This is a genomic window from Clostridium bornimense (genome assembly GCF_000577895.1).
GTDB lineage: Bacteria > Bacillota > Clostridia > Clostridiales > Clostridiaceae > Clostridium_AN > Clostridium_AN bornimense.
In genome coordinates this window covers 2,537,546-2,595,216 of sequence record NZ_HG917868.1, presented here as the reverse complement: position 1 = coordinate 2,595,216, position 57,671 = coordinate 2,537,546, and the positions used below count along the sequence as shown (strand labels likewise).

General features: G+C 28.7%; 50 protein-coding genes, 1 pseudogene, 1 riboswitch and 1 other annotated feature (2 of these 53 running past the window's edge). Of the genes and pseudogenes, 48 read left to right on the top strand and 3 right to left on the bottom strand.

Going from position 1 to position 57,671, the window contains the following annotated elements; all coding sequences use genetic code 11:
- The 3 genes in view from CM240_RS11740 to CM240_RS11730 are tightly spaced (at most 5 nt apart) and all read left to right on the top strand, a layout consistent with a single transcriptional unit that may run on beyond the window.
- Positions 1-363, top strand: the end of a protein-coding gene (locus CM240_RS11740) for an Hsp70 family protein (RefSeq protein WP_051483822.1). It extends 1,344 nt beyond the left edge of the window; the window shows 363 of its 1,707 coding nt (coding positions 1,345-1,707); its start codon lies off the left edge, out of view; it ends in the stop codon at positions 361-363.
- A gap of 5 nt (positions 364-368) precedes the next feature.
- Positions 369-1,955: a hypothetical protein gene (locus CM240_RS11735; protein ID WP_044039317.1), complete on the top strand. Its 1,587-nt coding sequence runs from the start codon at positions 369-371 to the stop codon at positions 1,953-1,955.
- A complete protein-coding gene (locus CM240_RS11730; protein ID WP_044039316.1) occupies positions 1,952-3,844 on the top strand; it encodes an MBL fold metallo-hydrolase RNA specificity domain-containing protein in 1,893 nt (630 codons plus the stop codon). Before CM240_RS11735 ends, CM240_RS11730 begins: the two co-directional genes overlap by 4 nt.
- A gap of 489 nt (positions 3,845-4,333) precedes the next feature.
- Here the strand turns inward: CM240_RS11730 and CM240_RS11725 are convergent, their stop codons facing one another.
- Positions 4,334-5,152 carry a YihY/virulence factor BrkB family protein gene (locus tag CM240_RS11725; protein ID WP_051483821.1) on the bottom strand — a complete coding sequence of 273 codons (819 nt, stop codon included), beginning with the start codon at positions 5,150-5,152 and terminating at the stop codon, positions 4,334-4,336.
- A gap of 795 nt (positions 5,153-5,947) precedes the next feature.
- Between CM240_RS11725 and CM240_RS11720 the strand changes: the two genes are divergently transcribed.
- From CM240_RS11720 to CM240_RS11590, 27 genes are all read left to right on the top strand, one after another.
- Positions 5,948-6,301: a DUF6514 family protein gene (locus tag CM240_RS11720; protein ID WP_051483820.1), complete on the top strand. Its 354-nt coding sequence runs from the start codon at positions 5,948-5,950 to the stop codon at positions 6,299-6,301.
- A 150-nt stretch (positions 6,302-6,451) separates the two neighbouring features.
- Entirely contained in the window at positions 6,452-7,078 is a 627-nt protein-coding gene (locus CM240_RS11715) for a germination lipoprotein GerS-related protein (protein WP_044039314.1), read from the top strand.
- An 18-nt stretch (positions 7,079-7,096) separates the two neighbouring features.
- Positions 7,097-8,257, top strand: a complete 1,161-nt coding sequence (gene alr / locus CM240_RS11710; protein WP_044039313.1) for an alanine racemase — start codon at positions 7,097-7,099, stop codon at positions 8,255-8,257.
- Between the two features lie 105 nt (positions 8,258-8,362).
- Complete coding sequence (locus tag CM240_RS11705; RefSeq protein ID WP_044039924.1) at positions 8,363-8,683, top strand: CopG family transcriptional regulator; 321 nt, start codon at positions 8,363-8,365, stop codon at positions 8,681-8,683.
- Positions 8,643-8,990: a type II toxin-antitoxin system PemK/MazF family toxin gene (locus CM240_RS11700; protein WP_044039312.1), complete on the top strand. Its 348-nt coding sequence runs from the start codon at positions 8,643-8,645 to the stop codon at positions 8,988-8,990. The genes CM240_RS11705 and CM240_RS11700 overlap by 41 nt, the downstream gene beginning before the upstream one ends.
- Positions 8,991-9,187: 197 nt before the next feature.
- A complete protein-coding gene (locus CM240_RS11695; RefSeq protein ID WP_044039311.1) occupies positions 9,188-10,012 on the top strand; it encodes a transketolase in 825 nt (274 codons plus the stop codon).
- Positions 10,012-10,956 carry a transketolase family protein gene (locus CM240_RS11690; RefSeq protein ID WP_044039310.1) on the top strand — a complete coding sequence of 315 codons (945 nt, stop codon included), beginning with the start codon at positions 10,012-10,014 and terminating at the stop codon, positions 10,954-10,956. The genes CM240_RS11695 and CM240_RS11690 overlap by 1 nt, the downstream gene beginning before the upstream one ends.
- A gap of 190 nt (positions 10,957-11,146) precedes the next feature.
- On the top strand, positions 11,147-11,830 hold the full coding sequence (gene ftsE / locus CM240_RS11685) for a cell division ATP-binding protein FtsE (protein ID WP_044039309.1): 684 nt from the start codon (positions 11,147-11,149) through the stop codon (positions 11,828-11,830).
- Complete coding sequence (gene ftsX / locus CM240_RS11680) at positions 11,820-12,755, top strand: permease-like cell division protein FtsX (protein ID WP_044039308.1); 936 nt, start codon at positions 11,820-11,822, stop codon at positions 12,753-12,755. The genes ftsE and ftsX overlap by 11 nt, the downstream gene beginning before the upstream one ends.
- 250 nt (positions 12,756-13,005) lie before the next feature.
- Positions 13,006-14,220: a S41 family peptidase gene (locus tag CM240_RS11675; protein WP_044039307.1), complete on the top strand. Its 1,215-nt coding sequence runs from the start codon at positions 13,006-13,008 to the stop codon at positions 14,218-14,220.
- Positions 14,221-14,312: 92 nt separating this feature from the next.
- Positions 14,313-15,569 (top strand): PDZ domain-containing protein, encoded by a 1,257-nt coding sequence (locus CM240_RS11670; protein ID WP_044039306.1) that lies wholly within the window; start codon positions 14,313-14,315, stop codon positions 15,567-15,569.
- A gap of 18 nt (positions 15,570-15,587) precedes the next feature.
- Positions 15,588-17,009: a cardiolipin synthase gene (gene cls, locus CM240_RS11665; protein WP_044039305.1), complete on the top strand. Its 1,422-nt coding sequence runs from the start codon at positions 15,588-15,590 to the stop codon at positions 17,007-17,009.
- Positions 17,010-17,214: 205 nt separating this feature from the next.
- A complete protein-coding gene (gene grpE / locus CM240_RS11660) occupies positions 17,215-17,796 on the top strand; it encodes a nucleotide exchange factor GrpE (protein WP_051483819.1) in 582 nt (193 codons plus the stop codon).
- A gap of 1 nt (position 17,797) precedes the next feature.
- Positions 17,798-19,453: an Hsp70 family protein gene (locus CM240_RS11655; RefSeq protein ID WP_044039304.1), complete on the top strand. Its 1,656-nt coding sequence runs from the start codon at positions 17,798-17,800 to the stop codon at positions 19,451-19,453.
- Between the two features lie 23 nt (positions 19,454-19,476).
- Complete coding sequence (locus CM240_RS11650) at positions 19,477-21,525, top strand: Hsp70 family protein (protein WP_044039303.1); 2,049 nt, start codon at positions 19,477-19,479, stop codon at positions 21,523-21,525.
- A gap of 51 nt (positions 21,526-21,576) precedes the next feature.
- Entirely contained in the window at positions 21,577-22,401 is an 825-nt protein-coding gene (gene aroE / locus CM240_RS11645; protein WP_242838479.1) for a shikimate dehydrogenase, read from the top strand.
- A 26-nt stretch (positions 22,402-22,427) separates the two neighbouring features.
- Positions 22,428-23,750, top strand: a complete 1,323-nt coding sequence (locus CM240_RS11640) for a hypothetical protein (RefSeq protein WP_044039302.1) — start codon at positions 22,428-22,430, stop codon at positions 23,748-23,750.
- Between the two features lie 89 nt (positions 23,751-23,839).
- Positions 23,840-24,709 (top strand): methionyl aminopeptidase, encoded by an 870-nt coding sequence (locus CM240_RS11635; protein ID WP_044039301.1) that lies wholly within the window; start codon positions 23,840-23,842, stop codon positions 24,707-24,709.
- Positions 24,710-24,814: 105 nt separating this feature from the next.
- Positions 24,815-25,498: a response regulator transcription factor gene (locus CM240_RS11630; RefSeq protein WP_044039300.1), complete on the top strand. Its 684-nt coding sequence runs from the start codon at positions 24,815-24,817 to the stop codon at positions 25,496-25,498.
- 6 nt (positions 25,499-25,504) lie between these two features.
- A complete protein-coding gene (locus tag CM240_RS11625; protein WP_044039299.1) occupies positions 25,505-26,980 on the top strand; it encodes a HAMP domain-containing sensor histidine kinase in 1,476 nt (491 codons plus the stop codon).
- A gap of 30 nt (positions 26,981-27,010) precedes the next feature.
- Positions 27,011-28,117, top strand: a complete 1,107-nt coding sequence (locus tag CM240_RS11620; protein WP_044039298.1) for an Ig-like domain-containing protein — start codon at positions 27,011-27,013, stop codon at positions 28,115-28,117.
- 13 nt (positions 28,118-28,130) lie between these two features.
- Positions 28,131-29,273 carry a tetratricopeptide repeat protein gene (locus CM240_RS11615; RefSeq protein WP_044039297.1) on the top strand — a complete coding sequence of 381 codons (1,143 nt, stop codon included), beginning with the start codon at positions 28,131-28,133 and terminating at the stop codon, positions 29,271-29,273.
- 45 nt (positions 29,274-29,318) lie between these two features.
- A complete protein-coding gene (locus CM240_RS11610) occupies positions 29,319-30,209 on the top strand; it encodes an Ig-like domain-containing protein (protein ID WP_044039296.1) in 891 nt (296 codons plus the stop codon).
- Positions 30,210-30,279: 70 nt separating this feature from the next.
- Positions 30,280-30,529 (top strand) — a binding site (T-box leader).
- A 56-nt stretch (positions 30,530-30,585) separates the two neighbouring features.
- Complete coding sequence (gene leuA, locus CM240_RS11605; RefSeq protein WP_044039295.1) at positions 30,586-32,268, top strand: 2-isopropylmalate synthase; 1,683 nt, start codon at positions 30,586-30,588, stop codon at positions 32,266-32,268.
- A 164-nt stretch (positions 32,269-32,432) separates the two neighbouring features.
- Positions 32,433-33,353 carry an AAA family ATPase gene (locus tag CM240_RS11600; protein ID WP_044039294.1) on the top strand — a complete coding sequence of 307 codons (921 nt, stop codon included), beginning with the start codon at positions 32,433-32,435 and terminating at the stop codon, positions 33,351-33,353.
- A 24-nt stretch (positions 33,354-33,377) separates the two neighbouring features.
- On the top strand, positions 33,378-34,559 hold the full coding sequence (locus tag CM240_RS11595; protein WP_044039293.1) for a DUF58 domain-containing protein: 1,182 nt from the start codon (positions 33,378-33,380) through the stop codon (positions 34,557-34,559).
- A gap of 15 nt (positions 34,560-34,574) precedes the next feature.
- A complete protein-coding gene (locus CM240_RS11590; RefSeq protein ID WP_044039292.1) occupies positions 34,575-36,788 on the top strand; it encodes a transglutaminase-like domain-containing protein in 2,214 nt (737 codons plus the stop codon).
- 34 nt (positions 36,789-36,822) lie between these two features.
- Here the strand turns inward: CM240_RS11590 and CM240_RS11585 are convergent, their stop codons facing one another.
- Entirely contained in the window at positions 36,823-39,252 is a 2,430-nt protein-coding gene (locus CM240_RS11585) for a glycogen/starch/alpha-glucan phosphorylase (RefSeq protein WP_044039291.1), read from the bottom strand.
- 458 nt (positions 39,253-39,710) lie between these two features.
- On the opposite strand from CM240_RS11585, the gene CM240_RS17550 reads away from it, so the two are divergent.
- From CM240_RS17550 to CM240_RS11545, 9 genes are all read left to right on the top strand, one after another.
- Positions 39,711-39,881: a hypothetical protein gene (locus CM240_RS17550; protein ID WP_156930549.1), complete on the top strand. Its 171-nt coding sequence runs from the start codon at positions 39,711-39,713 to the stop codon at positions 39,879-39,881.
- Positions 39,882-39,933: 52 nt separating this feature from the next.
- Entirely contained in the window at positions 39,934-40,344 is a 411-nt protein-coding gene (locus CM240_RS11580) for a HutP family protein (RefSeq protein ID WP_044039290.1), read from the top strand.
- A gap of 236 nt (positions 40,345-40,580) precedes the next feature.
- On the top strand, positions 40,581-41,573 hold the full coding sequence (locus CM240_RS11575) for an ABC transporter substrate-binding protein (protein WP_044039289.1): 993 nt from the start codon (positions 40,581-40,583) through the stop codon (positions 41,571-41,573).
- 2 nt (positions 41,574-41,575) lie between these two features.
- Complete coding sequence (locus CM240_RS11570; RefSeq protein ID WP_044039288.1) at positions 41,576-42,451, top strand: ABC transporter permease; 876 nt, start codon at positions 41,576-41,578, stop codon at positions 42,449-42,451.
- Complete coding sequence (locus CM240_RS11565; protein ID WP_044039287.1) at positions 42,438-43,232, top strand: ABC transporter ATP-binding protein; 795 nt, start codon at positions 42,438-42,440, stop codon at positions 43,230-43,232. The genes CM240_RS11570 and CM240_RS11565 overlap by 14 nt, the downstream gene beginning before the upstream one ends.
- Positions 43,233-43,494: 262 nt before the next feature.
- The gene (locus CM240_RS11560; RefSeq protein WP_044039286.1) at positions 43,495-44,178 is read left to right on the top strand and encodes a DNA-3-methyladenine glycosylase; all 684 of its coding nucleotides are present in this window, start codon (positions 43,495-43,497) and stop codon (positions 44,176-44,178) included.
- 390 nt (positions 44,179-44,568) lie between these two features.
- Positions 44,569-44,835, top strand: coding sequence for a metal-sensing transcriptional repressor (locus CM240_RS11555; protein WP_044039285.1), 267 nt, complete (start codon positions 44,569-44,571; stop codon positions 44,833-44,835).
- Between the two features lie 10 nt (positions 44,836-44,845).
- A complete protein-coding gene (locus CM240_RS11550) occupies positions 44,846-47,053 on the top strand; it encodes a heavy metal translocating P-type ATPase (RefSeq protein WP_051483818.1) in 2,208 nt (735 codons plus the stop codon).
- A gap of 2 nt (positions 47,054-47,055) precedes the next feature.
- On the top strand, positions 47,056-47,262 hold the full coding sequence (locus tag CM240_RS11545; protein WP_044039284.1) for a heavy-metal-associated domain-containing protein: 207 nt from the start codon (positions 47,056-47,058) through the stop codon (positions 47,260-47,262).
- Between the two features lie 180 nt (positions 47,263-47,442).
- On the opposite strand, the gene CM240_RS11540 is transcribed toward CM240_RS11545, so the two are convergent.
- Positions 47,443-48,837, bottom strand: coding sequence for an NAD(P)/FAD-dependent oxidoreductase (locus tag CM240_RS11540; RefSeq protein WP_044039283.1), 1,395 nt, complete (start codon positions 48,835-48,837; stop codon positions 47,443-47,445).
- Positions 48,838-48,854: 17 nt separating this feature from the next.
- Positions 48,855-48,958: riboswitch (purine riboswitch) on the bottom strand.
- 193 nt (positions 48,959-49,151) lie between these two features.
- On the opposite strand from CM240_RS11540, the gene CM240_RS11535 reads away from it, so the two are divergent.
- The 9 genes and pseudogenes from CM240_RS11535 to CM240_RS11500 all read left to right on the top strand — a co-directional run.
- On the top strand, positions 49,152-49,331 hold the full coding sequence (locus CM240_RS11535) for an HTH domain-containing protein (protein ID WP_044039282.1): 180 nt from the start codon (positions 49,152-49,154) through the stop codon (positions 49,329-49,331).
- Positions 49,332-49,508: 177 nt separating this feature from the next.
- On the top strand, positions 49,509-50,060 hold the full coding sequence (locus CM240_RS11530) for a GNAT family N-acetyltransferase (RefSeq protein ID WP_044039281.1): 552 nt from the start codon (positions 49,509-49,511) through the stop codon (positions 50,058-50,060).
- Positions 50,061-50,124: 64 nt separating this feature from the next.
- Positions 50,125-51,078, top strand: coding sequence for an NAD(P)-dependent oxidoreductase (locus tag CM240_RS11525; protein WP_044039280.1), 954 nt, complete (start codon positions 50,125-50,127; stop codon positions 51,076-51,078).
- 80 nt (positions 51,079-51,158) lie between these two features.
- Positions 51,159-51,575 carry an NfeD family protein gene (locus CM240_RS11520; RefSeq protein ID WP_044039279.1) on the top strand — a complete coding sequence of 139 codons (417 nt, stop codon included), beginning with the start codon at positions 51,159-51,161 and terminating at the stop codon, positions 51,573-51,575.
- Between the two features lie 11 nt (positions 51,576-51,586).
- The gene (locus CM240_RS11515; protein ID WP_044039278.1) at positions 51,587-52,516 is read left to right on the top strand and encodes an SPFH domain-containing protein; all 930 of its coding nucleotides are present in this window, start codon (positions 51,587-51,589) and stop codon (positions 52,514-52,516) included.
- 221 nt (positions 52,517-52,737) lie between these two features.
- A pseudogene (locus CM240_RS18020) lies at positions 52,738-54,275 on the top strand (cation-translocating P-type ATPase); the annotation flags it as partial.
- A 15-nt stretch (positions 54,276-54,290) separates the two neighbouring features.
- Positions 54,291-55,400 (top strand): HAD-IC family P-type ATPase, encoded by a 1,110-nt coding sequence (locus CM240_RS18015; RefSeq protein WP_156930547.1) that lies wholly within the window; start codon positions 54,291-54,293, stop codon positions 55,398-55,400.
- Between the two features lie 467 nt (positions 55,401-55,867).
- Positions 55,868-56,935 (top strand): mannose-1-phosphate guanylyltransferase, encoded by a 1,068-nt coding sequence (locus tag CM240_RS11505; RefSeq protein ID WP_044039277.1) that lies wholly within the window; start codon positions 55,868-55,870, stop codon positions 56,933-56,935.
- An 82-nt stretch (positions 56,936-57,017) separates the two neighbouring features.
- Positions 57,018-57,671, top strand: the 5' portion of a protein-coding gene (locus CM240_RS11500; RefSeq protein WP_044039276.1) for a Crp/Fnr family transcriptional regulator. The gene runs 48 nt beyond the window's last position; the window shows 654 of its 702 coding nt (coding positions 1-654); its start codon is at positions 57,018-57,020; its stop codon lies beyond the right edge, outside the window.

Sequence of the window (57,671 nt, the reverse complement as noted above, 5' to 3'; positions counted from 1 at the left end):
ACAAAGGTATTAGCAGAAGCGATTATGATAGACGTAGATGAAGGGTTACCAGAAGTTATCCTTAAAGCAAATCAAAGAATACCATATACAGGTCAATTAAAAGGAAAATTAAAAACATCTTCACCTTCAGGATTGAAGATAAATTTATATGCGGGAAAAGATAAATATGATTCAGCTATGAGAATTCAGAGAAGTTATACAGGATCCTATACATTTCCAGTAAAAACAGGGACGCCGATAACTATAGAATATAGTATTGATGAGAATAAACATTTATCTATGGAAGTTGTAGTAGAAGACTCATTAAATGAAAGAATTAAAATAGGAGTAGAGAGTGATGTTAATGTTTATGAAGGGAGGTAAGTGGAATGAAGTTGACAGATTTAAGAGATCTTGAACTGATAAAAGGTGATTTTAATATAAATTATGAATATGATATAACTGGTACTACTGTTACAGGAGTAGAGCCATTAAATAATGCTGAGAATAAACTATTTTTATGGAAATTTAGAGAAGAGGATGTTGAAGATTTTTCTAAGATATATTCATTACTTAGAGAAGATAAGATTAGCGAGAAAGTTAGACAAATTATTTATGGAAAAGTAAAAGAAAAATGTAGGGATATGATTCAAGAAGGAATATGTCCAATTGAATGTATGCTATATACATCAAAAGAAATAAATAATTTTATTAATAATGATAGGACTCTTGTAAATTATATGTCTATGGTCATATATGAGATTACTATGGTAAATAAGGATAAAGTTATAGGATCTCTAGAACATATAGTGGTAAACTGGCACTGGACACCGCAATTAAAAATAGTAATTGCAGCATTAGGCAGAATTAAAAATAGTTATCTTTTAGAAAAGGCCTATTATAGATTTTTTAATGATAATAATTTAAAGCTAGATTTATTTAGGGCATTGATTAATAGCGGAAGAGAAGAAGTAGTAGATTATATATTGCAAATGATATCTTTAATTAGTGAGAATAATGCTGTTGATAAAGAAATATCTAAATGTTTTAAAGATAAATTTAAGACAATTTTTAGTGATGATGCACTAAAAAAAGCATATAGTCTTTTAAGAAGTCATGGGATATCAAGTTTGGCAAGAAAAACGATAACATATATAAGTGGAAAAGATGCTGTTGCTATTTCAAATTCTAGTTCTAAGAATTTAGGTGATTTGATTGTAAAAGCTAAAAGTTTAAAAGAATTTGATAGTGGTATAAATGAATTTGAAGAATTACTAAAAGTTAGAGCACATAGAAAAGCCGCTATAATTGCTTTGAGATTTACTGGAGAAAAATCTATAGGAAGATTGATATATAATACTTTGCTAAGAGAGAAATGTAGTAATATGGAAGTAAAAGAAGGAATAATATCTTTAGGCATATTAAAATATACAGAAGCTTATGATCTAATAGAAAAGTATTCTGACATTGATCAATATAAGGTTTACTGCTTTGCATATTTTATTTTGCTTGGTGAAACAAAATATTGTAATCTTATGGCGGAAGAATTATTTAAAGAAGAATATGTAACATATGATGAAACAGCAAAAGCGATAAATCAATGTATTAATTCTTGCGTAGAATTAAAAGAATGTATAAACAATAGTTTTAATTATTTTATGGAGCATTGTGATGAAAAGAGACAACTAAAGATATTAAATGTATTAAAAGAAGTATTAAAGAAATGTTTAAATAAAAACATTGAAGAATCATGGTATAAATTAATGGGCTATATAGATGGAGAAATAAGAGTTGAGGAAAGGGTGCAATTAGGAATTTTAGAATTAGTACAATCAGTAATAGACAGTAAAAATGCTAATTCATATGAGCGATTTTTATTTCATATTTTGAGAGATCAACGTTTTTCATTGAATGTTCAAATGGTAGCACAAAATATGTTGAAATCATTTGAAGTAAAAGCACCAGGAACATTATGATAGAAAATAATAAAATTATACATTTTGAAAGTGATAAAAAAATATTATTCAAGATGGATAGTGATAAAAGTTATATAGCACATATTATTAGAGCATTAGAAAAAAAATATTTTAAATATAGTTTAGTTGGGGTTTTAGATATACTATCATGTTTAAATTATAGAATTAAAAATTATCATATGAGTTATTTTTACTCAGAAGAAGGGCTTAAACAATGTCGTAATACAGAAAATATAGTATATAATATATTATCCTTATTAAGGCTTGGGTATTATAAAGAAGGTAGAAAACGATATGAAGAAAATAGGGAAATAATAGTAGATTGTTTTAATAATAAAGATGAAGTGGTAAAAGAGTATATAGAGTTATTTATTATGTTAGATATAAATAATGAGGAGATAGATAAAGATAAAATCCTAAAAGGGTATCCAGATAAAATTGTAAGGTTATATATACTTATGAATAATATGAAGATTGATTCTATTATCGATATAATAAAGGAATTTAGTAATGATGAAATGATATTATCGCATATTTACTATTATCTTTCTAAATATCATAATAAAAATTATATAAAAAAGGCATATGTTTTTGGATATAAAGAAGATATATTATATGATTTAGTAGATTTCTCTTATGAAGATTTAGAGTTAGAAGATTTAAAAGGATATGCTTTAGATGGAGAAAAAATAATAGATAATATCAATATAACTCATTACAATTTTACTGATGATAGTGTAGAAATATTATCATATGAAAATGAGATAAATATGAGTATGCATATAATTCGAACTTGCAAAGGAATAATATTGTTAGATATGGGAGCAGGTTTTGATGAAAATGGAAATACTATATATATTGATGTAAAGAGAGAATTAGAAAAGTACAATATAAATTATAAAGATATTTTAGGGATATTCATATCTCATGGACACTTTGATCATTATGGAAGTTTATTGATAGATGATTTAGATATTCCTATATATATGACAAGCATTACAAAAGATATAATCGAAGAAAGTAATTCTGAGTTTCAAGGAAGATTAAATAATGTGAAAATAATAAGAAGTAATGATGAAATTTTATTAGGATCATTTAAAATAAAAGCTGTTGAAAATGGACATATATTAGGCTCTTGTGCTTTTGATATAGAAGTAGTAGGTAAGCGAATAATTTATTTAGGAGATTTCTGTTTATCAGATCAATTTACGGTATTGGGATTGGACATATATAAATTAATTGATAATAGAAAAGTAGATTATCTTATAATGGAAACAACATATGGTGAAAACAAATTTTCTCTTACATTAGATGACAAAAGAAAAATATTAGGAAGTGTTACTAAGGCATCGATAGATAGTGGAGTAAAGGTTTTTATTCCCTCTTTTGCTGTAGGAAGGGCGCAAGAAGTATTGATGTCCATAAAAAAAAATGATATTAAATATCCTATTATAGTAGATGGAGCAGCAGGAAAGATAACTTACTATTATCAGAAAAGATCTAAGTGTAGTAATTTAATAGGTGAATGTGTAGAGATAGTAGAAAATGAAGATGCAGAGAGAATGTATCAATTATCTTCAATAATAATAGCCTCTTCAGGTATGTTGAGGAGAGGAAGTAGGTCCTATGAATATTTTAATGTATTAAAATATAAGGAAAAAACTACTGTTATAAAAGCTGGTTATATGCCTAAAAAAAATTTAATTCTAAAAGAAATGGAGTTTATGAACAATAAAACCATAAATTTATATGATATATCTTTATCAGCTCATAGTTCATATGATGAATTAATTTTTACTATGTTAAAATTAAAACCTAAAAATTTAATACTAGTTCATGGAGAAGGAATAGAGGGAATATCCATGAAAAATACAGTAGTGGTTAAATAAAAAAGGAGATGAGAAATCATCTCCTTTTTTATTTACAATTCACAATGATAGCTGGATCTGTTGTATGAAGAGTGTGACAGCTTTTTTCAGTAAGTTTGATAGAGCAAAAGCAGGTCACAAGTATGAGAGCACAAGGCACAGGTATAGATGAAATTCTTGCAGAATTTCTGAAATTTTAAGTGTTGAGTTGAATGTTATAAGTTAGACTATGTTTCTTACTTAGAGCACAGTTGATATAAAAATCGTTACAGAAAGCTCATGAAAGTTGCACTTTCATGAAGCTTGGGTTAAGAATTATAATATAATTTCTGTATCTATAGTAACTATGAAAACACTTTGCTGTCCGCAGGACTATAATAAAATTCCTCCCAAAGAGGAATTTTCACCTTACTTGTGCCCTGTGCCTTCTAACTTGTGCCATGATAAAAAGAGCTATCGCTCACGAAATTTCATTCGTTAATGCGACAGCACCTTAATTGTGATTGTGAATTAATCATAGTATTTTTTATATACTACAGAGTTTATTTCTGCTCCAAAAAGTATAAGAAGAGAAATTACATTTAACCAAATAATCATTACATATATACCACCAATACTACCGTATACTAATGATTTATTGGCAAAATAATTTATGTATATACCATATAAACGAGATAACCCATATATACCAGCTGTGGCAAATAAAGCTCCATATGATACGGACATAATAGGAGGCTTTAGTGAGGATGTGTATTTATACATAAGAATAAATACAATAAAAAGTATTAATATTAATAGAGCTATTCTTAATAAATTTGTTATCCAGAATGAGGATAATGATATTTTTAATGTAGAATATATAAAAGCAATTAAGTGCTCACCAAATGTTAATAGGAGGAATGAACCAATAATAAAGAACGCAAACATAACAGTATAAATCATAGATATAAACTTTATCTTGATATAAGAACGCCTATCACGTATATTATAGGCCTTATTCACTCCAAGCATAAGAGCTTTACATCCAGAAGAAGCACTCCAAAGAGACAAAATAAATGAAAATGACAATAAGGTAACATGTTTATAATTAAGTACTTCATTAAGTACTTGGGAAACGGTTTTAACTGCCGGTTGTGGTATGAATGTTAATATATTTTGAATAACATTTTCACTACTTATAGGGAAAAAACCAACTAGAGTAAGTAAAAATATGAAAAAAGGGAAAAATGATAGCAATGTATAGTATGTTATATGAGAGGCTAAAGAAAAAGCATTATCCTCTTTAAATTTCTTTATACTTTGAATTAATATTATAATAATAGTTTTCAATTTATCACCTCCTGTTGATATAACTATTCTTTATTATAATAATAGTAGCTGAAAAAATACATATAAATATTATTTCTCCAATAGTTTATCATAATACTTATATCTTAAGGGTATTGTAATTAGTTGGAATTTATGATAAACTATTCAAAAGAAAGGCATAAAAGCCAAAAAATTAAAATCTAAGACAAAGCGTGTTAAATAGGCACTTCTATTTAAATTCATATCATAAATAAATTCTTACTTAATATATTGCAAAAAGTTTAATTATATCATTTCTTGTATTGAATTTCAAATATAAAATCATGAAAGGACTAAACATATCCTTAAACTGTGTTTTTTATGTAAAATTACGAATATGAAGTAAAAAATGTGTTATGTGAAAAAATGTAGAAATATGAAGAAAAAAGTGTGATAATCATTACAGAAGGTTAACCAAGAAAAATAAAAATATCTATTAATAACAATTGTTATAGAGGTAAATAAACAGATTAATATATAACAAGTACAAATTTATGCTAAATCAACAGATATTATTCAACAGTTCAAAAAAACTTTAAAAAAAATTATTCTAAAAATATACAAAATTCGATATAAAATTTGGTGACTTGGAAAAAAATTTTTCGGTCATTACATAAAGAAAATCGGTCATTCACATTAAAGAAATTCATATTACCTAAGATGTCAATTTATAAAGAACGAATATCCTAAATAAGGGTTATAGTTCGACTATAAAATTAGAATTAAAGTGATAAAATTACGATATAGGCGAAGGAAATAAGTGGGAGGTATTTTATTATGAAACAAATAGTTAATTTAGAAAGAATATTAGAAGAAGGATCAAAAAAATACAAATACAATTATATATTAACTAAAAATGATTTATCAGTTTCTATCGGAGATAGTTGTGCTGAGGTACCAGCTTACGGGATAATGGTAGAAAAAGAAAATTATATTAACGGGGAATTAATAGGAATAGATAAGAATTCTATAGAACATATAAGTCCATATAGACATAAAGTTCAAGAAATGTTGAAATTATTATATGAAAATGTAGTTTCACCAGTACATTTAGTAGATGTAATCGGAGAAAAAGTAGACAAGTGTGTATCTGACTTTGAAAGTACAGATGTAATAGTAAAAGAAATGTAATGAATAACATAGTATTGGTATTATAGCTATAGAAATTGGGGATTTTCTATAGCTTTTTTTTATTATTATAAGTTATTTAAGTAATTTTTGCTCTTTAAAGATAATATCTTATTAATAGGAGAAATTTTAAAGGAGCGTATAATTAAGTATATGGGGAAAAGTATAATTAAAAAGCTATCAATAATATCTGTAATTATTGTTGGTGCATTAATAGTAATAATGTGTTATTTAATAAAAAATAGAACTATTATTATGAATGAAGAAGATTACTTAACTAAATTGAAAGAATTAAATAAGTATTCAACAGATATAACTATGACATTTAAAAATGATAGAATAACAGATATTTACAAGGGTAAATTAGTATTTTCAAGAGAAAAAGGGTATATGTTGGAATTAGATAATGGAAGAAAAATGATTTTTAATAGTGATGAGATAAAAGTCAAAGATAGTATAGTTGGAGATGAATATGTAAGAAAGTCAGAAAATGATAAAATACATAAATTTATATTTTTAGAGGAATACATAAAGTTACTATACACAGATCAAAAATTGAATTTTACTGTGCAACAAGAAAATGAAACAGAATACTTAATTCTTCATTTAAAAATAAATGAAGGAAATGATAATATGAAAACTGCATCATTATGGGTAGATAAAGGAAAAGTTGAACCTAAAAAAATAGTGGTCTATAATAAAGATAATAAGGAAACTATTGTAATAGAGTATAGAAATTTTGATAAAAACTATAATGATGAAGATACAGTATTACAATGAGAAGAGGAGTAGATAAAATTGTTTAGGCACTTAAGACCAGTTTGGGCAGAAATTAATATAGACAACTTAATAAATAACGTTAATGAAATAAAAAGAGTAGCAAAAGGTAAGGAGCTAATAGCAGCTATAAAGGCTGATGGATATGGACATGGCGCTGTAGATATTGCTCCATTTATGTTGGATGCAGGGGTTAATAGGTTTGCTGTAGCAGTTATAAGTGAAGCTATAGAACTTAGAAGAAATAATATAGATGCGCCAATTATGATATTAGGGTATACACCGCTAATATTTGGGAAAGACTTATTAAGGTATGAGATAGAACAAAGTGTAATGAGTTATGAATATTGCAAAAAACTATCAACTTTGGCAACAGAAGAAAAATCTATAGCGAAGGTGCATATAGCGTTAGATACTGGAATGGGAAGAATAGGATTTATACCTAATGAGGATTCCATAGAAGAAATTAAAAAAATAAGTGAATTACCAAATATAAAAATTGTAGGTATGTTTTCACATTTTGCTACTGCTGATGAAGCAAATAAAGAATATGCATTGACTCAATTAGATAAATTTAAAAAATTCGATGAAAAATTACAAAAAAGAGGAATAAAAATTCCAATGAGACATATAGCTAATAGTGCAGCATTAATTGATATGAAAGACTCTATTTTTGAAGCTTTAAGACCGGGGATAATTTTATATGGATATTACCCATCTAATGAGGTAAATAAAAGTATAATAAATTTAAAGCCTGTTATGTCATTAAAGACTAATATTGTTCATATAAAAGAAGTAGAGAGAGGAACAAGTATAAGTTATAATAGGACATTTATTACAGAGAGAAAGAGCAAAATTGCAACATTGCCAGTAGGCTATGCAGACGGTTATTCTAGAGCGTTATCTAATAAAGGCAAAGTTATAATTAATGGTAAGATAGCGAATATAGTAGGAAGAGTTTGTATGGATCAATGCATGGTTGATGTAACTGATATTGAAGATGTAAAAGTAGGAGATGATGTAGTATTAATGGGAGAAGATAGTGGACTAAAGATTGATGCGGAAGATATGGCGAGACTGCTAGACACAATTAGTTATGAGGTAACGTGCATGATAAGTAAAAGAGTACCTAGAGTATACATAAAGGATAATAAAGTTGTAAAGATAAGAAATTATGTATAATTATATGAGTACTAATTTATTAGTCTATTTTGAAGTATTTTAGAATATGAGGTATAATATAGTATGCATATTTCTATAGGGTTAATAGGAGGTAAGGTATACATTATGTCAGAAAATAAGAAATTAGTTGTAAACCTCTCGGAGAAACTTTGTGATGAATTTGATAAGGCTTTAGAAATAGATAATAAAGATAGAAACGAATTTGTAAAGGAAGCTATTACACGATATATAGAAGAAAAGAAAAGGTTAGCTAGGATGGATTTGATGAAAAAAGGATACATTGAAATGTCAAAAATTAATTTAGAAATTTCTGAATTAGGAGTTTGTAATGAATTAGATCAATTAATGGAATATGAAGCAAGACTTTCGGAGAGTGATTACTTAGATGACGATGGTGGTGAAAAGAGGAGATATATTCTATGCTGATTTAAGTCCTGTTGTTGGTTCAGAACAAGGAGGCATACGTCCTGTTATAATTATTCAAAATGACATAGGTAATAAATATAGCCCTACAGTTATAGTTGCAGCGATTACCTCCCAAATTAACAAGGCTAAGCTACCAACTCATGTTGAGATATCTTCAGAGGAATATGGATTAAATAAAGATTCGGTAGTATTACTAGAACAAGTTAGAACTCTAGATAAAAGAAGATTAAAAGAAAAAATAGGTCATATGTTAGAAAGGGATATGAAAAAAGTTGATAATTCCCTTAAAGTTAGCATGGCATTATAATTTAAGCGTCTTAGACGCTTTTTTTTTATACTATTTTATAAATAGGAGATACTATATATTGAAATTAAATATTAATGTAAAGGTTAACTGAATTTGACCTTAAGTGATTATATGATATAATAAATACAAATATGATATAACACTAATTAAATGTGATATACTATTTAAAAAGTTCTAAGTCTAGAGGAGGAAATGCCATGAGCAATATTTCAGTTATGTTAGGCGAAAAGGCTAATATAGTAAGACAAGACATTATAAATATGTTGACAGAATCAAGTTCAGGACATCCAGGTGGATCATTATCATGTACAGATATATTAGTAACATTATATTTTAATGAAATGAGATATGATGTAAAAAACCCAAATGATGAAAATAGGGATAGATTTGTTTTATCAAAAGGTCATGCTGCACCAGCTTTATATGCAACACTAAGTGAAGCAGGATTCTTCCCTAAAGAAGAGCTTATGACTCTTAGAAAAATCAATTCAAAATTACAAGGACATCCTAATATGAACTATGTACCAGGGGTAGATATGTCTACAGGGTCTTTAGGTCAAGGAATATCTACAGCTGTTGGTATGGCATTAGCGGGTAAGTTAGATAAGAAAGATTATAGAGTATATACAATCTTAGGAGATGGAGAATTAGAAGAAGGACAAGTTTGGGAAGCAACTATGTGTGCGGCACATTATAAACTTGATAATTTAACAGCATTTGTAGATTATAATGGATTACAAATAGATGGAAATGTAACAGATGTCATGAATCCAGAGCCAATATCAAATAAGTTTGAGGCATTTAATTGGAATGTTATATCAATAGACGGACATAATTATGAAGAAATATTATCAGCGATAAATGAAGCTAAGAATGTTAAAGATAAGCCGACAGTAATTGTATGTAAAACAGTTAAAGGAAAAGGTGTATCTTTTATGGAAAATCAATGTGGATGGCATGGAACAGCACCAAATAAAGAACAATGTGAAGCAGCTATGAAAGAATTAGGAGGTGCAAGATAATGAGTAATAAAATTGCGACAAGACAAGCGTACGGAAATGCATTAAAAGAATTAGCAGTAACCAATAAAAATGTAGTTGTTTTAGATGCGGATCTTTCGAAGTCAACAATGACAGCTAATTTTAAAGAAGTTGCACCAGAAAGATTTCTGAATATGGGTATAGCAGAAGGAAATATGATGAGTGTAGCGGCAGGGTTAGCATCTTGTGGTAAAGTAGTCTTTGCATCAACTTTTGCGATATTTGCAGCAGGAAGAGCTTTTGAACAAATAAGAAATTCTATAGCGTATCCTCATTTAAATGTTAAAGTTTGTGCTACTCATGCAGGATTAACAGTAGGAGAAGATGGAGCATCTCACCAAGCTGTGGAAGATTTATCACTTATGAGAAGCATACCAGGTATGACAGTTATATCTCCTAGTGATGGAATTGAAGCTGAAGCTGCTATAAAGGCAGTAGCAGAATTTAATGGCCCTTGTTATGTAAGATTAGGTAGAATGCCTGTTAATACAGTGAATGATTTTGAAGGATACAAATTCGAAATTGGTAAGGGTGTAAAATTAAAAGAGGGAAAAGATGCAACTATAATAGCAAATGGTATTATGGTAGATGCAGCACTTGAGGCTAAAGAAGTTTTATTAGGAGAAGGTATTGATGTATCAGTAATAAATATTCATACATTAAAACCAATAGATGAAGAAATTATTATAAAGGCTGCTAAGGAAACAGGAGCTATAGTAACTGCTGAGGAACATAATGTAATCGGAGGATTAGGTTCAGCAGTAAGTGAAGTAGTATCAGAAAATTATCCAGTGCCAGTTTTAAAAGTTGGTATCAAGGATGTTTTTGGTGAAAGTGGTAAGCCAGCAGATTTATTAGAAAAATACGGATTAACTGCTAATGAAATTATTAAGAGTGTAAAAAAGGCGATGGAAATAAAAAAATAGTTAGTAAAATGGGGCTATTACACAATATTAATTATGTAGGGTGTAATAGCTCTTTTTATTTATAGTAACAATTTAATTGAACAATATTACAAATATGGTAAGTTGTGTACTTCATATTTTCTACATAAGAATATATAATAATAAAGAGAAAATGCTAAAATGAAAATAGTCTCAATAAGGGGTAATAGGAATGATAAACTTTAAAAATGTATCAAAGATATATGATGATAATGTAACAGCACTTTCGAACATAAATATCAGAGTAAGAAAAGGAGAATTTGTATTCTTAGTAGGACCATCAGGTGCTGGAAAATCTACTTTTATAAAGCTTATGACAAAAGAGATTAATCCTACATCAGGAACCATTATTATGAATGGAAATGATGTAACTGAACTTACTAGAAAGGAAATTGCCTATCATAGAAGAAAAATAGGGATGGTCTTTCAAGACTTTAGACTTATTCAAAATTTAAATGTATATGAAAATGTTGCTTTTGCTATGAGAGTAGTACAAGCTTCATCGAAAGAGATTAAAAAGAGAGTGCCCGTAGTATTAGGATTAGTAGGATTAAATAAAAAATATAAAAACTATCCTTCAGAATTATCAGGAGGAGAGCAACAAAGAGTGGCCATAGCAAGAGCTATAGTTAATAATCCCACATTACTGATAGCTGATGAGCCTACAGGAAATTTAGATCCAGAAACAGCAATAGAGATTATGGACCTTTTAATAGATATTAATAAAGCGGGAACAACAGTAATGATGGCTACACATGCTAAAGAGATAGTTGATTCAATGCAAAGAAGAGTTGTAGCTATAGAGCGAGGCCAAATTGTCAGAGATGAATTGGAGGGAAGATACAGTGAGGAATAATTTGAATAGTGTTGGTATGTTTTTTGAAGATGCTTTTAAAAGTTTAAAAAGAAATAGAACTTTAACTATAGCATCAGTACTTACTGTAGCTTTAACTATGTTTGTACTAGGAGTATTTTTACTTACAACATTGATTATAAATAAAAATGTTAATTCTCTTCAAGATAGGCTTGAACTTAAAGTTTTCTTATATGTACCGGATACCACTGAAGCTAAGGAAGCAATTTCAGAAAATGTTGATGAGATAAAGGCTCAGATTGAAAATGATAAAAAAGAGATAGAAACAATATTAGGAAAATCTAAGAATGTTAAGAAGTATACTTTTGTTAGTAGTGAAGAAGCTTTGGAAAGTACAAAAGAGATATATGGAGAGATGCTAGATGGGTTTGAAGCAGACTTTTTACCCGAATCATATAGCATAAAGTTCAGTAATGTAGAAGATATAGAAAAAATAAAGAAACAATTAAATGGAATTAAATCTATAGAATCTATTAAAGACGGAAAAGATACAGCAGAAAAATTTAAAAGTATGACAAATACTATTAAAGTTATAGCAGCAGGTTTATTTGTTGTATTATTTGCGGTATCATTATTCCTTATTTCTAATACAATAAGACTTACTGTATATTCAAGAAGAAAAGAGATAGGAATAATGAAAAATATCGGTGCTACAGATTGGTTTATAAGATGGCCATTTGTAATAGAAGGTATGATTCTAGGTTTCTTTGGAACGTTGATATCTATGGTAAGTTTATATGGAGCTTATTATATGATTTATACTAACATAGGTAATAATTTTGCAGGTATTTTATTAGAAAAGCCAAATATAATAATAAGCCCAATGTCTCCAATTTTTATTATTGGTGGTATTATATTAGGTTTTATGGGAAGTATGATTTCTATAAGAAGATTCTTATCAGTATAAATAGAGATTTGTATTCTATAAAGTTTATGGCGTAATGTAGAGTATTAGTTAATTGGTACAAAATCATTGTAAAATATGATTTTGTACCAATTTTTTTATATTTTAATTTATAAAACATATAATATTTTTTAGATATAATGTTTTTATATAATAAAATATATTGCTAATTTTCATTATATAACTTTAATATGATATAATATTAAATTATATAGATATAATTGGAAGAGTAAATCGTTAAGGACGTGAATTAATGAATAAGAAGAAGAAAATTATAATAGTATCAATAGTATTGATATTGACCAATGCAGCAACTTTTACAGGGGCAACAATTTTATCGAAATATTTATCGTTAAAGAGAAAAGATACTGTGGTTTTAAGTAAAAGTGATTATGAAGAGCTAAAAGAATTTAATAATTTATTTTTAGCAAAAGAATTAATAGAAAAGAAATATATTGGGGATATAGATGAAGAGAGTTTAACAAGTGGAGCAATAAAAGGGCTTATGGATTCTTTAGATGATCCTTATAGTACATATTTTACCAAAGAAGAGTATGAGGAATTTTATACCTTAAGTGGCAAGTATTACGGAATAGGAGTACAAATAAATGCTAACAATGAGGGAAAAATAAGAATAGTCAACGTTTATGATAAGTCTCCAGCAAAATCTGCTGGATTACAAAAGGAAGACCTTATAATAAAGGTAAATGATGAAGATGTTGATTGGTCTAGTTCTTCAAAAGCTATTTCTATGATGAAAGGTGAGAAAGGAAAAAAGGTTAAACTCACTATACAAAGAGAAGATTCTATATTTGAGGCGAATTTAACAACTGATGATGTAGAAAAAAATCCCGTTACATATGAATTAATAGATAATGAAATAGGATATATATCTTTAGAAGAATTTGATGGAAATAGTAACAAATATTTTACTAATGCAGTAGAGGAATTAAAAAATAAAGGTGCAAAAGGTTTTGTTATAGATCTTAGAGGAAATCCTGGTGGATATTTAGACCAAGTTGTAGGTATAGCATCTCAATTCACAGAGAAAGGTAAATTGCTTGTATATACTGTTGACAAGGAAAATAAAAAGGAAGAATATAAATCTACAGGTGGAGAGCTTATAGGTATGCCAATGGTACTTTTAGTAGATGGCAATAGTGCATCAGCTTCAGAGGTATTCACTGGAGTAGTTAAAGATTATAAATTAGGAACTATAGTTGGAACAAAAACTTATGGAAAAGGTGTATGTCAAAATACTTATCCAATAAAAGATGGCGAAGAGGGAGCAATAAAGGTGACTACAGCACAATATTATACACCAGCTGGGAATAATATTCATAAGGTTGGAATAGAGCCAGATATTACAGTTGAATATCCAAAGGAATTATTAAATGAAGAATACGATAAAAGTAAAGATCCACAATTTAATAAAGCTATAGAAGAAATAAAAAATAAACTAAAATAAAATAATGTAGGTTTATTGATAATTCTAATTGAATGAATATTTAGAGGAGATTGAAGTTCAATCGGTTTAACTGAGAGGAGTAGTAGGATTTGATGAACTATATAATGGATTCGGTGAGAAGTGTTTCTTATGCAATAGCATCGCCAAAATATATAGTATTTATTTTAATATTTGCCTATATAATTTATAGGAAGAATCTTAAGAATGTAAGAGTACAAAAGATGCTATTTGGAAGAAGTGTAAATATGCTTCCTATTTTAGTCATATCTCAATTATTCTTTGGAATAATAGCAGGGGTATTTGCATCAGTACTTTTGTATATCTTTAAAGTGAATTTTTATCAAGAAAGTTATATAGAAATTATATTTTTAATATCATTAATACTGATGATATTAAAGCCAAAATACGTATGTTTTGCATATTCGGGAGCTATTTTAGGTGGTGTATCTATAGTTTATAATATTATGATTAAAGCAAATCTTATAGATAGAGGAAATGATTTATTTTATATTCCTATAGGAAACTTATTGATATTAGTAGGTGTAATTCACTTTATTGAAGGCTTATTGGTAGCGATAGATGGAAATAGAGGATCCATTCCGGTTTTTACAAGAATTAATGGAGAAATTAGAGGAGGATTTGCGTTTAACAGAGTATGGATAATGCCTATGTCTTTAATTTTATTTCAGTCAGTAGAAGATCCATTTGCATCAATACCTATTTCACATGTACCAGCATGGATTTTAGCCACAGGGGCATTGGCAGGTTTTGAAATTTTTTATGGCGCTGTAGGATATAAATCTGTTACTTTTACAAAAAGTAAGACAGCTAAAGTATTAATTTCAGGATCATTAATATCTAGTTACGGAATAATTATGATTCTTCTTGGCGTTTTCAGTAGAGGAAACTTAGTTATGGAAACATGTTTCTTATTATTAATGCCTTTATTACATGAAGTTATGTTGTATTTGGATAGAGAGATAGAAGAAAGAGGAGAAGCAAAGTTTGTATCTAATGATGAGGGAATAAAAGTTTTAGAAGTTGGAGTAGATTCTTTAGCTTATGAAATGGGTATCAAAAGTGGTGATACTTTAATTGAAATTAATGATAAGCGTATACAGTCTATTGAGGACATAACAGAGAGTTTAAACTCTATAAGTAATTTTACAGAAGTTAAAATCAAAGCTGTAAAAGGAGAATTAAAGAAGATATCTTGCTCAAGAGAAAATAGTAAGAAGCCAATAGGATTAGTATTGGTACCCAAAGATATTAGAAGAGAAAAGGTTGTTCCTTTAGATGGAGATAAATTTAAAAATATATTAGAAAAAGTAAAAAAGAAATATAAATAAATATTAAAGGGGAATTCGATGATTTGGGACTTGTTTGTTATATCCACTGCCATTATAGCCATGTATATGGCTATAATGGATAATAAGGCACCAGAAACAACTATAGCGTGGTTGTTGATTTTTGTTATTTATCCGCCAATAGGATTAATATTATATTTATTTCTGGGTATAAATTGGAAAAGAAAAACTTTAATTAACGGTCACTCAAAGGAAATAAAAGATCTAATTAATCCCTATATAGCGGCATCAGAAAATAAAGAATATAAGAATTTAGTAGAGCTATTAGCGACAAATTCAGATTCTCCAGTATTCGTAAACAACGAAGTAGAGATTTTTGGAGATGGAGAGGAAAAATTTAAGGCTTTAAAAAGGGAATTAGAAAAAGCTAAACATCATATACACTTAGAGTATTATATTGTTAATGACGATACTATAGGGAGAGAAATTAAAGATATACTTATAAGAAAATCTAATGAAGGTGTTAAGGTAAGATTTATAATTGATAAAATGGGATCTATAAAACTAAGTAGATCTTATATAAAGGAATTAAGAGAAAATGGTGTAGTTGTTGAAATATATTCATATTTTTTGGCTCCTTTATTTAGATTTATAAATACACAAATAAATTATAGAAATCATAGAAAAATAGTCGTTATAGATGGTAAGGTAGCTTTTACTGGTGGTATGAATATTGGAGATGAATACTTAGGTAAAGGAAAGTTAGGATATTGGAGAGACACTCATATGATGATAAAAGGTGACGGAGTTTTAGGACTTCAAGGAATTTTTTTAGATGATTTCTTAACTATAGAGAAAGCGTCTAATTCATATAGTTTCTTTGGAGAAGATTTTAATAAGTATTTTCCGGCATCTATAGGTTGTGGAGGAAATAAAGTAATGCAACTAGTAAAGAGCGGACCAGAATCGGAATTTCCATCAATAATGCAAGGAATAATTAAAATGATTTTTATGGCTAAAGAAAGTATATATATAGTATCTCCTTACTTTGTTCCTACAGAGAGTGTTATGGAAGCGATAAAAATAGCTGCCCTCGGAGGGGTAAAAGTTAAAATAGTTTTCCCAAAGAAGTGGGATCATGCAATAGTATATTTTGCATCAAAAACTTATTTGCAAGAACTAGTTGAATGTGGTGTTGAAGTATATTCTTATAGAGATGATGCATTTATTCATAGTAAAATAATAACTATAGATTCTAAAATATGCTCTGTTGGAACAGCTAATATGGATCGTAGAAGCTATGAATTAAATTATGAAGTTAATTGTGTATTCTATGATGAAGAAATTACAAGAAAGTTGGAAGATATAGTTAAAGGGGATATAAGTGTTAGTAAGTTAATTACATATGAAGATTTTAAAAAGGAACCGTTTTACATTAAAATCTATGGCAAAGTATGTAGGATAGTATCATCGCTTCTATAAATACAATTTAATAAGTAATATTGAAAAGGCTATCGCAATGACAAATGAAAATTTGTAGGCGATAGCCTTTTTTTAGTGCACAGTTTTCAGTGCACTGTGCACTGTTAAACATTAATTGTGAATTGTGAATTAATAAATTAGTAATATATTTTAGGGTTTTATCATATTTAATATATAAGGATAACTTTATAAGAGGAGGATAGAGGTGGAGGATTCAATAAGAATAAAAGATGTAAATGATATTAAAGAAGAATTGCCTAAAGAAGATATTAAGGAAAATTCTATAGATAATAGCAAAATATTAGAGGAAATCATTAAGCTTAGAGAGGATTTTAATGATAAGCTCAAATATGATAAACATAAAGAAGAGATGATAGATGTATTACATAATCAGTTACAGCAATACAAAGATAATTTAGTGTTGAAATCTTACAAGCCGTTAGTTTTAGATATTATATCTTTAATTGATAGTAATAATAAAAAAGTGAATAATTTAAAAAATCAAGCTATAAATGAGTTGAATTCTTTAAAATTATTAAAAAGTGTTGAGGACTTTTCAGAAGATTTACAGGACATGTTAATAAGGCAGGGAGTAGAGATGTTTACATCAGAAGGTAAGGTATTTGATGGATTAATACATTCACCAGCTACTATCATTGAAACTGATGATAGTAGTAAAGATAAAATGATAGCGAACACGTTGAAACCTGGATATATTTTAGATGACAAAGTTATAAAAAAAGAAGTTGTAGAAATATATAGCTACAAAGAAGTTAAGGGGGATTAATATGGAAAAAGTATTTGGTATTGATTTGGGGACTACTTATTCTTGCATTTCTTATGTAGATGAATTTGGTAAAGCAGTAGTATTACCTAATAATGAAAATGAAAGAACAACACCTTCAGTAGTTTTTTTCGATGAAGATAATGTTATAGTTGGATCTGTGGCTAAGGAAAGTGCAAAACTTTATCCGGAACAAGTAGTATCTTTTATAAAGAGAGATATGGGAAATGGAGAATATTCTTTTGCTTATAATAATAATACATATAAACCAGAAGAGATATCTGCTTTGATTTTAAAGAAGTTAGTAAAAGATGGCGAAGAGCATCTAGGTGAAGAAATAAAGGATGTTGTTATAACATGTCCTGCTTATTTTGGAATAAATGAAAGAGAAGCTACTAAAGTAGCTGGTGAGATTGCAGGCTTAAATGTAAGGCAAGTGCTCAATGAACCAACATCGGCGGCTGTTGCTTATGGTATGGGAACAGATGAAGAAAAGACAGTATTAGTATATGACTTAGGTGGAGGAACTTTTGATGTATCTATGATAGATATAAAAAGAGAAGAAATAAAAGTTATTTGTACTGGAGGAGATCATAACTTAGGTGGTAAAGATTTTGATGATAGAATAATATATTATCTTCAACAACAATTCACAGAGCAAACAGGTATAAGTGATGATATTTTAAGTGATTTGGAAACATCACAGGAACTACAGAATTCAGCAGAAAGAGCAAAGAAGATTCTTTCTTCAAGAGAATTAGTACCAGTGGCTGTTAATTATAATGGAGAAAGGGCAAAAGTTACGTTAACAAGAGAGAAGTTTGAAGAATTAACATCTGATTTGGTTCAAAGAACTGTAGCTCTAACAAAAGAGATGTTAAAAGAAGCTAAAGAAAAAGGATATACTTCTTTTGATGAAATTTTACTAGTTGGCGGATCTACTCGTATGCCAATGGTAAGGGATGCAATTGCTGATGAATTTGGAATAGAACCAAGACTTTTTGATCCAGATGAAGTAGTTGCAAAAGGGGCTGCATTATATGGATATAAATTATCTGTTAATGATGAAATGGTAAAGAGAATATCAGATAGTACAGGATCTAATGTTGAAGAAGTAAGAGAAGCAGTAGAAGAAAGAACTATAAATGAGGAAGTTGTAGAAGAAACACTTAAAGAGTTAGCTAATGATACAGGATTTAGACTATCAGCAGTTAGGGCTACTAATGTAAAGATTACTAATGTTGTATCAAAATCTTTCGGTGTTGTTGCTATAGATAGCAGAGAAAAAGAAATAGTTTCTAATTTGATATTAAAGAATACCAATGTTCCATGTGAAGTTACTAAAGTTTATGGAACAAATGAAGAAAATCAAGAAACTGCATTAATAAGGATAATGGAGAATGAAGTTAATGAAGATGTTATTGATTTAGAGTTATCTAAGGAGATAGGAACAGCGGAACTTAAATTACCAACTGGTCTTTCGTATAATTCACCTATTATGATTACTTTTAAGTTAAATGAAGATGGGCGACTTGAAATTAAAGCATGGGAAGGACAAGGAGAAAATACTATAAATTCTGTATTTGAAACTAGGTCTGTTATTTCAGGAGAAGAACTTATAGAAGCTAAAGAAAGAAGTAAGAATATAAGAGTATCTTAAAATTATAATGGGGGGGAATATAGATGGAGTATACTTTAGGAATTGATGTTGGTACGTCTTTTTCGTCTATGGCAGTAATAGAAAAAGGGCTACCAAGAATTTTAAGAAATAGTGAAGGAAAGAGGTCAACCCCCTCTGTTATTTATTTTGATAAAGATAGAATAATAGTTGGGGATGAGGCATTAGAATTATGGATTTTAGGAGAAGATAAAATTTCTTCTTATTTCAAAAGAAATATAGGTAATGATTATTTCAAATTAACGCAGAATGGAAGAAATTATACTGCTGAAGACTTAACTTACAATATAATTAAAAAACTTAAAAGAGATGGTGAAGATGAATTAGGTACAGTTATACATAAGGCAGTAATTACAGTGCCGGCATATTTTAACAATCATCAAAGAGAGGCTACATTAAATAGTGGAATAAGAGCAGGATTTCAAGATGTTAAAATAGTAAATGAGCCAACAGCAGCGGCTATAGCATACGGTATGAAGAATGTATCAGGAAATAAAACAGTTGTTGTTTATGATTTAGGTGGGGGAACTTTTGATGTAACACTAGTAAAAATAGATTCTAAGAATATTGAAGTTATTACTTCAGAAGGAGATCATGAACTTGGTGGCAAAGAGTGGGATGATAGATTAGCTCTTTATCTTGTACATAAGTTTAATGAAGATTATGGTATATGGTTATTAGATAATATGGATACATATAAAAATCTTTTGATAAAATGTGAAAAATATAAAAAAGAACTATCTATTAGAAATAAAATAGTAGTTAATCTGAATTATTTTGGACATAGAGGAAGGTATGAGATAACTAGTGAAATATTTAAAGAGATATCAAAAGATTTATTAGAAAGAACTATGACTTTGACTAAAAAGATAATTTTAGAGAGTAATTATAATATAGAAGATATAGATGGAATACTTTTAGTTGGAGGTTCCTGTAAAATGCCTATGATTAAAGAAGCCATAAGGAATCATTTTAAAAAGGAGCCACTTACAGGAGTTAATTTGGAAGAAGCTGTAGCCACAGGTGCAGCAATATATGGAGAACTAATAAATAATAAAGATAAAAATAGGTTAACATTACCTAAGAGTAAAAAAGTTGTAGACGTAATTACACACTCATTAGGAATGATAGCAAGAGATGAGGATAATAAAGAATATAAGAATTCTATAATAATACATAAAAATACAAAGATTCCTGCTATAGAGAAGAGAATGTATGCAATAGAGACATATGAAGATAGAGAGAATTATATGGAAGTATATATGATGCAAGGAGAAAGTATAAATCCAGAGTTTTGTACTGTTCTTGGAAAGTATAGTTTTCATGGGATAGAAGCTATGGGTAGTGGTAGTGCACTTGTGGAAATAACATATAGTTATGATGAAAATAGCATTGTTTCTGTATCAGCTAAGCAAATAGAAAATGATAAGGAACTGCAATTAAAAATAGAGCGAGTAGAAGAGGAATTACAATTTTTAAATAATCCTATATCAGAAGAAAATAAAACTATTATGATTGCTATGGACTTATCGGGTAGTATGTGTGGAGAACCGTTAGAAATGGCAGAAAAGGCGGCTATTAAATTTATAGAGGATAGTAATCTTAGTAATACTGAAATAGGAATAGTGGCCTTTGGTGATAAGGTAAAAGTTGTACAATCATTTATTAAAGATAAAGCTTTATTGGTGAAGGCAGTAAGAAAATTAAAAACAATAGATGTGGGAGTTGGTACATCTAATCAGCCATTGAGTTATGCTCTTAAAGAATTTAATGGTATAAATACGTTAAAGTATCTAGTAGTGTTAACAGATGGACAATGGTATGGATTTAATAATAGAAATTCTCTTAAACTAGCGAAGCAGTGCCATGATGAAAATATAGAGATTATAGCTTTAGGATTCGGTGAAGCAGAAGAGAGTTTTTTAAAAGCTATAGCATCTTGTGATGAAAATGCATTATATACGTCATTGAATAATATTAGTGGATGTTTTTCTAGAATAGCAAAAGAAATATCAAAAGCCAAAAAGGGAAAACATATAAAAATATTCAAATAATCATTAAATCTGTGGTATAAATATACATAAGAGAAAATATAGGGGGCTAGAATGATGATGAAAGAAAAAAATTTATTTGGATTAATAGGAAAGAAACTGGGACATAGTTTATCACCAGAAATTCATGAAAAAATTTTTGAAGGATTGAATATAAAGGGTAATTATTCTTTATACGAACTAGATGAAAAGTCTGTTAGTAAAGGCATAGAAAGTTTTAAACTTTTAGGATATAAAGGTGTTAATGTCACTATTCCATATAAAGAAGAGGTTATAAAAACTTTAGATTACATATCAGAAGATGCTAAAAACATAGGAGCTGTAAATACAATAGCATTTAAAAATGGAAGAGTTGAAGGATATAATACAGATTATTATGGTTTTGGTATGTTGCTTGAATATAATAATATTATTGTTGAGGAGAAAAAAATTGTAGTATTAGGAAATGGTGGAGCATCTAAGGCTGTAATTCAATATTTAAAAGATAAAAAAGCTAGAGATATATACTTAGTATCTAGGAGATGTAGAGAAAGTGAAGAAGTTGATGGAGTGCATATTATAAATTATGAAATGTTAGAGAATTTAAATGATGGAGATGTGATAGTAAATTGTACTCCAGTAGGAATGTATCCCAATGTTGAAGGGACACCAGTAAAAGAAAGTATTATAAAAGAATTTGGCTCTGCTGTAGATTTAATATATAACCCTATGGAGACAGAATTTTTAGCCTTAGGTAAAAAAAATGGACTTAATATAGCTAATGGATTATTGATGCTTGTTGGTCAGGCTGTAAAGGCTGAAGAAATATGGAATGATATATCTATAGATAAAGATACAATAATGAAAGTATATGAGTTTTTGCTAAATAATTTTAAATAAAACTTTAAGGGAGTAAGGTGAGGGCAGTGAAGAATATAAATTACTATATTTTACTAGGATTAGATATTGACCCACCAGAGATGAGAGAGGATAAAATTAAGGAGGCTATAAATAAGAAAAGAGTACAATGGTCTTCTTTAGTAAATCATCCTACTAAAAAAATAGAGGCTAAGCTTAATTTGGAGTTAATTCCAAAGATGGAAAAGACGCTATTAGGATCTAAGAATGATAGGGAAAAACAATGGAAAGAAGCGAAAAAAATCTTAGAAAAGCAAAGAGAAAAAGAAAAAGATGAATTTTTAGAGTTATTTAATATAATTTCAAAGAAACAATATATAACTAATGAAGAATATGTATCTATGATGAATAAATTTCCAATAATAAAAGATGATGTGGAATACAAGTGTAAAAATATTGTAAAAGAAATGGTGATAGATACTAGAGAAACAGATACTATTCTTAATAGAAGAATTGAGGAGAATTTAAGAATATTATGTATAGATAATTTGTATGATTTTTTAGAAGTATCAGAAAATGCTTCTCTTGCAGAAATTAAAAGAGCATCAAAAAGGATATATGAAGAAATAAGATCTAGTTCAAAAAAAGATGCGGTTTTAACTGTGAGAGGAGAGCTTCAAGGATTTTGTGATGTTGTTTTTAAAAATATAGAAAGTAAATTAGATTATGATAGACATTTAAGAAATAGAAAACTTAAGAATATAGATGATTTCTTAATTATATTAGGAGCTAAAAAATTTATTTTAAAAGAAGAATTTGATGATATTGTAGATCTTATGATAAAAATGGATTATGAGATAGAAGATGCTAAGGAATATATATTACTTTATTGCATAAGAAATAAGATATCTATAGTTGATAGTGAAGATATGTTGATAGATATTAGAACACCTAAGAAAGAAAAAATAGAAGAAAAGCCTATTATTGAAAGTAATAGTTATAATAAAGATAACATTGATGAAGTAGAAATTTTAGATACATTGTCTGAAGAAGGAAAAATAGAAATAGATTTTAAGAAGCCTAAGGGAGCAAAATTAATAGAAGTTTGGAGGAAAGAAGGAGCAATGCCTAAAAAAAGGGGGGATGGCGTGAAGGTAGAATATATTGAAAATGAAAAAGTAGTTGATAAAGGTCTAGATGAAAATAAAACTTATGGATACATATTATTCTCTATATTTGAGAGAAATGGAAGGCTACAATATTCAGATGGGGTAACAACTTTTGCAACACCAAAGGCATCTAAAGATAATGATGATATATTTCATCCGTCTATAAATGATAAAAAGAGTAATCAAGGGTTTCTAAGTTGGCTTATGGAGTTCTTTGAATAAAATGATATATACCTTATTGATTAAATCTTCTTAAAAGTTATAATAAAGTATAGAGTTAATATTTTGGAACGAATTAAGGAGACGATAAAATGAAAATGAATAGAAATGATCATTGTTGGTGTGGTAGCGGATTAAAATATAAGAAGTGCCATATGAATTTTGATGAGAAGTATGAAAAACTAAGAGAAGAAGGATATGAAATGCCTTCAAGAGATATAATAAAGACTCCAGCACAAATTGAAGGAATCAAGAAAAGTGCAGAAATAACAAAAGGTGCATTAGATCTTGTTGCTGAGAAGATACATGAAGGTATGAGTACGGAAGAAATAAATACTATTGTCCATAACTATACTATTGAGAAAGGTGGTATTCCAGCACCGTTAAATTATCAAGGATTTCCTAAGAGTATTTGTACTTCAATAAACGAAGAAGTATGTCATGGTATACCAGATAAAGATATTATTCTTAGAAGTGGAGATATAATAAACGTAGATGTATCTACAATTTTAGATGGATATTTTTCAGACTCATCAAGAATGTTTATGATCGGAGATGTTTCAGAAGAGGCTAAAAAATTAGTAGAAGTAACAAAGGAATGTTTATATAAAGGGATAGAAGCAGTGAAGCCATGGGGATTTTTAGATGATATAGGTGCTGCTATACAAGAGCATGCAGAAGCTAATGGATACTCTGTAGTCAGAGATTTTGGCGGTCATGGTATTGGACTTGAGTTTCATGAAGAGCCTTTTGTATATCATTTTGGTAATAAGGGTGAAGGTATGATTTTAGTACCAGGTATGGTATTTACTATAGAACCTATGATTAATGCTGGTGGATATTCTTTATTTGTAGATGCTGATAATGATTGGACAGCAATTACTGATGATGGAAGCCTATCAGCACAATGGGAGCATCAAATATTAGTTACTGAAGATGGAGTAGAAATAATATCAAAATAGACAGAAAAGCTGTTACACGGAATGTGTGGCAGCTTTTTTAGTTTTAATTATTAGATATATTTGGTATCATTATTATGGAATAAATTGAGAGATGAGGAAAAGTATATGAAATTCAAAATATTAGTTGTAGAAGATGAAGAATCTATAAATGATATATTATCTGCGGCATTGAAAGCAGATGGATATATTGTTAGGAGTGCTTTTAATGGAGCAGAAGCGAGGAGTTTGTTAGATACATTTAAGCCAAATTTGGCTTTATTAGATATAAATCTGCCAGATGAGAGTGGATTTGAAATTTGTAAATATATAAACGGTAATAATTGCATACCTGTAATAATGCTGACAGCAAGAAATGATATAGTAGATAAAGTGTTAGGATTAGAGCTAGGAGCTGATGATTATATTACAAAACCATTTCATATAAAGGAAGTATTAACTAGAGTTAAAGTTGCTTTAAGAAGAGTGGATAAATATAAGGATGCTATTGAAAATGCTTATATTAAGATAAATGATGAAGTGAAAATTAATTTGGAAAGTAGAAGTATTATAAAAAATGATGAAGAGGTAAAATTGAAACCTAAAGAATATGATTTGTTAGAATTTTTAGTTAAGAATAAAAATAAAGTTTTTTCAAGGGAGCAATTATTAGATAAGGTTTGGGGATATGATTATGATGGAGAGCTAAGAACAGTAGATGTTCATGTTAGGCGATTAAGGAGTAAGCTAGATAGTGAAGGAAAGTTATCTATCATAGAAACTGTTTTTGGTATAGGGTATGTGATGAGGTAAATATTTATGAAAATAAAAGCTAAATTTACAATTTCATTATCAATAGTATTTATAGTGTTGTTAGTAGCTATTAATTTTATAACTAGAGAAGTTTTAATGTCTAATATGGAAAGTACCGTATATAGTTCATTAAAAGAAGTTATGAGTAGTACAAGAGAGTATGTAAAGTATAGGTTAATAATAGATGAATTACAGTCAAATGAAGAAGGTTTAAAGAAGGAAGCAGATAATATAATAAGTTATATAACTGTAAATTATAATTGTGATAGCCAAGTAAGAAATATGAATGGTGACGTATTTGCTGATAGCGGAAATAAGGGATTTGAAAAAATTATTGAAAAGGGAATTAAAAATTCAAAAGGAAAAAAGGCTATAGTAAATATTAATTATGGAAAAGGTAAGATGAAGGGTATATTAACCTATCCTATCTATATTGATAGTAGTTATTTAGGGATAGTGGTAATTAATAAAGATTATACTTATATATACAATGAATATAGAAATACAATAAGATTTACTACTATTATAGAAACAATTGTATTCTTAATAGTTTTTATTATATTGTTCTTTATTATAAGAAAAATCACTAAGCCAATAAGTAAATTGACAGATGTAGTAAATAAGGTTGGCAATGGAGATTATAATGCATCGGTAGAAGTAAAAAGTAATGATGAAGTAGGAATTTTATCAAAATCTTTTATGGAAATGAAGAATAAGATACAACATCAAATAGAAGATATAAAGTTACAAAAAAGCAAGGTGGAAAAGTTAGAAAAAAGTAGAGTAGAGTTTTTTAATAATGTTACTCATGAACTAAAAACGCCGCTAACAGCAATATCAGGTTATGCAGAAATGATTAAAGATGATGTTGTTGATGATGAGGAGTTTAAAAAGAGGGCAGTAGAGAGAATATATTCAGAAAGTGAAAGATTACACAAACTAGTTTTAGATCTTATAGATGTATCTAAAGGAATTTCTTATATAGAAGAAGAATGGGTTCAGTTAGAAATGAAAGGAATACTAGATCAAATTTGTGATGATATGAATATGAAGGCAAAGAAGTATTCTTTAAGAATAGATAAAGATATAAAAGAAGGATATATATTGGGTCAAAATAGCAGAATTAGAGAAGTGCTAATAAATATCATTGATAATGCTATAAAGTATTCACATATAAATGAAAACATTATAGTTAAGGGATATATAGAGAAAGATATGTATGTCATTGATGTTATAAATAAGGGGGATTCTATACCAGATAGAGTTTATGATAATATTTTTGAACCATTTGTAAAATCAAAAGATTCTATAGAAGAAAAAGAGAAAAGTAGAGGGTTAGGGTTATATATTTGTAGTGAAATCATTAGAGAACATGATGGAAGTATAAATATAGAAAATGGAGAAGTAATAAAAGTTTCGATAAAAATACCTAGTGTTGTTAACAAGTTGGAAACAAGTAACTTAAACTTGGAAAAGATATAGTTATATCATTACTACATAGGGGTGATATTTATGAGAGGTATATTTTTCAAGAGAGGAAGGTATGTAGTTACTATTTTTGCAATACTAGTAGTTGCTTTTAGTTTATTTGGCTGTAGTAAAGGTGACAAAGAGAGTATCTTAGTTAAAGATGTTAAAAATCAAAGCAAAGTAGAGAAACAAGAAATAAAAACTGCAATAGATAATGGAAATAAATATTTGGAAGAAGAAAATTATGATAAAGCAAAAATGTGGTATGAGAGGGCAATATCTATAAATAGGAGTAAGAGAGATACTTATAAAAAGATAGAAGATAAGTATTGGGAGAAAGATAGAAAAGATGACGCCTATAGAATTATTAGGTTAGCTATAGATAATGGTGTAGATGTAGAAAATATGAAAAAAGAATTGAAAAAGATTGAAGATACTTTTGAAACTATAGTTATAAATGAAAGTATATATGTTGGTGAAGATTATGAGTTACCAAGTGAATCAACATTAAATATTGATGGCAAAGATGTTGATGGAAAAATAACTTGGAATAATAGTAAGGTGACTACTAATAAGTCTGGAATATTTATTTATAAAGGTAGTATTCCGCTATATGGTAGAAAGGTAGTAATGAATCTTGAAATTAAGAATAAGGAGTTAGTAAATAATAATGGAAAGAACGATTTAGGTAATGAAAGTAGTAAGAATGAGAAAAAGCTATGTTTTATTAAAGAAGTTAATGAAGAGAATGGAAAAAAATATGCGATAGTAGATGAAGTACAATATTTTAGTGAAGAGATTGAAAAGGATCAAGGGGCATTATTAGATAAGTATACAGGTGAATGTTTAAGTTATTTAGGATGCGATGGCGATAAAAATAGATATTGGATTAAAAATTCTTTTACTGCAGTGGAAAGATATAATATAAGTGATGATTGTGAATATTTGTATATGGGTAATTCATTAACTCCAGATGGAACTATTTATCAAGAGAAAAATATGAATTTTCAAGAAATGCAAGATTATATAGATAGATACTATAAGTTCTATAATAATGAAGATGATTATGGACAGCTATGGTGGGTATATATAGAAAATAATAAAATAGTAAAGTTTAATAGAACAGCTTTATCAGGTTTAAGTTATTAGGTGGTATGAGATTATGTTAAAGAAAATTTTTACGGTGATTATTAGTATAATTATGTTAATGAACTTTATGGCTTGTACAAGTAAAGATAAAGAAAGTATTTTACTTAAAGATGTTAAAAGTCAAAGTAAAGTGGAAGAACAAGAAATAAGAACTGCAATAGATAATGGAAATAAATATTTAGAAGAAGGAAATTATGATAAGGCAAAAAAGTGGTATGAGAAAGCAATATCTATAAGTAAAGGAAATGTAGATACTTATAAGAAAATAAAAGATAAGTATTTAGAAAAAGGTAGGAAGGATGATGCTTATAGAATTGTTAGGTTAGCTATAGATAATGGTGTAGATGTAGAAGATATGAAAAAAGAGTTAAAAAGTATTGAAGATACCTTTGATGTTATAGTAATGAATAAAGAAATATATGTTGGTGAAAATTATAAGTTACCTAATGAGACATCATTAGATGTTAATGGTAGTAAGGTTACAGGAAAAATAAAGTGGAATAATGATAAGATAAAAAATAATTCAGCAGGTGTATTTATTTATGGAGGCAATATAGCTCAATATGGGAGAAAAGTAATATTAAATCTTGAAGTTAAAGATAAAAATAATAATGTAATAGTAGAAAATAAAAAGGTTGATAAAAATAATGAAGTTGAGAATAAAGATGAAAGTAATCCTGTACAAAGTGATATATATGTAGATGAAAAAAGTTATTTTACAGGTACAAAGATATGTTATGTTACTAAATTTGAAGGTAAGGAGTATAATAGAGTTTTAGCGTTAAAGGAAGTAGAGTTCTATGAAGATGAAGAGGCTGTTAAACAGGCAAGTATAGATAAGAATGATGCCTTAGAGAGAAAGAGTGGAAAGTATTACATAAGAGATGTAGGAAAAGAAGAAGAAGAGTATTATGTATCCGAGAAATGTGAATGGACGGTGGATAAAGAACTTATCACTAAAAGTCAACATGTTAGTATGCCATATACTACACAATTTATAGTGTATGCTGGATCCTACAATATATTGAGGGTATTTGAAGAAATTTCAAAAGCTGATGAATGGAATGTACCAGGAGTTTCATCAAAAGGAATGTTTGCAAAGGTATATATAGAAAATGGAGTGGTAGTGAAGGTAGAAATGCAAGATCTTTATTAAAGAAAAGAATGAGTTTTTATATGTTGATATTGAGGGGCGAAGGAAATGGTTGAAAGGAAATGTGTAATTAAAGGAATTAGTTTAGTATTAAGTATTTTTGCTGTTATTAATTTTATGGCCTGCAAAACCAAAGATAAAGAAAATATTTTGCTTAAAGATGTTAAAGAGCAAGCTAAAGTAGAAGAACAAGAGATAAGGACTGCAATAGATAATGGAAATAAATATTTAGAAGAAGAGGATTATGAGAAAGCAAAAAAGTGGTATGATAAGGCCATATCTATAAGTAAAAATAGTATAGATACTTATATAAAAATAAAGGATAAGTATCTAGAGAAAGGTAGAAAAGATGATGCTTATAGGATCGTAAGATTAGCTATAGACAATAATGTAGATGTAGAAAATATGAAAAAAGAATTAAAAAAGATAGAAGATACTTTTGATACTATAGTTATAAATAAAAGTATATATGTCGGTGAAAATTATCAATTACCAAGTGAAACAATATTGAATATTGATGGTAGCGATGTTAATGGAAAAATAACTTGGGATAATAATAAAGTAAGAACTAATAAATCAGGTACATTTAGATATACAGGTAATATACCTCAATATGGAAGAAGTGTACAACTAGTACTTAGTATAAAAGAAAGTAGCAAAAAAATAGATACAGAAGAAAATAAAAATGATATAAACAGTAAATCGGATTCAGATGTAGAAGAGAAGAAAACAATGATAACTGTAGAAGAAGCAGAAGCACTTGTAAGAAATGAATTTGAAGAAGGAAAATATAGTTGTGGGAATACTGGAGAAATTTTTAGTGATGAAAAAGGAAAATATTATTTATTTCAAGTTATAGATATAGAACTGAGATGTCAAGGATATACGGGTACCAATTGGGTAAAGGTTTATGAAGATGGAACAGTTGTTTCAGGTTAATAAAAACAAAAATCATTTTTAGTATTTACAAAATCTACTTTATAATATATAATATTTTACAATCAATATTTTACAAGCTATGAGCAGAAGTAGTAAGTATGATAAAAATTCTCAGAGAGCTGGGGTAGCTGTGAACCGGTAATTTTTTAGTTCTGAACTTGTCTGTGAGCTTTCACCTGAGACTAGTTTTTGTTTAGGGTAGAACGCGATTCTCACGTTATAGGGATAGGTGGTATGTTTTTTATAATGCCACTGATAGAGTGAGCTTTTTGTAAAATAAGCTAAATAGAGTGGTACCGCGAGTTAACCTCGTCTCTTTTTTGAGACGAGGTTTTTTTATTTTGGTATTGATATTATAAGAGGGGGGCTAATATATATGTCTTATGATTTTAAAAAGTATAGAAAGTATCCAGTGGTAAATTTACCTAATCGTAAATGGCCAAACAATGTAATAGAGAAAGCACCAATTTGGTGTAGTGTTGACTTAAGAGATGGAAATCAATCATTACCATCACCTATGAATGTGGAAGAGAAAAAGGAAATGTTTAAGCTATTAGTTGATATGGGGTTCAAGGAAATAGAAATAGGCTTTCCATCAGCATCGGAGACAGAATATAAATTCTTAAGAGCTTTAGTAGAAGATAACCTTATACCAGATGATGTTACAATACAGGTATTAACACAAGCTAGAGAGCATCTTATAAAAAAGACTTTTGAAAGTTTAGTTGGGGTAAAAAAAGCTATAGTGCATCTTTATAATTCTACATCTACATTGCAAAGAGAAGTTGTATTTAAAAAGTCTAAAGAAGAAATTATTGATATAGCTGTTAGTGGTGCTAAATTATTGAATGAATATAAAAATAAATATCCAGAAACAGATTTTACTTTTGAATATTCACCAGAAAGTTTTACCGGTACAGAGTTAGATTATGCTTTGGAAATTTGTGAAGCAGTTATTGATGTTTGGAAACCTACAAAAGATAAAAAGGTTATAATAAACTTACCATCGACAGTAGAAATGGCAACACCAAATGTATATGCAGACCAAATAGAGTGGTTCTCTACTCATGTATCAAATAGAGAAAATATTATATTAAGTCTTCATACTCATAATGATAGAGGAACTTGTACAGCATCAAGTGAACTTGGACTTCTAGCAGGGGCAGATAGATTAGAAGGAACTTTGTTTGGTAATGGTGAGAGAACAGGTAACCTTGATATAGTTACAACAGCAATGAATTTATATTCTCAAGGTATTGAGCCTAAATTAGACTTTCATGATATTAATAAGCTAATAGAAGTCTATGAAAGATGTACTAAGCTTACTGTTCATGATAGACATCCATATGCGGGAAAGTTAGTATATGCAGCATTTTCAGGATCACATCAAGACGCCATAAGAAAAGGGTTTATAGCCATGAAAGAGAAAAATTCTTCTATATGGGAAGTGCCATATCTTCCTATTGATCCTCATGATTTAGGACGTGAATATGAAGAAATAATAAGAATAAATAGCCAATCAGGAAAAGGTGGAGCAGCATATATAATGGAAAATGACTTTGGATTTATGTTGCCTAAGGCAATGCATCCTGAATTTGGAGCCTTTGTGCAAGAAAAATCTGATGAGTTAGGAGTAGAATTAACTGCTAATGAAATCTTTGATATATTTAAAGAGCATTATTTAGATATCAATAAACCATATACACTTAAAGGATATGAGATACAATCAACTGATGATGTAGAAGGAGGCAAAAATATAGTCTCTATTAAAGCTAAGGTTGCAGTTAATGGTGAAGAAAAAGAAATCATAGGAAAAGGAAATGGACCTCTAAATGCATTTTATAATGGATTAATATCTGATGAAGATGTAGATTGTAAGTTTAAGAATTACTTTGAACATGCACTTGAGGGAGGTTCATGTTCTAGAGCTGTTTGTTATATACAAATAGAAAGTAAAGGAAAAGAATGGTTTGGTGTAGGAATATCAGAAAATATAGCTACAGCATCTCTAAATGCTTTAGTAAGTGCTATGAATAGATGCGGTAATATAAGAAAATAGTATATATAATTTAAATTCACAATTTTAGAATAATGTTTTAATCACAAAATAGTGATAGCGGCTTATTCATAAATTGTGAATTTTTTAAATTGGCTTGTTGCAAAATTTTCCAAAAGAATATATAATTACATAGCAAAGAATGTGAAATATGTCGGAGGAATCTAATGAATCAAATAATTAAGAGAATTATAGATAATATAGAGAAGGTTATAATTGGGAAGAGAAATGTTATAGAGCAGCTTATGGTAGCATTATTAAGTGAAGGACATGTACTTATTGAAGACGTACCAGGGGTTGGTAAGACTCAAGTTGTTGGTGCGTTAGCTAAATCTGTAGATGGAATTTTTAATAGAATACAGTTTACTCCAGATATAATGCCATCAGATGTTGTTGGATTTTCCATGTTTGATCCTGAAACAAAAGAATTTACATATAAATCGGGAGTAGTTATGTGTAATTTTCTTTTAGCCGATGAAATTAATAGATCATCACCAAAGTGTCAGTCAAGTTTGCTAGAAATAATGGAGGAATTTCAAGTTACTGTAGATGGAAAAATACATACTGTTCCAAGACCTTTTATGGTATTAGCTACTGAGAATCCCGTAGAACATCAAGGAACTTATAAATTGCCAGAGGCTCAAATGGACAGATTTTTATTAAAAATATCTATGGGATATCCAAATAAAGAAGAGGAAAAATTAATTTTAGATAGATTTGAGGGTGAAAATCCATTAAAAAAATTAGAATCAATAATAACTATGGAAGAGCTTGTTAATATGCAAGAGCAAGTAAAAGAAGTTACTGTTTTAGATAATATTAAATATTATATAGTAGATTTGATACATGAAAGTAGAAAAAATCCTAAAGTGTTAGTAGGAATAAGTCCTAGAGGAGGAATAAGCTTATTAAAAGCAGCTAAATCATTAGCCTATATTAGAGGAAGAGATTATGTTATTCCAGATGATATTCAAGAAATGGCAATACCGGTTTTATCACATAGGATAATATTAAAATCTAATATAGGAGTTACTAGTGATGAAATTATAAAGGAAGCAATTAAAAATGTAGAAGTGCCATTATATTAAAAATTCAGGTAGAGGATTGAGTTTATGAAGAATAAAATAGAGTTTTTATTCATGTTTATTTTAGTAACTTTAAATGCATATCTTTTAGGAGGAGTAGTTAGTGGTACATTACTTATAGTATTTATTAGTATATTTATTACATCTATAATTTTTACTCGAATTACCAAAAGAAATATAGATGTACATGTTATTTTACCTAAAGAAGATATTATGAAAGAAGATTTTCTTGAGGTAAAAGTAGAAATAAAAAATAAATCGATATTACCTACATCTATTATAGAAATAGATTTTATAAAAGATGATATATTTACCTTTGATGATTCGAATGTATTTAGATTCACTTTAGAATCAAGAAAATCAAAGGTGATTACGATGAAGTATTATCAGTTGTTTAGGGGAAAAGGAACTATAGGTATAGATGACATAAAGATAGGAGATTATTTTGGAATATCTAGTATATATATTGATGGTTTTGATAATAAAAAAGAAATAACAGTATTACCTGTAATTTTTCCTATAGATATAAATAGTGATATAGTAAAAAAGTTGACATCTAGTATGAGATTGGTTAGTAGTGATTATTATATAAATTTCAGTAATATAGAGATAGAACCAGGGTACGAATTTAGACAATATGTACCAGGGGATAGTTTAAACAGAATTAATTGGAAGAAATTCTCTAAAAATCGAGAGCTTTTAGTAAGAAAAAATGACAATATAATAGCTATCAATAAGAAAGCTATTATTATGAATCCGTATATAGCTATTGAAAAAAAAGATAGAAGGATGATAGAAAATAAAATATTAAAAACGGTTCTATCATTGGCTTTTGTATTATTAGATAGAAATATAGATGTGGAAATATATATATTTGAAAATGATTTGTGGACTATATATGAAATAAGAGAGATGGAAGACATAAACATAATACAAAATAAATTTGTAGAGTATCAATTTATACACAGATTTGATGAAGGTGATATAAAAAAATCTTTAGAAAAGCTAGTTGTGGAAATCGATAGTATTTCAATTACTGCAAATATAGATGCATTTATAGAGAATATAGATTATATTTTTAAATTAAGTGAAGTGGAAAATGAAGTAGTTTGGGTAAAGAATAGTAATGATCAATTGAATTATGATGTCACACTTGAAAGAAACTTATGGGTATTAAAGGAGGATTATCAATTTTATAATTTATTTTAAGAAAGGAGATAAGAAGTGAGAGAATCAAGATCAAATGTGAGAGAAATGATAATACCATTACTTTTTTCTATGAATTGCACTAGTTGGATTCTTAATTTAGTGACAGAGAAGTCATTATTGCTATGTATTGTAGAAATATCAATAATTCATATTCCTATTTTTGCATTTCTGAATTTTGTAAAACAAAGAAATAGACAAGGGATAGTGCATTATATAGCAATGACAATTGTTTTGATAATAGGTATGTTATTTTTATCAGTTGTAGGGGATGGAGATACTTCATATTCGGCATGGTTAAGTGTGGCCCCTCATGGTGAAAAATGTACTGCCAACTTTTACATCATAAGTTCTGTTTTATTCTCTTATTTTTTTGCTTCAGTAACATTTTATTTTACTTTAGTGATAAAAAGAACAATAATTATACTTCTAATAGGATTCATACCATTATTTTTTCATGTAGGTAGATGTGAAAAAGGTATAAATTTTAGTTTTGTAATGTTTATATTATTATTTATGTTGCTTTATATCATAAGTAATTTAAATAAAGATATATTTAATAAGGAAGTAAATGTTAAAATTATTATAGTAATTTTAATAATTATAATTGGATTTACTAGTATTATTCCAGTTCCTAAGTTTAATAATAAGATAGCAGACACTATAAATACAGCCTACGGAGATAGTAGTAGTAAAAAATTAAATACTTCTGAGGCTAAAAAAGATGCAAATATAGATATAAAAAGTGTACCTCAAAGTAATAAAATACTTTTTGAAGTTGATAGTGATGAACCGTTATATATAAGAGTTCAAAGTTGGGATAAATATTTAGATAATAAGTGGTGTGTTGGTGATACGTCATTACTACAACAAGAGCCTGTAGAAGATACGGATAAACTTATACCAAGTATAGATGATGTTGCAGTAGCTGTAGAGGATTATTATGGTGATGATAATGATGAGATTAATATATTAAAACAATATAAATCTGTAGATAGAGATATAAAAAAAGCTAGAATCTATTATAGAAATTATAAGGGGGAATACTTATTAAATGTACCAGGGACATTTAATATAAGAATACCTGGGAAAAAAGAAAAAATATACAAAGATGGATTAGCGAAATATTATCTTATAAATCAAGACATTGATGAGAATATGATTTATGAAATAGAATATATGTCACAAAATATGAAGAAGGGTTCTTTGCAGAAGGAGTTATTAAGCTATCTTAATAAAGAAAGGTACTATGATATATTTCATTCTATGGAAGGAAAAAACTTTTTTATAGAACAAGGTCTATATGATGGTATAAAAGATAGTATAAAATACAGATATAAATATATAGAGTTACCAGATACTATTCCAGATAGAATATATGATTTAGCTGATAAAATAACAAAAGATAAAGATTCAGATTATGAAAAAGCAGTTGCTATAGAGAAATTTTTTAAGAGTGGAGAATTTAAATATGATTTTGATATGGGAAAAGCTGCAAATGGACAAGATTATAATGATTTTTTCATATTTGAGGGTAAGAAAGGTGTATGCGTTCAATTTGCATCAGCAATGGTTATATTAGCAAGAGCTAGTGGATTACCAGCAAGATATGTAGAAGGATTCGTAGCTGATGAGTTTGATGAAAATAGTAATAGATATATAGTTAGAGAAAAAGATGCTCATGCATTTCCAGAAGTATATATATCAGGTTACGGCTGGATGACATTTGAACCTACTGTAGGAATTTCTGATGAATCTAATAATGGAATTACATATAAAATCGAGGAAATTGCTGATAAAATTAGCGAACTAATTTCAAAGTTATATGTAAATTTATCTATGATAAATATAATTTTAATCTTTGTATCATTTAGTATTCTGCTAATTATATCTATATACATATATATAAATCTTAGAGAAATATTTTGGAGACATAAGGTTCTAAAATATAATAATGATGTGATTATAAAAGAAATTTTTAAAAGGGTAGTCTTACAACTAGAAAAGTTAGATGTATATTTTGATAATGATGACACTTATATAACGTATGGAAATAAGGTATTTAAAGACAGGGGAATAATAATATCTGATATTATTGAGATATTAAATAAAAATCAGTATCGAGGTGTTGTTCCAAGTGATGAAGAAATAGATAAATCCTTTGAAGATTATTATAAGCTAAGAAGTATTATAAAAAATAGGGTCGGGAAAATTAAAGGATTAATTATGTAGTTGAAGACAAGCGGTAAAAGCTTGTCTTTCTGCGTTATTTGATTCTTACAGGGTTTGTATTCCATATATCTATAGCGTATTCCTTAATTGTGTTGTCTGATGAAAATATTCCTGATTCAGCTATATTTATAATACACATCTCTAACCATTTTTTATGATCCCTATAAAGTAAATCAATTTTTTCTTGAGCTTTAACATAAGAATTAAAATCCTTTAATACAAAATATTCATCATTCATATCTAAAAGAGAGTTGCGAAGATTTTCAAATTCATAAGGAGACACATTTAATGAGCCATCTATTAATTGATCTAAGACTTTTCTTAGACGATTATCTTCATTATATATACGTCTCGAAGAATATCCACCAAAGTTAAGATATTGAGTAACTTCATGGACGTCCATTCCAAATAATACCATATTATCGGTACCAACAGCATCATATATCTCAACATTAGCGCCATCAAGAGTTGCTAAGGTAATAGCTCCATTCATCATAAATTTCATATTACCAGTTCCAGAGGCTTCAAAGGTTGTGGTAGATATTTGCTCTGATACATCAGCACAAGGAATAACCTTTTCGGCTAAAGATACTCTATAATTTTCTAAGAATATTACTTTGATTTTCTTGCTAACTACAGGATCATTATTTATTAATGTTGCCACAGTATTTATAAGCTTTATAGTTTCCTTTGCTAAATGATAGCTAGGAGATGCTTTTGCGCCAAAGAAAAAAGTTCTAGGGGTTAAGTCTAAGTTAGGATTTTCTTTTATAGTATTGTAAAGATACATTATGTGTAATATATTTAATACTTGTCTCTTATAGGCGTGTAATCTTTTAACTTGTATATCAAATATTGAATTAGGGTCTATTAAAATATCATATTTATCTTTTACATAACGGGCCAAAAGTAGCTTATTATTAAATTTAATTTTTTCTATTCTATTCTTAAGTTCTGTATCTGTAGAAAACTTTCTTAGCTTAGAAAGTTCTTTAGGGTTTTTTATCCAGTCTTCACCAATAGTATCAGTTATAAGTGATGATAACTCGGGATTTGCTTGTAATAGCCAACGCCTGTGAGTTATACCATTAGTTTTATTATTAAATCTTAGAGTGTACATATCATAGAAATCTTTTAATTCTCTATGTTTAAGGATATCTGTATGAAGTTTTGCCACTCCATTTATTGAATGAGAACCTACTATTGCTAAATATGCCATTTTAATTACACCATCATTTATGATAGACATTCGTCGTACTTTTTCTTCATCATTAGGAAATTTTCTTCGTATATCCTCACAAAATCGTCTATTTATTTCTTCTATAATCATATATATTCTAGGTAATAAATTTTTAAATAAATCAATAGGCCATTTTTCAAGGGCTTCTGAAAGTATAGTATGGTTTGTATAAGCTAGAGTATTTACTGTTATTCTAAAGGCATCATCCCAATTTAATTCTTCTTCATCTATAAGAATTCTCATAAGTTCTGCAACAGCGACAGAAGGGTGAGTATCATTAATATGAATTTGTACATGTTTATCTAAATCAAAAATAGAATGTCCTGATTTTTTAAATCTTTTTATTATAGAGTGAATACCGGCACAGACAAAAAAGTATTGTTGTTTTAAGCGAAGTAGCTTACCTTTTTCGGTGGAGTCATCAGGATATAACACTTGGGATATCGCTTGAATATCAGCTTTATATTCTTGTGCCTTTACGTAGTCTCCTTTAGAGAACTCATATAAGTCAAAATCGGAATGTACGGGCTCAGAACTCCATAACCTTAAAGTGTTCACGGTTTTATTATTATAACCTATTATAGGAGTATCATAAGGTACGGCTCTAACAGCTTCATAATCTTGAAGTTCAAAGTTTAGTCGTCCTTTTTTTTCTATAGTCTTAACAGTACCATAAAACTTAACTATAACAGATTTATCATCTTTACGAGTCTCCCATATATTTCCGTCCTTTAGCCAATTATCAGGAATTTCCACTTGATAGCCATTAACTATTTTTTGTTCAAATAGTCCATAATTATATCTAATTCCATTGCCATGACCGGGTAATTCTAGTGAAGCCATAGAGTCTAAAAAACAGGCGGCAAGTCTACCAAGTCCACCATTACCAAGTCCAGCATCTACTTCAGTTTCTTCTAATTCTCTCAAGTTTATATTTAGTTCTTTTAATGCTTCTTCACATAAATCTCTAATTCCTAAGTTAATTAAATTGCTTTGAAGTAAGCGCCCTATTAAAAATTCCATAGAAAAATAATAAACTTGTTTTTCGGAAGTCTCTGCATATTGTTTATTAGTTTTAAGCCAATTTTGCGCAGCATAATCTTTTACTAGACTAGCTAATGCAAGATATTTGTAGGAGTTGCTACATTCAGACACATCTTGAGCAAAAAGAGATGTAGTTTTATTTATAAAATCTTCTTTAATTTTATCCTTAGTCAAAGTCATAAAAATCACTCCTAAAATTGCTGAATTAAATATAATAGTTTATAGAATTAATGGTGATATTAATATATATATTAATTAATGTAAGAAGTAATGTAAATTTTTATGAAATATTAAATATAAAAAAATAACCGCAACGTCGGCGTTGCGGTTAAGGGGGTTAGGGAAATATTGAATTCTTTATAGGATTACGGGGTATAATCCTATACAATAAGCATTCGCTTTACGGGAACATTTACTAAGTTCGACATCGTTCGACTTAGTGATATTATAATATCACTTAAAAAAATAAAAGTCAATGACTTTTTTGAAAAAATTATTTCAAGAAATTTATTTTAAATAATTTTTTATGAAAAATAAATAATTATAATAATACTTTAATAAAATCTTAAGGAGAATTTAATAAATATTACATATATTTCATGATATAATGAAGACAAATAAGAAGAGGAATGATGTAAATGGAAATAAAATCTAAAAAAATTAAGACATGGACTGTGGCTACTATGTTTATTATTATATCTCTTATAGCGGCACCTTTCGCACTAGTAATTTTACTTACATATGGGATATACTATTATTGCAAGAAGATTAAATTGGATATTACAATAAGAAGAAGTTCAATAGAATAAATGATAAAATAAGCTTGCAAAAGATAGAACGTACGAGGAGGCTTATAAATTTATGTACTCAAGTATAGATATTTCCAAAGAAGCTATAAAGATGGCGATATCTTCAAGGGAAGAAGAAAAGGAATATGAAAGAACTCTAAAAGATAAAGGAATAAAAGTAGCAGCTGTTGATATTGGCGGGAGTTTAAATGAGAGTATCTTAAAAATAGTAGAGAGAGCTTTGGTAGCATCAAAGAGATCTGGAGTTATTAAAGATACTCATGTTGAAGATGGAGCTATAGCAGGGGCAACGAGAGATGCGATATCTCAAGTTAGTGGAAGAGCAAATAATTTAAATGTTGGTGGTAAAATAGGTATAGCTAGAGGGGGAGAACATATATGTGTAGCTATATTTTTATCTATTGGATTATTACATTTAAATGAAGTTGTTATAGGACTTGGACATAGATCATTACAAGAATAACAGAAATATTAATGAAAATGTCATTATAAAATGCCATTTATATTAAAAAAGGAGCTTGAAGCACGAAGGTAATTTATTGTGCAATAGCTTCTTTATTTATTTTTTGGGAAAATGGTAGTTATCGATATTAAATATAATTATAAATATATCAGTGATATTTATAGATAAATTGCAATATTTACAGTTAATAATTGTTATGATAATATATGGTAAACGATTATTTAGGAGGATGTAGTATGGTAGGAAAGAAAATATTATCAATTATATGTTCATTAACTTTAACGGCAGCAATGCTTTCCGGATGTAGTGGAAGTGATTCTAGTAGCAATAATAAGATTAAAATTGGATTAGAGCAGTTGATAGAACATCCAGCATTAGATTCAGCAAGAGAAGGTTTCGAAGAAAGAATGAAGGAAAAAGGATATGAAGATGGTAAAAACATTGAGTATGAATATAAAAATGCGCAAGGTGACAATGCGATAACTCAACAAATAGCTCAAAATTTTGTAAGTGATAAGAAAGATATAATAGTTGCTATTGCTACACCAACTGCACAAGCAGCATATAATGCTACAAAAGATATACCAATAGTATTTACAGCAGTAACAGATCCAGTAGCGGCAGAATTGGTAAAGACATTAGAGAAACCAGGAACAAATGTAACAGGAACTTCAGATGATGTATCGATAGAAAAACAATTTGAATTATTAAAATCTTTAGTACCAAATGCCAAAAAGGTAGGAATGTTATACAATACATCGGAAGCAAACTCAGAAGTTCAAGTAAATAAAGCAAAAGAAGCTTCTTCAGATTATGGACTAGAAATTGTGCCTAAAGGAATAACTAATGTTAATGAGATAGATGCAGCATTAAATTCATTATTAGGAGAAATAGATGCACTGTATATTCCTACAGATAATACTATTGCGAATGCAGCAGCATTAGTTAATAAGAAAGCTATAGAAAAGAAAGTGCCTGTTATTGCAGCAGAAAGAGGTATGGTTGAAAATGGAGCATTAGCGACACTTGGGATAGATTATAAACAATTAGGTAGGAATACAGCAGATGTTGTTATAAAAATCATAGAAGGCGAAAAACCAGAAAATATAGCAGTTACAACATTAACAGATATGAACTTAATTGTTAATACAGATACTGTAGAAGCATTAGGAATAACTTTACCTGAAGATATAGATAGCAAAGCAGAGAAAATACAAGGGAGTAATTAATAATGAATGAAATAGTGATTAGTACATTAGAGCAAGGATTAATATTTGCTATTGTAGCAATAGGTGTTTATATAACTTATAAAATATTAGATTTTCCAGACTTATCTGTAGATGGAACATTTCCATTAGGTGCAGCAGTATGCGCTTTTGGACTTATGAGAGATATAAATCCATTTTTATGTTGTTTTCTAGCTTTTTTATCAGGATGTATAGGAGGTCTCTTCACAGGAATATTAAATGTTAAATTAAAGATAGATGCTCTTATGAGTGGTATCTTAGTCATGACTGGTTTATATTCTATTAATTTAAGAGTAATGGGAAAATCGAACGTTCCGTTTTTTGGTAAGGAATTAGTATTTAATGAAAAAGTTAATAAGCTTATTGTGATAATAGTCATTTTAGCAATAGTTAAGATATTATTTGATTTATTTTTAAAAACAAAAAAAGGATTTTTATTAATAGCGGTTGGAGATAATGATCAAATGGTTACATCTCTTGGTGTTAGTAAAGATAATATTAAAATTTTAGGGCTTGTAATTTCAAATGGTTTTGTATCATTAGGAGGAGCAATGACAGCACAATATCAGGGATATGCGGAAGTAAGTATGGGAACAGGAGTAGTAGTTATGGGACTAGCTGCTGTTATTATTGGATCAACTATTCTTGGGAAAGTTTCCTTCATCAAAGGGACAACTCTTGCTATTGTAGGAGCTGTGGTTTATAAGGTAGCAATGGCTGTAGCATTACAATTTAGAATAGAACCTCAGGATTTGAAGCTTATTACAGCGATAATCATAATAGTGGCTCTTAGTTGCAATGGAAAATTGTTTTCCTTTAAAAGAAAAGTAAGAGGTGGTGAAAAAGTTGCTACAAATTAATAATTTATCTAAAATATTTTATAAAGGAACAGTAAATGAAAATAGTATTTTTAATAAGTTCGATTTTACTGCCAATGAAGGAGATTTTATTTCTATTATAGGTAGTAATGGGGCGGGAAAATCTACACTTCTTAATCTTATAGCTGGTTCTATCATGGCTGATGAAGGATCTATTTTGTTAGATGGAGAAGAGGTTATAAATAAAAAGGAACATTATAGAGCTAAGAAGATAGGAAGAGTTTTTCAAAATCCTTTTCAAGGTGTATGTTCAAATATGACGATACTTGAAAACATGTCTTTGGCTTTTAATAAAGGAAAATCATACAATCTAACATTAGGTATAAATAAGAAAAATATCAATGGATTTAGAGAACAATTAAAAAGGATAGATCTTGGTTTAGAAGATAAACTATATAATAAAGTTGGATTATTATCAGGAGGACAAAGACAAGCAATATCGTTATTAATGGCCGTAATGAGTAGGCCCAAAGTGCTTTTATTAGATGAACATACAGCAGCATTAGATCCTAAAACATCGGAAAAAATAATGACAATAACTAGAGAGCTAGTAGAGGAAAATAAAATAACAACTCTTATGGTGACACATAATCTTAATCATGCTATTGCAAGTGGAAACAGGCTTATAATGATGCACAAAGGTGAAGTGGTGGTTGATATTGGAGAGAAAGATAAGATGGGGCTAACTACTGATAAACTCATGAAAGAATTTGAACATGCTCATGTTAAAGAAGCTTTGAGTGATAGAAGCTTGTTGGTATAATCAGTGCACAAGTAAGGTTAAAATTCCTCTTTGAGAGGAATTTTATTATAATCCTGCGGATGGCATGGAAATTTATTATATAGACTATGTATTTATACATAAAATACATATATAAAACTATTATAGTTAAGTGTTGATAAATCTACCTGTGCCATGTGCCATCATACTTGTGCCCTGTTAATTAATATTGATACTTTCTATAGTTATTGTAAAGAATATATTTATGGATGTGTTTATAATTAAGATACGAGGAGTTTTATACATGAAGGTATTAAGAGAAGATTTTTATGGAAGGGATACATTAACGGTAGCTAGGGAATTACTAGGTAAATATTTAATTAGAATTATTGATGGAAAATATGTAGGTGGGAAAATAGTAGAGACAGAGGGATATTTAGGTGTAAATGATAAGGCAGCTCATGCTTATGGAGGCAAAGTTACTGAAAGGGTAAAACCTATGTATGAAAGGGCAGGTACTTCATATGTTTATAGTATTTATGGTATGTATTATTGTTTAAATACTATAACTGAGAAAGAGGGAATTCCACAGGGAGTATTAATAAGGGCAATTGAACCATTAATAGGTCTAGATAAGATATCTATCAATAGAACGAAGAAAAAAGATGAAAAAACTTTCGAAAGGTTAACTAAAAAAGAAAGATTAAATTTAACCTCAGGACCTTCAAAGTTATGTTTGGCTTTGGATATTGATAAAAGATTTAATAATGTATTGCTTTGGGGTGGAGAACTTTTTATTGTTGATAATGATGATGAAGTAAAAAAGTTAATAGAAAAAGAAGCGGAACCTTGTGGCAGAATAGTTAAAAGTAAAAGAATAGGAATAGATTACGCAGAAGAAGCTAGAGATTTTTTATACAGGTTTTATTATGAAGAAAATCCTTATGTATCTGTAAAGGATAAAAAACCAGTATATTTAGATGTGTAAAAGTTAAGTTTATCCACAGTTGCAATGAAAAAATTCGTTGTACCTGTGGATAAACTTTTTTATTGTTAGTAAATATAGGTTTAGAGAAATTTATTATATCATAATTGTATAATCATAACAAACTTATCATTAAAAATATTATAGATTTATATAGATTAATAATGCTAATAGAATTCCATCTATAAAGAATAGAGATAAAGCTAGTAATAGATTTAAAGTATTTTTAGATAGTTTTTTATTTTCCATCATAATATCACCTCTTGGTAAATTATTGACAGAATTTCTATATAAAATTCGTATTTATAAATAATATTATTGACAAAATAAGATAAAGTGGTATCATTAAGTTACACACCCCCCATAGGAGGGGGGTATTATGTAGGAGGAAATATGAATAAAGATAAAAAAATGATTTTACAATGCTTAAAGACTTGTAGAGGGCAGATAGATGGAATAATAAAGATGATTGAAGATGAAAGATATTGTATTGATATATCTAATCAAATAATATCTGCTCAAGGTTTATTAAAAAAATCTAATAGTATGATATTAAAGAATCATTTAAATCATTGTGTTAAAGAAGCAATGCATGAGGATAATGCAGAAGAGAAAATAGATGAAGTTATAGATATATTAGGTAAACTTTTAGGAAAGTAAGGAGAATTAGATGAAAAAAGAATTAAAAATAGAAGGAATGACTTGCGCTGCTTGTGTAAAAGCTGTGGAAAGAACAGTAAAAAAGTTACCAGGTATAAATGAGGCAACAGTAAATCTTTCTACAGAAAGGTTATTAGTTGATTTTAATAATAAAGAAGTATCAATAGATAGAATTAAAGAGGCTATTGATAAAAAGGGATATAAAGCATTAGAGTTAGAGGAAAAAAGTAAAAGTCCAGAAGAAATATTAAATGAAATGAAATCAAGATTAATATTATCGATGATATTTGCTATTCCACTATTATTAATAGCGATGGTTCCTATGTTTATTCCTGCATTAGACAAGATAGCGATGAACCATTTATCAGTATTTGCAACTATACAATTAATATTAGTTATTCCAGTAATAATAGTGGGAAGAAGTTACTTTATACATGGATTTAAGAATATAGTGAAGTTATCACCGAATATGGATTCATTGATAGCAATGGGAACATCAGCAGCATTTATATATTCTTTATTTAATACCATTAGAATATATACTGGGGTTCATACAATGAATCTCTATTACGAATCAGCTGGGGTAATATTGGCATTAATAACTCTAGGGAAGTATCTAGAATCTATAGCAAAAGGAAGAACTAAAGATGCTATTAAAAAGCTTATAGATTTATCACCTAAGGAAGCTACAATTTTAAAAGACAATATTGAAAAGAAAGTTAAGTTTGAAGATATAAAAGTAGGAGATATTATTGTAGTTAAACCAGGAGAAAAGATACCGGTAGATGGGGTAGTTATATTAGGTGAAACATCTATAGATGAGTCGATGCTTACAGGTGAAAGTATTCCAGTTGAAAAAGAGATTGGATCTAATATTATTGGCGGTAGTTTAAATAAAAATGGAAGAATTCAATATAAGGCTACTAGGGTAGGAAAAGATACGACTTTATCTCAAATAATAAAAGTAGTAGAAGAAGCTCAAGGATCTAAGGCTCCAATAGCAAAATTAGCAGATATTATTTCAGGATACTTTGTTCCTATAGTTATGACATTAGCTATTATTGCAGCATTATCATGGTATTTCTTTGGTGGAGAGAGTTTAAGTTTTGCTATTACTATTTTTGTATCAGTATTAGTTATAGCGTGTCCATGTGCTTTAGGCTTAGCCACACCGACAGCTATAATGGTTGCTAGCGGTAGAGGTGCAGAAAATGGAATTTTAATAAAAGGTGGAGAAGCATTAGAAATAGCAGGTAAAATTAATACTATTGTTTTTGATAAAACAGGAACACTTACAAAAGGAGAGCCTACAGTTACTGATGTTATTGGCTTTGCAGTGTCAGAGAAAGAAGTTCTTGAGATTGCAACTTCATTGGAAAAACATTCAGAGCATCCATTAGGAGAAGCAATAGTGAGAAAAGGTAATGAAGATAATGTTGAAGTTTTTGATGTAGAAGGATTTAAGGCACTTGTCGGTAGAGGCGTAGAAGGAAAAATCTCAGGGAAAGAATATTTTGTTGGTAATGATAGATTAGTAAAGGAAAAAAATCTTTATAGTGATGAGTTAGATGCATTGGTAAATAAATTATCTAGAGAAGGAAAAACGCCGATGATTCTTATCAGTGATAAGGTGTTAGGAGTAATTGCTGTTAGTGATGTGGTAAAAGAAACTTCTAAAAAAGCAATAGAATTATTGCATAGAAAAGGTATAGAAGTTGTTATGATAAGTGGAGATAAAACGGAAACTTGTGAATATATAGGTAATTTAGTGGGAATAGATAAAGTTTATGGAGGTGTTCTTCCGGAGAAAAAAGCTGAAGTAGTAAAAGAACTTCAGGGAGTTGGAAAAAAGGTAGCTATGGTTGGTGATGGTATTAATGATGCACCAGCATTAGCGCAAAGTGATGTAGGGATTGCTATAGGCGGAGGTACAGATATTGCTATAGAAAGTGCTGATATAGTACTTATGAGAAGTGATATTTTAGATGTAGCCGTTGCTATAAATCTTAGCAGAAAGACTATAAGAAACATAAAAGAAAATTTAGGATGGGCTTTTGGGTATAATATTCTTGGAATACCATTTGCAATGGGTGTATTTCACATATTTGGTGGACCGCTATTAAATCCAATGATAGGAGCCTTAGCCATGAGTTTATCATCGGTATCAGTGCTTTTAAATGCATTAAGATTAAAAAGAGTTAAGATTAAAGAGGAGTAAAAATGAATAAAATTATTAAAATTGAAGGAATGAGTTGTGAAAAGTGTGTGGCACATGTAAAGGATGCTTTAGAAGAAGTGTCAGGAATTGAAAAGGTTACTGTAGACTTAAAAGAAGGTAAAGCAATAATAGAAGGAAATGACGTAAGTGATGAAGTTATAAAAGAAGTTATTGAAGATGAAGGATACGATGTTATTTCGATAAATTAATTGTGAATTAAATTTATAAAGAGCTGTTGCACAGGTGTGTAGCAGCTTTTTTGGTAAGTTTGATAAATCAAGGCCTTGGTAATATAAATTGAATCAACTTATATCACCAGAGCCCCATTTTTATAATTATTTTTGAAATTTAATATAATTGTGAATTGTGCAGTGACAATTGTGAATTGTTTAAAGTTTTCTTCCCATCATTACGCCCATTGCTGATGCCATCATTAAACCTCTTGTCCATCCACTTGAATCTCCAAGGCAATGAAGTCCTTTAATATTTGTTTCAAAATTTTCATCTAGAGCTATTCGATTACTATAGAATTTTATTTCTGGTCCATAAAGTAAAGTTTCTCTACTAGCGAAACCAGGAACAACAGTGTTCATAGCTTCTATAAAATTAAGAATGTTAGTTAGTGTTCTATAAGGAAGAGCTGAAGTTAAGTCACCAGCTTCGGCATCAGGTAGAGTATGTTTTACATTTGATTGATATAATTCATGTGGCCAAGTTCTCTTACCGTCAAGTATATCTCCATATCTTTGAACAAGGATACTTCCATTCCCAAGCATATTAACAAGTTCAGCAACTTTCTTACCATATTCGATAGGTTCATTAAATGGCTCAGCAAAATTGTGAGAACTTAATATTGCTAAATTAGTATTGTTAGATTTTTTATCTTTATATGAATGACCATTTACTATAGCTAGGTTATTATCATAATTCTCCTGACTAACAAATCCACCAGGATTTTGACAGAAGGTTCTAACTTTATCTCTAAATGGAGCAGGATAACCAATAAGTTTTGATTCATAAAGTACGTTATTAACGCTATCCATTACTTCATTTCTAAGCTCAACTCTTACACCAATATCAACAGGACCAGCGCTATGTTTTATATTATGTTCTACACACATGTCTTTAAGCCAATCTGAACCTTTTCTACCAGTAGCTATAACTACTTTATCACTAAATACTTTTTCATCTTTTGTTTTTGTCATAGAGTCAGAAAGTAAAACACCTTTAATTTCATTTTCTTCTATTATGAGATTTTTAACAATAGTGTCAAATTTAATAGTAACACCATTATCTATTAAATATTTTTGAATCCTAGAATATATTTCATGTGCTTTTTCAGTACCTAGATGTCGTATAGGACAATCAACTAATTTTAGATTACCTTCAATAGACTTACGTCTTATTTCTTTTATCTCATCGTCATTACCTATACCTTCGATTTTTGTATCTGCACCAAAATTTAGGTATATACCATCAGTATAATCAATATAGCTTTGAACTTCATTTGCACCAACTAATTCTGGAAGGTCACCACCAACTTCATAGCTTAAAGAAAGTTTTCCATCAGAAAAAGCACCAGCTCCAGAAAAACCTGATGTAATGTGACAGTATGGTTTGCATTTTACACATTTATTAGTTTTTATTTTTGGACAGAATCTTTTATCGATACTTCTGCCACCTTCAATTAATAGGATATTTGAATTAGGCTTGTTTTTATTTAATTCATAGGCTGTAAATATTCCCGCTGGACCAGCACCTACTATTATTACGTCATAATTCATCAATAACAACTCCTTATAAAATAATGATAGATACTTATAGCGTAGAGCAATTTACGGTAGCTCAGTAGAGACATCCTAACCATATCATAGGACTTATATAAGCGAACAATTATTTATTTTTAAGTATTAATGTTCTTAATACAATAAAATTTTATATCATAAGATGAATTTAATCAATAGTTTTTTTATGAAAATACGTACAATATTAATAAAATAAATAATTAGTAGAAATTATCTTATAATAATTATTATTGAAAAATAATAGAATATATTATATTATCTATTATAAGATTTACATATTTGGAGGTATAGTGATGGAAATAAAAGATAAAGTATTAGAAGCATTAAAAAATTCAGCAGAGCCTATGAAAGGTGGAGAAATTGCTGAAGCTACAGGGATAGATAAAAAAGAAGTAGATAAGGCAATAAAAGCTTTAAAGACAGAAGGAACAATAATATCTCCTAAGAGATGTTATTATGGAATAGCAGAATAGTTTTATTTAAGAAAGAGGCTGTCGCATGGCAAATGAAAATTTGTAGGCGAGGGCCTTTTTTAGTGCACTGATAATTGTGCACTGTTTGTATAATTTATTATGCCACAGTTCCTTTTTGCTATAGTTATATATATATGATACAAATAATATAATACATATTATTATGGAGGGAAAAGAATGATTAGAGAATTTAAAGTTAATAAAAAAAATGGAGATACGGTAAAAATAATAATGAAAGAGTTAGATTTAGCATATATTGAAAAGATAATGAATTTACAAGAGAACATTTTAAATGGTATAGAGAATAAAGAAATTTATGCAGCTTCAACTACTGAAGAGTTTGAGGAAGTAATTTTAAGTAAGGGTAAGATTATAGGGTGTGTAACTGAAGAAGATGATTTAATAGCAATGGGGGTTTATGTTGAAAATGGATATGGTGATCATAATTATGGTTATGATTTAGAAATTCAGGGTGAAGAGCTTTTAAAAGTGTGTCAGATTGAATCTACTGTAGTGGATGAAGTTTATAGAGGAAACAGGCTACAAAAAATTATTTGTGAAATTATTGAAAATATAGCTAGAGAGAGAAAAATGAAATTGATAACAGCAACAGCATCACCGTACAATCCATATAGTGTAAATACATTTAAGGGTTTAGGATATGAGATAAAGAAGGATAAATTAAAATATGGTGGATTAAGAAGATATATATTAGCAAAAAATGTATAAATAAGAATTAAAAAATTCCTTTACTAATGATACAATTAAAGTATAGTTAGGGAGAGGGTTAATTATGAGAAAAAAAGTTTTGTTCACTTTTGGATTTAAGAAAGAAGATAAGAAATTTATAGAGTCTTTAGGATATGAGATATATGAAGAAAATGAGAGGAATCTATATTTTAAGGATTATATGGAAGAAGTAGAGGTATTAGTTTGTTATAATCCTTTTGCGACTTTAGATATAAGAAAAATGAAAAAATTGAAATGGATTCAACTTTCATCAATAGGTGTAGATCAACTTGCTGGGTTTAAATCATATATTGAAGAAAATAATATAGTAGTTTCTAATAATAAAGGTGGTTATAGTATTGCCATCGGTGAATGGATAGTACTAAATATATTGGAAATCTATAAAAAGAGAAAAGAAGTTTATAAAAATCAAGAAAATATGAAATGGAAATTAATTTATAATATGCCTGAAATTTATGGAAAGACTATAGGGTTTATTGGGACCGGAACTCTTGCAGTAGAAGCAGCAAAAAGACTTCAAGGTTTTGGAGCTACTATAGTTGGATTAAATACTAATGGTACAAATAGAGAGTATTTTAATTATTGTTATCAAAATAATGATATTGAAAAAATGATACCTATTTGTGATGTAGTAGTAGTTACAATTCCATATACAAAAGAAACATATAAGTTTATTGATGAGAGAAAATTATCATTAATGAAAAAAGATAGCATATTAATTAATGTTGCAAGAGGCGAAGTTATAGATGAAGATGCTTTATATAAATATCTTAAGGAGAAAAAAATTAAGGCAGCTGCTTTAGATGTCTTTTATAAAGAACCATTGCCTGTAGACAATGAATTATGGAAATTAGACAATGTAATAATAACTGCACATAATTCATGGCTCACAAAGGAAACTTTTGATAGAAGATGGGATTTTTACAAAAGCAATCTTATTAGATATATAAATGAAGAAAAGGTAGAAAATATTGTAGATTTTAACAAAGGTTATTAAGTGGTATTAAAAAACGCATTTTGATGTTGTTATTAATATATTTTGTGGTATAATATAAATAAAAGGAGGGGTAGAACTATATGATATATTTTTTATGGGCTGTAATAATAATAGCGGCTGTAACTATTGATGTATGTAGTAGTAATTTATTATTTGTATGGTTTGGGCTTGGGGCGCTAGTTGCAATTCTATTAAATGTACTAGGAGTACCATTTGTTGTACAAGTTATAGTTTTTGTATTATTAGGTATTATTCTAACATTAATCTTTTATCCGATCTTTAAAAAGAAATTAAAAGAGATTCCAAAGACCTTGACAAGAGAAGAAGAGATGATAGGTAAAGAGTTTATTGCAAAAACAGATATTGAAAGTACAGGTTCAGTAATGATAGATGGTACTTATTGGACTGTAATAAACGAAGGAAAAGCTATTAAAGCTGGAGAAAGTTATATAATCACAGGTATAGTGGGAACTAAGTTCACTATAAAAAGTAAATAGGAGGGAAATATATGTTAGTTTTTTTAATCATTTTAGGGGTAATTTTAATAGTATCTTTAATAAGTTCAATTAAAATAGTTAATACTGGACAAGTATTTGTAGTAGAAAGATTAGGACAATTCAATAAATTACTAGAACCAGGGTGGCATTTCTTAATACCATATGTAGACTTTGTAAGAAGAAGGGTATCAACAAAACAACAAATTATAGATATTCAACCACAAACAGTTATAACTAAAGATAACGTTAATATTCAAATTGATAATGTTATATTCTATAAAGTTATTAATGCAAAAGATGCAGTATATAACATAGAAAATTATATGGAAGGTATAAGATATGCAACTATTACTAACATGAGAAATATAGTTGGAGAAATGACATTAGATGAAGTTTTATCAGGAAGAGATAGAATAAACTCTAAACTTTTAACTATAGTAGATGAAATTACAGATGCATATGGTATAAAACTTCTTTCAGTAGAAATTAAAAATATTCTTCCACCAAGAGAAATTCAAGAAGCAATGGAAAAGCAAATGAAAGCTGAAAGAAATAAAAGAGCTGTTATTTTAGAGGCAGAAGGTGCTAAGCAAGCTGAAATTGCTAGAGCAGAAGGTGAAAAGCAATCTAGAATATTAGAAGCAGAAGCTGAAAAAGAAGCAAATATAAGAAGAGCAGAAGGGCTTAGAGAAGCTCAACTGTTAGAAGCACAAGGTAAAGCTGATGCTATAGAAGCAGTGGCAAAAGCGGAAGCAGAAGCTATAAAGAAAGTAAATGCTGCGATTATTGAATCAGGTACAAATGAAACAGTAATAGCATTAAAACAAGTTGAAGCACTTAAAGAAATGGCTAATAATCCAGCTAACAAGCTTATTTTACCAAATGAAACACTATCATCACTTGGTAGCATTGCAGCTATTGGAGAAATGCTTAAAAAATAAATCTTGTAATTTGTAAAAGAATAGTGTAATATATATGTAAATAAATTACTTCTGTTAAAGGGGAGTAGCTACCTAAATTTTTATTTAGGGATAGTTTTCAACAACCGGTATATTTTATGCCTGGAAGCTATCGCACTTAATTAGTGATGCAAGACCTTTAGCACAACGTTTTTGTTGTGCTAAAGGTCTTTTTTATTTGTTACTATCAAGGAGGTAAAAAAATGAATTATTTTAGCAAAAGTACAGAAGAAACGTTGAAATCATTGGGATCTTCGAAAGAAGGGGGGATTAAGGAAACAGATATTTCCAAGTTAAGGGAAAAGCATGGATATAATGAATTTACTAAAGCACCAGCAGATGGGCTTATAAAGAGAATTATTAATTCATTATGTGAACCAATGATGCTTATATTGTTAGTTGCATTAGCAATAACAGTTATTATAAACATCATGAAAATTATTCAAGGTCAGCCTACAGAATGGATTGAAACTATAGGTATAATTTTAGCTATTTCACTTTCAGTTGGTATAAGTTTAGTTACTGAAGGAAAGTCTCAAAAAGCTTTTGATTCATTAAATGATATTAGTGAAGGTATTCTAATTAAAGTAATTCGTGATGGTGGATTAAAACAAATACCTAAAAATGAATTGTTACCAGGAGATATAGTTATTATTGAAACTGGAGATAAAATTCCAGCGGATGGAAGACTTTTAGAAACAACAGATCTTCAAATAGATGAGTCTATGTTAACTGGTGAAAGTATGATGGTTAAGAAAGATAGTAATGCTATCTTAACTGATGAAAAAACTCCTTTAGCAGAAAGAAAGAATATGGTTTATTCTGGAACATATGCAACTTTTGGACAAGGTCTTATGGTAGTAACTGAAATTGGTGATGCTACTGAAATGGGTGCAATAGCAAGAGAAATTCAAGGAAATAATCAAGGAAGTACACCTCTTCAAGAGAAGTTGGCTAATCTTGGTAAAAACATTGCTAAGATCGGTATAGTTGTTGCTACAGTAGTATTTGTAATAAAAATACTTAGATTGGTATCAACAGGAACTCTAAATATTGATACTGTTGGTGAAGCGTTAACTACTAGTATAGCTCTTATTGTAGCATCTGTGCCAGAGGGACTTCCAACAATAGTAGCTGCTACTTTAGCTCTTAATGTTATGAAATTAGCTAAAAATAACGCATTAGTAAAAAAGATTGTAGCTTGTGAAACTATAGGTTCTGTAAATGTTATTTGTTCTGATAAGACAGGTACATTAACTAAAAATGAAATGACAGTTATCGATGTTTTCCATAATGGAAAATTAACATCTCCAAAAGAACTAGATAACGATCATATGATAATGAATTATAGAGTTAATAGTTCTGCTCAATTAGAAGAAGATAATGGTAATAAAAAGTATGTTGGAAATCCAACAGAGGTAGCTCTTTTAACATCTATAATGGATGTACCAGAAAGGGAAGTAGAAAGAATACATCAATATCCATTTAGTTCAGATAAAAAATATATGTCTAGTATTATAAGAGATAATGGTGAGATTGTTCTTTATGCAAAAGGAAGTCCGGAAAAAATATTATCTTTTTCTACTAAAGTAATGATAGATGGTAAAATTTTAGATTTAACTGAAGATGTACAAAAAATATAGAAGATGAAATTCAAAATGTACAAGCACAGGCAAGAAGAACTCTTGGATTCGCTCATAAAACTTTAACTAAAGAGTATAATTGGGAAGAATCTGAAACTATAATAGCTGAAGAAATGATTTTTGATGGGTTTGTTTCTATAGCGGATCCTATAAGAGATGATGTATATGGAGCTGTTGAAACTTGTCATAAAGCAGGAATAGATATTAAAATGCTTACTGGTGATAATATTGTTACAGCTAGAGCTATAGCAAAAGATTTAGGGTTATTAGAAGAGGACTCAATAGTTTGTGAAGCTGTTGATATAGATGCTATGAGTGATGAAGAGTTAAGAAAGGCTCTACCAAAAATAAAAGTTATTGCTAGAAGTAAACCTCTTACAAAGATGAGAGTAGTAGAAACATTAATAGCTCTTGGAAATTCTGTTGGTGTTACTGGTGATGGTATTAATGATGCTCCAGCATTAAAGAAATCCGATGTTGGTATAGCAATGGGTATTACAGGTACAGAGGTATCTAAAGAAGCAGCAGATATGGTTCTTCTAGATGATTCTTTTACAACTATAGTAAAAGCAGTAGGGTGGGGACGTGGAGTATATGAAAACTTCCAAAAGTTTATTCAATTCCAACTTACTGTTAACGTAGCAGCAGTTATAACTGTACTTTTATCAGAAATATTTAATTTTGGTTCTCCATTTACTCCTCTTCAATTATTATGGATTAACATAATAATGGATGGTCCTCTAGCTATTACTTTAGGAATAGAAGCAATGAGAAAAAATATTATGAATGATAAACCAATAAAGAGAGATGCAAGTATAATAACAAAATCAATGATTACGAAGATAATTATTGGTGGAGTTTATATAGTTGCTATGATATTCTTGCTTATGAATACAAATATTTTAGGTGGTACAGAAGCAGAACAACCAACATTAGTATTTAATGCTTTTGTTTTATTTGCACTATTTAATGTATTTAATTCTAGAAGACTTGATAATGAAAGTGTAATTAAAGGATTCTTTTCAAATAAAGTTTTATTAGAAGTATTTGCAGGAGTATTTGTAATACAAGTTTTAGCTACACAATTTTTAGGTAGTATATTTAATACTGTACCATTAAGCTTTACAATGTGGATTAAAGTAATAGCATACTCTTTTACTATTGTAGTTTTAGGTGAAGTTATTAGATTTGTAAAAAGAATATTAGATAAAAAGAAAGCATAACTCTAAAAAGCTATTGGATATAAATTATATTCAGTAGCTTTTATTTAGATTAGAGGTTATTGTATAGCAGTGCACAATTATCAGTGCACAGTGAAGGATATTTTTCCCTATGAAAAAAAATTGTAGTCCTGCGGACAGTAAAATGTTTTTAGGTTTACTATAAGTGAAGAAATTATATTATAAGTCTAAGTTTCAAATTATATTGATAGTTTAAAACGTATAATTAAAGCGACATGCCAGTACAACTGGCATAAGCCCTTTGTAAAACATATTAATAGAATTTAAACTTATTAAGAAGCTAAGACCAAATTATGAATTAGAGTTTCACACTTATAATCTAAGAAATTCCGTAGGAATTTCAACCATCACTGTGCACTGATATATAATTGTGAATTGCCCAAAGTGGTTATACTGCCTCCATAATATGCATAAATTTATTATGTGATGCATAACAGGAGGGGATTTTTGTGTTATATGCATTGATATTGGCTGGAGGCAAAGGTACAAGATTATATCCACTTTCAAGAGAAGATAATCCTAAACAGTTTTTAAAGGTAATTAATGATAAGAGTTTTTTAAGAAATACTGTAGATAGAATTTTAAAATTAATTCCAAGAGAAAATATATATGTTGTAACAAACGAGAGATATTTAGATAAAGTTAAAGAAGAATTAAATGATATTAAGGAAGAAAACATATTCACAGAGCCACAAAATAAAGAAACTGCTACATGTATAGCATTATCAGCAGTAAAACTTGTGAAAAATGATAAGGATGCTAAGATGGTAGTACTACCATCAGATCATTATATACAGGGAGAAAGAGAATATTTAGATACAATACAAAGAGCTTTAGATATATCGGAAAGAAGACGAGGATTAGTTACTATTGGAATCAAACCTACGAGACCGGAGACGGGATATGGATATATAAAAGTAGGGGATAGAGTGAATAATAAGATAGGTACTTTTAGAGTTGAACAATTTATAGAAAAACCTAATCTTGAAGTAGCTACAGATTTTTATTATAGTAATAATTATTTATGGAATTCTGGTATGTTTGTATGGAGAGCAGATGTTTTTTTAAGAGAATTAGAAAGATATGTCCCAAAGATGTATAAAAATATGATGGAGATATATAAAGCAGTAAATACTAAAGAAGAAAAAAAAGTCATTGAAGACCAATACAATCTTATAGAAGGAATTTCTGTAGATTATGGTATAATGCAAAAAACAAGAAAAGCATATGTAATAGAAAGTGAATTTGTATGGGATGATATAGGAAATTTCAATTCATTAGGAAAATTTTTGTCAAATCAAAGATCAAATGGGATAAAGGGAGAAGTATTTACTAGTGAAAGTGAAAATTGCTTTGTATTTGGAGGAAAAAAGTTTATTATAACATTTGGAGTGGAAGATCTGATAATAGTAGATAGTGAAGATGTGTTACTTATAATGAGTAAAGATAAAGATCAAGATTTAAAACACTTAGTTGATATAATAAAACAAAATGATAAATTTAATAAATATATATAGATTATAAAGGAAGCTATTGCAAGATGTATAAATCTTATTATGCAAAGCTTCTTTTCTATATAAGAAATGGAGAAGGATTTTAATGAATAATTGTTGTGGTAATTGCAAAAGAGGATTATGTACAAAAGAAATATCTATTTTTTCATCGTTAGATTCTAGTGAACTAACAGAGATTATTGAAAAAATGATTCATAAGAAATTTAATAAAAATGATATTGTATTTTTAGAAGGGGAAAAAGCTAAAACTTTATATTTTCTTAATGTTGGTAAGATAAAAATTTATAAATATACTAAAGATGGAAAAGAACAAATATTACATATACTTTCAGAAGGAGATTTTTTTGGTGAATTAAATTTACTTAAGGAGTCTAAATATAGGTTTAATGCTAAGGCAATAGAAGAAAGTAAAATTTGTACATTAAGTAAAGAGAATTTTAAAGAGATTTTATTAGATAAACCTGAGATAGCAATTAAAATATTAGAAATAATGGGTGAGCGATTATCAGAGGTAGAAAATCTTGCACAAAATTTAGCCACTAATGATATTGATGCTAGAATTGCATTTTTATTGAAAGATTTATGTGATAAGTATGGTGAGTTTAATGAGAATAGTATAATTATTAATTTGCCATTAAATAGAGAAGATATGGCTAATTATGTAGGGGTTACGAGAGAAACTATAAGTAGAAAACTTAAAAAGTTTGAAGAAGAAGGGATAATAAAAATTGTTGGAACA

Bases quoted from the DNA above. Each gene is read 5' to 3' on its own strand.
- CM240_RS11520 (WP_044039279.1), top strand. From the start codon at position 51,159: ATGATATATTTTTTATGGGCTGTAATAATAATAGCGGCTGTAACTATT.
- CM240_RS11630 (WP_044039300.1), top strand. From the start codon at position 24,815: ATGAAATTCAAAATATTAGTTGTAGAAGATGAAGAATCTATAAATGAT.
- CM240_RS11655 (WP_044039304.1), top strand. From the start codon at position 17,798: ATGGAAAAAGTATTTGGTATTGATTTGGGGACTACTTATTCTTGCATT.
- CM240_RS11540 (WP_044039283.1), bottom strand. From the start codon at position 48,837: ATGAATTATGACGTAATAATAGTAGGTGCTGGTCCAGCGGGAATATTT.
- CM240_RS11695 (WP_044039311.1), top strand. From the start codon at position 9,188: ATGAGCAATATTTCAGTTATGTTAGGCGAAAAGGCTAATATAGTAAGA.
- CM240_RS11535 (WP_044039282.1), top strand. From the start codon at position 49,152: ATGGAAATAAAAGATAAAGTATTAGAAGCATTAAAAAATTCAGCAGAG.
- CM240_RS11570 (WP_044039288.1), top strand. From the start codon at position 41,576: ATGAATGAAATAGTGATTAGTACATTAGAGCAAGGATTAATATTTGCT.
- CM240_RS18015 (WP_156930547.1), top strand. From the start codon at position 54,291: ATGATTTTTGATGGGTTTGTTTCTATAGCGGATCCTATAAGAGATGAT.
- CM240_RS11620 (WP_044039298.1), top strand. From the start codon at position 27,011: ATGAGAGGTATATTTTTCAAGAGAGGAAGGTATGTAGTTACTATTTTT.
- ftsE (WP_044039309.1), top strand. From the start codon at position 11,147: ATGATAAACTTTAAAAATGTATCAAAGATATATGATGATAATGTAACA.
- cls (WP_044039305.1), top strand. From the start codon at position 15,588: ATGATTTGGGACTTGTTTGTTATATCCACTGCCATTATAGCCATGTAT.
- CM240_RS11580 (WP_044039290.1), top strand. From the start codon at position 39,934: ATGTACTCAAGTATAGATATTTCCAAAGAAGCTATAAAGATGGCGATA.
- CM240_RS11670 (WP_044039306.1), top strand. From the start codon at position 14,313: ATGAACTATATAATGGATTCGGTGAGAAGTGTTTCTTATGCAATAGCA.
- CM240_RS11555 (WP_044039285.1), top strand. From the start codon at position 44,569: ATGAATAAAGATAAAAAAATGATTTTACAATGCTTAAAGACTTGTAGA.
- CM240_RS11600 (WP_044039294.1), top strand. From the start codon at position 32,433: ATGAATCAAATAATTAAGAGAATTATAGATAATATAGAGAAGGTTATA.
- CM240_RS11595 (WP_044039293.1), top strand. From the start codon at position 33,378: ATGAAGAATAAAATAGAGTTTTTATTCATGTTTATTTTAGTAACTTTA.
- CM240_RS11730 (WP_044039316.1), top strand. From the start codon at position 1,952: ATGATAGAAAATAATAAAATTATACATTTTGAAAGTGATAAAAAAATA.
- CM240_RS11690 (WP_044039310.1), top strand. From the start codon at position 10,012: ATGAGTAATAAAATTGCGACAAGACAAGCGTACGGAAATGCATTAAAA.
- CM240_RS11545 (WP_044039284.1), top strand. From the start codon at position 47,056: ATGAATAAAATTATTAAAATTGAAGGAATGAGTTGTGAAAAGTGTGTG.
- CM240_RS11610 (WP_044039296.1), top strand. From the start codon at position 29,319: ATGGTTGAAAGGAAATGTGTAATTAAAGGAATTAGTTTAGTATTAAGT.
- CM240_RS11560 (WP_044039286.1), top strand. From the start codon at position 43,495: ATGAAGGTATTAAGAGAAGATTTTTATGGAAGGGATACATTAACGGTA.
- CM240_RS11715 (WP_044039314.1), top strand. From the start codon at position 6,452: ATGGGGAAAAGTATAATTAAAAAGCTATCAATAATATCTGTAATTATT.
- CM240_RS11650 (WP_044039303.1), top strand. From the start codon at position 19,477: ATGGAGTATACTTTAGGAATTGATGTTGGTACGTCTTTTTCGTCTATG.
- CM240_RS11720 (WP_051483820.1), top strand. From the start codon at position 5,948: ATGAAACAAATAGTTAATTTAGAAAGAATATTAGAAGAAGGATCAAAA.
- CM240_RS11575 (WP_044039289.1), top strand. From the start codon at position 40,581: ATGGTAGGAAAGAAAATATTATCAATTATATGTTCATTAACTTTAACG.
- CM240_RS11515 (WP_044039278.1), top strand. From the start codon at position 51,587: ATGTTAGTTTTTTTAATCATTTTAGGGGTAATTTTAATAGTATCTTTA.
- CM240_RS11675 (WP_044039307.1), top strand. From the start codon at position 13,006: ATGAATAAGAAGAAGAAAATTATAATAGTATCAATAGTATTGATATTG.
- CM240_RS11550 (WP_051483818.1), top strand. From the start codon at position 44,846: ATGAAAAAAGAATTAAAAATAGAAGGAATGACTTGCGCTGCTTGTGTA.
- CM240_RS11735 (WP_044039317.1), top strand. From the start codon at position 369: ATGAAGTTGACAGATTTAAGAGATCTTGAACTGATAAAAGGTGATTTT.
- CM240_RS11625 (WP_044039299.1), top strand. From the start codon at position 25,505: ATGAAAATAAAAGCTAAATTTACAATTTCATTATCAATAGTATTTATA.
- CM240_RS17550 (WP_156930549.1), top strand. From the start codon at position 39,711: ATGGAAATAAAATCTAAAAAAATTAAGACATGGACTGTGGCTACTATG.
- CM240_RS11705 (WP_044039924.1), top strand. From the start codon at position 8,363: ATGTCAGAAAATAAGAAATTAGTTGTAAACCTCTCGGAGAAACTTTGT.
- CM240_RS11530 (WP_044039281.1), top strand. From the start codon at position 49,509: ATGATTAGAGAATTTAAAGTTAATAAAAAAAATGGAGATACGGTAAAA.
- CM240_RS11700 (WP_044039312.1), top strand. From the start codon at position 8,643: ATGACGATGGTGGTGAAAAGAGGAGATATATTCTATGCTGATTTAAGT.
- CM240_RS11615 (WP_044039297.1), top strand. From the start codon at position 28,131: ATGTTAAAGAAAATTTTTACGGTGATTATTAGTATAATTATGTTAATG.
- CM240_RS11635 (WP_044039301.1), top strand. From the start codon at position 23,840: ATGAAAATGAATAGAAATGATCATTGTTGGTGTGGTAGCGGATTAAAA.
- CM240_RS11525 (WP_044039280.1), top strand. From the start codon at position 50,125: ATGAGAAAAAAAGTTTTGTTCACTTTTGGATTTAAGAAAGAAGATAAG.
- aroE (WP_242838479.1), top strand. From the start codon at position 21,577: ATGATGATGAAAGAAAAAAATTTATTTGGATTAATAGGAAAGAAACTG.
- leuA (WP_044039295.1), top strand. From the start codon at position 30,586: ATGTCTTATGATTTTAAAAAGTATAGAAAGTATCCAGTGGTAAATTTA.
- CM240_RS11585 (WP_044039291.1), bottom strand. From the start codon at position 39,252: ATGACTTTGACTAAGGATAAAATTAAAGAAGATTTTATAAATAAAACT.